Origin of the sequence: Mesorhizobium sp. BR1-1-6 (assembly GCF_020165355.1) — a bacterium.
Taxonomy (GTDB): Bacteria; Pseudomonadota; Alphaproteobacteria; order Rhizobiales; family Rhizobiaceae; genus Mesorhizobium.
In genome coordinates this window covers 1-55337 of record NZ_JAIUHZ010000008.1, presented here as the reverse complement: position 1 = coordinate 55337, position 55337 = coordinate 1, and the positions used below count along the sequence as shown (strand labels likewise).

General features: G+C 63.6%; 56 protein-coding genes (1 of these 56 running past the window's edge). 37 read left to right on the top strand and 19 right to left on the bottom strand.

Annotated elements, in window-relative coordinates; translation table 11 throughout:
* Both LB545_RS17285 and LB545_RS17280 read left to right on the top strand, forming a co-directional pair.
* Positions 1–842: the 3' portion of an alpha-hydroxy acid oxidase gene (locus LB545_RS17285; RefSeq protein ID WP_140498372.1), read on the top strand. It extends 295 nt beyond the left edge of the window; only the last 842 of its 1137 coding nucleotides appear in the window; its start codon lies beyond the left edge, outside the window; the stop codon is at positions 840–842.
* Positions 843–881: 39 nt separating this feature from the next.
* Positions 882–1649 (top strand): metallophosphoesterase family protein, encoded by a 768-nt coding sequence (locus tag LB545_RS17280; protein WP_140498373.1) that lies wholly within the window; start codon positions 882–884, stop codon positions 1647–1649.
* Positions 1650–1689: 40 nt separating this feature from the next.
* Here the strand turns inward: LB545_RS17280 and LB545_RS17275 are convergent, their stop codons facing one another.
* Together LB545_RS17275 and LB545_RS17270 are read right to left on the bottom strand one after the other, a co-directional pair.
* Positions 1690–1830, bottom strand: a complete 141-nt coding sequence (locus tag LB545_RS17275) for a hypothetical protein (RefSeq protein WP_181165325.1) — start codon at positions 1828–1830, stop codon at positions 1690–1692.
* A gap of 281 nt (positions 1831–2111) precedes the next feature.
* Positions 2112–2810, bottom strand: a complete 699-nt coding sequence (locus LB545_RS17270; RefSeq protein WP_140498543.1) for a type 1 glutamine amidotransferase — start codon at positions 2808–2810, stop codon at positions 2112–2114.
* 88 nt (positions 2811–2898) lie between these two features.
* Here LB545_RS17270 and LB545_RS17265 point away from each other — a divergent pair, with 88 nt between their 5' ends.
* The 4 genes from LB545_RS17265 (at position 2899) to LB545_RS17250 (ending at position 7090) form a co-directional block, all read left to right on the top strand.
* Positions 2899–3561 (top strand): hypothetical protein, encoded by a 663-nt coding sequence (locus LB545_RS17265; RefSeq protein ID WP_140498375.1) that lies wholly within the window; start codon positions 2899–2901, stop codon positions 3559–3561.
* A 31-nt stretch (positions 3562–3592) separates the two neighbouring features.
* A complete protein-coding gene (locus tag LB545_RS17260) occupies positions 3593–4327 on the top strand; it encodes a 16S rRNA (uracil(1498)-N(3))-methyltransferase (RefSeq protein WP_140498376.1) in 735 nt (244 codons plus the stop codon).
* Positions 4328–4570: 243 nt separating this feature from the next.
* A complete protein-coding gene (locus tag LB545_RS17255) occupies positions 4571–5944 on the top strand; it encodes a glutamate--cysteine ligase (protein WP_140498377.1) in 1374 nt (457 codons plus the stop codon).
* Between the two features lie 99 nt (positions 5945–6043).
* Positions 6044–7090: a DUF937 domain-containing protein gene (locus tag LB545_RS17250; protein ID WP_140560400.1), complete on the top strand. Its 1047-nt coding sequence runs from the start codon at positions 6044–6046 to the stop codon at positions 7088–7090.
* A gap of 170 nt (positions 7091–7260) precedes the next feature.
* Here LB545_RS17250 and LB545_RS17245 read toward each other — a convergent pair whose 3' ends face one another.
* Positions 7261–7551, bottom strand: coding sequence for a DUF1127 domain-containing protein (locus tag LB545_RS17245; RefSeq protein WP_140524803.1), 291 nt, complete (start codon positions 7549–7551; stop codon positions 7261–7263).
* A 177-nt stretch (positions 7552–7728) separates the two neighbouring features.
* Here LB545_RS17245 and LB545_RS17240 point away from each other — a divergent pair, with 177 nt between their 5' ends.
* The 3 genes from LB545_RS17240 to LB545_RS17230 all read left to right on the top strand — a co-directional run bounded on the left by LB545_RS17240 (position 7729) and on the right by LB545_RS17230 (position 11520).
* Complete coding sequence (locus LB545_RS17240) at positions 7729–8685, top strand: LysR substrate-binding domain-containing protein (protein ID WP_140498380.1); 957 nt, start codon at positions 7729–7731, stop codon at positions 8683–8685.
* Between the two features lie 76 nt (positions 8686–8761).
* Positions 8762–10393 (top strand): exodeoxyribonuclease VII large subunit, encoded by a 1632-nt coding sequence (xseA, locus tag LB545_RS17235; protein WP_224705531.1) that lies wholly within the window; start codon positions 8762–8764, stop codon positions 10391–10393.
* An 8-nt stretch (positions 10394–10401) separates the two neighbouring features.
* Complete coding sequence (locus tag LB545_RS17230) at positions 10402–11520, top strand: P1 family peptidase (protein WP_224705529.1); 1119 nt, start codon at positions 10402–10404, stop codon at positions 11518–11520.
* Between the two features lie 52 nt (positions 11521–11572).
* Here the strand turns inward: LB545_RS17230 and LB545_RS17225 are convergent, their stop codons facing one another.
* The 3 genes from LB545_RS17225 to LB545_RS17215 form a co-directional block, all read right to left on the bottom strand.
* Positions 11573–11824 (bottom strand): DUF768 domain-containing protein, encoded by a 252-nt coding sequence (locus LB545_RS17225; RefSeq protein WP_140498383.1) that lies wholly within the window; start codon positions 11822–11824, stop codon positions 11573–11575.
* Positions 11825–12234: 410 nt separating this feature from the next.
* Positions 12235–12924, bottom strand: coding sequence for an SDR family NAD(P)-dependent oxidoreductase (locus LB545_RS17220; protein ID WP_140672374.1), 690 nt, complete (start codon positions 12922–12924; stop codon positions 12235–12237).
* A gap of 326 nt (positions 12925–13250) precedes the next feature.
* The gene (locus LB545_RS17215; protein WP_224705527.1) at positions 13251–14270 is read right to left on the bottom strand and encodes an isopenicillin N synthase family dioxygenase; all 1020 of its coding nucleotides are present in this window, start codon (positions 14268–14270) and stop codon (positions 13251–13253) included.
* Positions 14271–14333: 63 nt separating this feature from the next.
* Between LB545_RS17215 and LB545_RS17210 the strand changes: the two genes are divergently transcribed.
* Positions 14334–14549, top strand: a complete 216-nt coding sequence (locus LB545_RS17210; RefSeq protein WP_140498386.1) for a hypothetical protein — start codon at positions 14334–14336, stop codon at positions 14547–14549.
* Between the two features lie 93 nt (positions 14550–14642).
* A complete protein-coding gene (locus tag LB545_RS17205; RefSeq protein ID WP_224619155.1) occupies positions 14643–14924 on the top strand; it encodes a hypothetical protein in 282 nt (93 codons plus the stop codon).
* Positions 14925–15138: 214 nt separating this feature from the next.
* On the opposite strand, the gene LB545_RS17200 is transcribed toward LB545_RS17205, so the two are convergent.
* From LB545_RS17200 to LB545_RS17185, 4 genes are all read right to left on the bottom strand, one after another.
* A complete protein-coding gene (locus LB545_RS17200; RefSeq protein WP_140524807.1) occupies positions 15139–17418 on the bottom strand; it encodes a xanthine dehydrogenase family protein molybdopterin-binding subunit in 2280 nt (759 codons plus the stop codon).
* 2 nt (positions 17419–17420) lie between these two features.
* Complete coding sequence (locus tag LB545_RS17195) at positions 17421–18440, bottom strand: FAD binding domain-containing protein (RefSeq protein ID WP_140524808.1); 1020 nt, start codon at positions 18438–18440, stop codon at positions 17421–17423.
* 1 nt (position 18441) lies between these two features.
* On the bottom strand, positions 18442–19062 hold the full coding sequence (locus tag LB545_RS17190; RefSeq protein ID WP_140524809.1) for a (2Fe-2S)-binding protein: 621 nt from the start codon (positions 19060–19062) through the stop codon (positions 18442–18444).
* 213 nt (positions 19063–19275) lie between these two features.
* Positions 19276–20115 carry a 3-keto-5-aminohexanoate cleavage protein gene (locus tag LB545_RS17185; protein WP_411971086.1) on the bottom strand — a complete coding sequence of 280 codons (840 nt, stop codon included), beginning with the start codon at positions 20113–20115 and terminating at the stop codon, positions 19276–19278.
* Positions 20116–20189: 74 nt separating this feature from the next.
* On the opposite strand from LB545_RS17185, the gene LB545_RS17180 reads away from it, so the two are divergent.
* Positions 20190–21605 carry an amidase gene (locus LB545_RS17180; protein WP_140524811.1) on the top strand — a complete coding sequence of 472 codons (1416 nt, stop codon included), beginning with the start codon at positions 20190–20192 and terminating at the stop codon, positions 21603–21605.
* 9 nt (positions 21606–21614) lie between these two features.
* Here LB545_RS17180 and LB545_RS17175 read toward each other — a convergent pair whose 3' ends face one another.
* The 5 genes from LB545_RS17175 to LB545_RS17155 all read right to left on the bottom strand — a co-directional run bounded on the left by LB545_RS17175 (position 21615) and on the right by LB545_RS17155 (position 26315).
* Positions 21615–22373 carry an ABC transporter ATP-binding protein gene (locus LB545_RS17175; protein WP_140498392.1) on the bottom strand — a complete coding sequence of 253 codons (759 nt, stop codon included), beginning with the start codon at positions 22371–22373 and terminating at the stop codon, positions 21615–21617.
* Positions 22373–23128, bottom strand: a complete 756-nt coding sequence (locus LB545_RS17170) for an ABC transporter ATP-binding protein (RefSeq protein WP_140515007.1) — start codon at positions 23126–23128, stop codon at positions 22373–22375. The genes LB545_RS17175 and LB545_RS17170 overlap by 1 nt, the downstream gene beginning before the upstream one ends.
* Positions 23118–24098 carry a branched-chain amino acid ABC transporter permease gene (locus tag LB545_RS17165; RefSeq protein ID WP_224705523.1) on the bottom strand — a complete coding sequence of 327 codons (981 nt, stop codon included), beginning with the start codon at positions 24096–24098 and terminating at the stop codon, positions 23118–23120. The genes LB545_RS17170 and LB545_RS17165 overlap by 11 nt, the downstream gene beginning before the upstream one ends.
* A gap of 10 nt (positions 24099–24108) precedes the next feature.
* A complete protein-coding gene (locus tag LB545_RS17160) occupies positions 24109–25008 on the bottom strand; it encodes a branched-chain amino acid ABC transporter permease (RefSeq protein WP_140524813.1) in 900 nt (299 codons plus the stop codon).
* Positions 25009–25085: 77 nt separating this feature from the next.
* On the bottom strand, positions 25086–26315 hold the full coding sequence (locus LB545_RS17155) for an ABC transporter substrate-binding protein (protein ID WP_140524814.1): 1230 nt from the start codon (positions 26313–26315) through the stop codon (positions 25086–25088).
* 107 nt (positions 26316–26422) lie between these two features.
* On the opposite strand from LB545_RS17155, the gene LB545_RS17150 reads away from it, so the two are divergent.
* Both LB545_RS17150 and LB545_RS17145 read left to right on the top strand, forming a co-directional pair.
* A complete protein-coding gene (locus LB545_RS17150) occupies positions 26423–27307 on the top strand; it encodes a MurR/RpiR family transcriptional regulator (RefSeq protein ID WP_140566417.1) in 885 nt (294 codons plus the stop codon).
* The gene (locus LB545_RS17145) at positions 27304–28635 is read left to right on the top strand and encodes an aspartate aminotransferase family protein (protein WP_224705521.1); all 1332 of its coding nucleotides are present in this window, start codon (positions 27304–27306) and stop codon (positions 28633–28635) included. The genes LB545_RS17150 and LB545_RS17145 overlap by 4 nt, the downstream gene beginning before the upstream one ends.
* A gap of 42 nt (positions 28636–28677) precedes the next feature.
* On the opposite strand, the gene LB545_RS17140 is transcribed toward LB545_RS17145, so the two are convergent.
* Positions 28678–29703: a substrate-binding domain-containing protein gene (locus LB545_RS17140; RefSeq protein WP_140560388.1), complete on the bottom strand. Its 1026-nt coding sequence runs from the start codon at positions 29701–29703 to the stop codon at positions 28678–28680.
* Positions 29704–29939: 236 nt separating this feature from the next.
* Between LB545_RS17140 and LB545_RS17135 the strand changes: the two genes are divergently transcribed.
* From LB545_RS17135 to LB545_RS17075, 13 genes are all read left to right on the top strand, one after another.
* The gene (locus LB545_RS17135) at positions 29940–30740 is read left to right on the top strand and encodes an inositol monophosphatase family protein (protein WP_224705586.1); all 801 of its coding nucleotides are present in this window, start codon (positions 29940–29942) and stop codon (positions 30738–30740) included.
* Positions 30741–30775: 35 nt separating this feature from the next.
* Positions 30776–31822: an ABC transporter substrate-binding protein gene (locus LB545_RS17130; protein WP_224705520.1), complete on the top strand. Its 1047-nt coding sequence runs from the start codon at positions 30776–30778 to the stop codon at positions 31820–31822.
* 78 nt (positions 31823–31900) lie between these two features.
* A complete protein-coding gene (locus LB545_RS17125) occupies positions 31901–34111 on the top strand; it encodes an ABC transporter permease (protein WP_224680648.1) in 2211 nt (736 codons plus the stop codon).
* A 13-nt stretch (positions 34112–34124) separates the two neighbouring features.
* A complete protein-coding gene (locus LB545_RS17120; protein WP_140558642.1) occupies positions 34125–35234 on the top strand; it encodes an ABC transporter ATP-binding protein in 1110 nt (369 codons plus the stop codon).
* Positions 35235–35472: 238 nt separating this feature from the next.
* On the top strand, positions 35473–36681 hold the full coding sequence (locus LB545_RS17115; RefSeq protein WP_140819137.1) for an ABC transporter substrate-binding protein: 1209 nt from the start codon (positions 35473–35475) through the stop codon (positions 36679–36681).
* Complete coding sequence (locus tag LB545_RS17110; protein WP_181167435.1) at positions 36678–37478, top strand: ABC transporter ATP-binding protein; 801 nt, start codon at positions 36678–36680, stop codon at positions 37476–37478. Before LB545_RS17115 ends, LB545_RS17110 begins: the two co-directional genes overlap by 4 nt.
* Complete coding sequence (locus tag LB545_RS17105; RefSeq protein WP_140819139.1) at positions 37471–38175, top strand: ABC transporter ATP-binding protein; 705 nt, start codon at positions 37471–37473, stop codon at positions 38173–38175. The genes LB545_RS17110 and LB545_RS17105 overlap by 8 nt, the downstream gene beginning before the upstream one ends.
* Before the next feature lie 7 nt (positions 38176–38182).
* Positions 38183–39070, top strand: coding sequence for a branched-chain amino acid ABC transporter permease (locus LB545_RS17100; RefSeq protein WP_140514993.1), 888 nt, complete (start codon positions 38183–38185; stop codon positions 39068–39070).
* A 1-nt stretch (position 39071) separates the two neighbouring features.
* Entirely contained in the window at positions 39072–40049 is a 978-nt protein-coding gene (locus tag LB545_RS17095) for a branched-chain amino acid ABC transporter permease (RefSeq protein ID WP_140656583.1), read from the top strand.
* A gap of 230 nt (positions 40050–40279) precedes the next feature.
* Positions 40280–41362 (top strand): ABC transporter ATP-binding protein, encoded by a 1083-nt coding sequence (locus tag LB545_RS17090; protein WP_140514990.1) that lies wholly within the window; start codon positions 40280–40282, stop codon positions 41360–41362.
* Positions 41363–41400: 38 nt separating this feature from the next.
* Positions 41401–42726: an ABC transporter substrate-binding protein gene (locus tag LB545_RS17085; protein WP_140498408.1), complete on the top strand. Its 1326-nt coding sequence runs from the start codon at positions 41401–41403 to the stop codon at positions 42724–42726.
* Positions 42727–42871: 145 nt separating this feature from the next.
* Entirely contained in the window at positions 42872–43771 is a 900-nt protein-coding gene (locus LB545_RS17080; RefSeq protein WP_411908976.1) for a carbohydrate ABC transporter permease, read from the top strand.
* Position 43772: 1 nt separating this feature from the next.
* Complete coding sequence (locus tag LB545_RS17075) at positions 43773–44666, top strand: carbohydrate ABC transporter permease (protein ID WP_140498410.1); 894 nt, start codon at positions 43773–43775, stop codon at positions 44664–44666.
* Positions 44667–44704: 38 nt separating this feature from the next.
* Here the strand turns inward: LB545_RS17075 and LB545_RS17070 are convergent, their stop codons facing one another.
* Both LB545_RS17070 and LB545_RS17065 read right to left on the bottom strand, forming a co-directional pair.
* Positions 44705–45823, bottom strand: coding sequence for a mandelate racemase/muconate lactonizing enzyme family protein (locus LB545_RS17070; RefSeq protein WP_224705519.1), 1119 nt, complete (start codon positions 45821–45823; stop codon positions 44705–44707).
* Between the two features lie 27 nt (positions 45824–45850).
* Positions 45851–46597, bottom strand: coding sequence for an amino acid ABC transporter ATP-binding protein (locus LB545_RS17065; protein WP_140514986.1), 747 nt, complete (start codon positions 46595–46597; stop codon positions 45851–45853).
* Between the two features lie 119 nt (positions 46598–46716).
* Here LB545_RS17065 and LB545_RS17060 point away from each other — a divergent pair, with 119 nt between their 5' ends.
* The 10 genes from LB545_RS17060 (at position 46717) to LB545_RS17015 (ending at position 54785) form a co-directional block, all read left to right on the top strand.
* The gene (locus LB545_RS17060) at positions 46717–47400 is read left to right on the top strand and encodes a GntR family transcriptional regulator (RefSeq protein WP_140581261.1); all 684 of its coding nucleotides are present in this window, start codon (positions 46717–46719) and stop codon (positions 47398–47400) included.
* A gap of 15 nt (positions 47401–47415) precedes the next feature.
* A complete protein-coding gene (locus LB545_RS17055; RefSeq protein ID WP_140524822.1) occupies positions 47416–48087 on the top strand; it encodes an amino acid ABC transporter permease in 672 nt (223 codons plus the stop codon).
* Positions 48084–48743, top strand: a complete 660-nt coding sequence (locus LB545_RS17050; RefSeq protein WP_210239844.1) for an amino acid ABC transporter permease — start codon at positions 48084–48086, stop codon at positions 48741–48743. Before LB545_RS17055 ends, LB545_RS17050 begins: the two co-directional genes overlap by 4 nt.
* A 34-nt stretch (positions 48744–48777) precedes the next feature.
* Positions 48778–49458, top strand: coding sequence for a transporter substrate-binding domain-containing protein (locus LB545_RS17045; RefSeq protein WP_224705518.1), 681 nt, complete (start codon positions 48778–48780; stop codon positions 49456–49458).
* A 165-nt stretch (positions 49459–49623) separates the two neighbouring features.
* The gene (locus LB545_RS17040) at positions 49624–50733 is read left to right on the top strand and encodes an enolase C-terminal domain-like protein (RefSeq protein ID WP_140514980.1); all 1110 of its coding nucleotides are present in this window, start codon (positions 49624–49626) and stop codon (positions 50731–50733) included.
* 5 nt (positions 50734–50738) lie between these two features.
* Positions 50739–51773, top strand: coding sequence for a zinc-binding alcohol dehydrogenase family protein (locus LB545_RS17035; protein ID WP_224705517.1), 1035 nt, complete (start codon positions 50739–50741; stop codon positions 51771–51773).
* Positions 51770–52531 carry an SDR family NAD(P)-dependent oxidoreductase gene (locus tag LB545_RS17030; protein WP_224705516.1) on the top strand — a complete coding sequence of 254 codons (762 nt, stop codon included), beginning with the start codon at positions 51770–51772 and terminating at the stop codon, positions 52529–52531. Before LB545_RS17035 ends, LB545_RS17030 begins: the two co-directional genes overlap by 4 nt.
* Before the next feature lie 28 nt (positions 52532–52559).
* The gene (locus tag LB545_RS17025; protein ID WP_224705514.1) at positions 52560–53249 is read left to right on the top strand and encodes an RraA family protein; all 690 of its coding nucleotides are present in this window, start codon (positions 52560–52562) and stop codon (positions 53247–53249) included.
* A gap of 7 nt (positions 53250–53256) precedes the next feature.
* A complete protein-coding gene (locus LB545_RS17020; RefSeq protein WP_140498421.1) occupies positions 53257–53553 on the top strand; it encodes a UxaA family hydrolase in 297 nt (98 codons plus the stop codon).
* Positions 53550–54785, top strand: a complete 1236-nt coding sequence (locus LB545_RS17015; RefSeq protein WP_224705512.1) for a UxaA family hydrolase — start codon at positions 53550–53552, stop codon at positions 54783–54785. The genes LB545_RS17020 and LB545_RS17015 overlap by 4 nt, the downstream gene beginning before the upstream one ends.
* Positions 54786–55094: 309 nt before the next feature.
* On the opposite strand, the gene LB545_RS17010 is transcribed toward LB545_RS17015, so the two are convergent.
* A partial coding sequence (locus tag LB545_RS17010) for a TOBE-like domain-containing protein (protein WP_347439605.1) occupies positions 55095–55337 on the bottom strand: 243 nt, incomplete at its 5' end.

Below are 55337 nucleotides of genomic sequence, written 5' to 3'. Positions count from 1 at the left end.
AATTCGGCGTGCCGTTCACGCTGTCGACGATGAGCATCTGCTCGATCGAGGATGTCGCGTCGGTGACGAAGAAGCCGTTCTGGTTCCAGCTTTACGTGCTGCGCGATAAGGACTTCGTGCTCGACCTGATCGACCGGGCAAAAGCGGCGAAATGCTCGGCGTTGGTGCTGACGCTCGACCTGCAGATCCTCGGCCAACGGCACAAGGATGTCCGCAACGGACTTTCGGCGCCGCCCAAGATGACGCTGGCCAACATCGCCAACATCGCGGTCCGTCCGCGCTGGTGGATGGGCATGGCCGGCACGAAGCGCCGCACGTTCCGCAACATCGTCGGCCACGCCAAGGGCGTCGGCGACGTGGCTTCGCTGGCGTCATGGACGACGGAGCAGTTCGACCCGCATCTGTCGTGGAAGGATGTCGCCTGGATCAAGGAACGCTGGGGCGGCAAGCTGATCCTGAAAGGCATTCTCGACAAGGAAGACGCATTGATGGCCGCTGAAACGGGCGCCGACGCGATCGTCGTTTCCAACCATGGCGGGCGTCAGTTGGACGGCGCATCCTCGTCGATCATGGCGCTGGAGGAAATCGCGGACGCGGTCGGCGACAGGATCGAGGTGCACATGGATGGCGGCATCCGCTCCGGCCAGGACGTGCTGAAGGCACTGTGCCTCGGCGCCAGGGGCACCTATATCGGCCGGCCGTTTCTCTACGGCCTGGGCGCGCTCGGCAAGGAAGGCGTTACCAAGGCGCTGGAAATCATCCGTAAGGAGATGGACATCACACTGGCCCTGTGCGGAAAACGTCTGGTGACCGACATGGGCAAGGACCAGATCCGGCGCTAGCCAGGTCGGCGACGGCCTGATCACGGAGACAGCGATACGTTGGCAGAACCCGACATTCATTTCCTGGACGCGCGCGGACCGGACGGCATGCGTCTCTACGCAATCGGCGATGTCCATGGCCGGCTCGATTTGCTGGCCGCCATGCATCAGCGGATCGAGAGCGAGCTCGAATGGAAGCCGGCTCGCGACTGGCGCGTCATCCACCTCGGCGACTATGTCGACCGTGGGCCGGACTCCAAGGACGTCGTCGATTTCCTGATCGAGGCGCGCAAACGCGATCCGCGAAACCTGATGCTTGCCGGCAATCACGATCTCGGATTTCTCGATTTTCTCGATACCCCTGACCCGGACGGGCTTTTCATGCGCTATGGCGGGGTCCAGACGGCGCTATCCTACGGTGTGCCCCTCGCGGCCGACGCCGGCTGGTTCGGCAGGATGGAGACGATGAGACGGGGGCATCAGGCTCTGCTCGAAGCAGTACCGCAACACCATATCGATTTCCTGCGTTCGCTACCCTTCTCAATCAGCTTCGGCGACTTCTTCTTCTGCCATGCCGGCATCCGGCCAGGCGTTGCCCTGGAGAACCAGAATCCGCAGGATCTGATCTGGATCCGCGACGTTTTCCACGATCACGCCGGCCTTTTCCCGAAGATCGTGGTGCACGGCCACACGCCCGTTCCCGAGGCGGAGGTCATGGCCAACCGCGTCAATGTCGATACGCTCGCCTGGCAATCAGGCATGCTGAGCGCGCTCGTTGTCGAGGACGCCGACAAACGCATTCTGACAATGACAATAAGGGAAGCTTGAGTGGCGCGCGTCGCGGAAACGACGCGAACGGTCCGGCTATTCAGCGCAGCGAAGCGGTGACGCCGTAGCCGTCGACGGCGTTGTGGTTGTTGGCGGCATCGGCCGCATAGATGCCGAGACCGCAAATCACGATGGCGGACATCATGGCAAAGGACAGAAGCGCTGCTTTCACGGACGTCATCTCTTGTTGAGCTTCCTGCATCTGTGCACGAGGCGGTTACCAATGCGTTGAAACCGAAAATACGTCTCAAAGTTTCGACGATTTCGCGCTTCTAGGCACGTTCTGTATCGGCGGTGTGTCGCACGGGCCACACAAAGGTCCGTCGCGGTTGCACCGGTGATGCAGAGCGCGCGCCTTCTAGGATGGCGGGCGTACACAAGCCAAGGACGAAACCGGTTTTCCCCAGGCGGATTCACCGCCGCGTGCCAATTATGCCACGCCCTGGTCCGCAGAGATGATGCTCAGATCGTCGCCACCCATGCGCGGGCGATGGCAAGGCCGGCAGCATCGGCATCCGGTCCGTTACGGGCCATTTCGCCCTCGAGCTTGCCGGCCCAGTCGGGGTGGCGCGCTGCAATGATCGGCGCGAAAGAGGTGCTCCAGTCCTTCACCAGCGGCCGATCGGCCTCGAAGTGGAACTGGAAGCCGTAGACGGCGCGGCCGACGCGGAACGCCTGGTTCTCGGCGACATCATTGCCGGCGAGCCGCACGGCGTTTTCAGGCAGCACGAAGGTGTCGTCGTGCCATTGGAAGATCGGGAACTTTTCCGGAAGCTCGGCCAGCACCGGATCGGCCTTGGCGTCCGGCGTCAGCGAAACGCCGCGCCAGCCGAATTCGTTGGCGCCGCCGATGCGGTTCTCGCCGCCGAAGGCGCGGGCAACCAGCTGGCTGCCGAGGCAGATGCCGAGCACCGCGCGGTTCTTGCCGGCGAAATCGCGGGTCAGTTCGAGCAGCGCCGGAAAATAGGGATATTCCTCATCGGCCAGCGCGTTCTGGCCGCCGCCGAGCACCACCATGGCGTCGTGGCCGTTCGCATCATCCGGCAGCGGATCGCCCTTGTAAGGAAGGCGGATGTCGAGATCGGCACCGGCTTCCGCAAGTGCCGCGCCGACCTGGCCGAGGCCGGTGTTGTCGTAGTTCTGGACCACCAGCACCCGCATCGCAAAACCCTGCTGACGTGAAAACGATGCGACGAGCGATATCATGGCGCCGGCATTTCAGCCAAGATGCGGGCGCGCGGAGAAAACTATGCCACTGCAAAACCGGGTCGATCCGTTCGGCGCTATCCACGCCGTGCCCGAGCGCGGCCTGTTCATGGGCAATCGCGGCATCATCCACGATCCCGAGACCAGGACGCTGTTGAAAAAACGCTGGGCGCTTCACGCCTGGATCATCTGCGTCTGCGACTTCGGCGACGTGCGGCGCGAGCCGATGGGCCGCAACCGGCGACGTGATGATCTATCGGGACCCAAGGCGGGCTGGACGGAACTGTTCTTCCTCGACGAGGTGACGGCGCTGGCGGCGGGCCATCGGCCCTGCTTCTTCTGCCGGCGCGAACGGGCCAGGGATTTTGTGGGTCGCTTCGGCGAAGCCTTCGGCATAACGGAGCCGCGCGCGCCGCAGGTCGACAAGCGGCTGCACAAGGAGCGGCTGGCCGCGGGCGGCAAGCCGCCGGTGGTGGAGGCTGACGAGCTTGCAGGCCTGCCCGACGGCACGATGGTCGAGGGTGGAGGCAATGCCTACGCCTTGCGTCGCGGCAAGGCGCTGCGCTGGTCGTTCGCAGGATATTGCGGAGCGCAGGATTTCAACGACCTCGCTCATCGGTCGCTACGGCTGCTGACGCCGCCGACCACGATCGGGGTGCTGAGGCGAGGCTACGAACCCGTCTGGCATCCTTCCGCCAAGGCTTGACGGCAACCGCCGGCTCGCCCATTCCTCGGCCATGCGCGCCAATTACAAGATGCAACGCCTGTTCGTGCCCGACGATCTCGGGCCGGAGATCGAGTTCGACGCCGGCCACCAGCAGAGCCATTATCTTCTGCATGTGCTGCGGCTTGGCGAGGGCGCCGAGATCCTGTTGTTCAACGGCCGCGACGGCGAATGGTCGGCGGCCATCGCGGCCAAATCCAAGAAGGCGGTGAAGCTGAGGGTGCTGGCGCGGCAACGGCCGCAGCCGCCGCTGCCCGATCTCGTCTATTGCTTCGCGCCGCTGAAGCAAGGCCGGCTCGACTATCTGGTGCAAAAGGCTGTCGAAATGGGCGCCGGCGTGCTGCAGCCGGTCATCACCCAGCACACGCAAGTGGCCAAACCCTCCATCGACCGCTTGCGCGCCAATGTCGTCGAGGCGGCCGAGCAGTGCGGCATACTTGCGGTGCCGCAGGTGCGGGAAGCGGAAAAGTTCGAACGCCTGCTGACCGGCTGGGACACGGAGCGGCGGCTGGTCTTCTGCGACGAGGACGCTTCGACCAACAATCCCCTGCCCGCGCTGCAAGCGGTAAGCGAAAGGAAGCTCGGCCTGCTGGTCGGGCCGGAAGGCGGATTTTCCGATGAGGAGCGCAAGCTGTTGCGCGCTCTGCCTTTCGTTACTGCCATTCCGCTCGGCCCGCGCATCCTGCGCGCCGATACGGCCGCCGTGGCCGCACTGGCGGTGATGCAGGCCACAATCGGCGATTGGTGAGGGTTTCTTCCTCCCCTCTTGTGGAGATGGGAAGAGCCGCATCGTTCAATTCCTGTTGACCTCTGGCTCAGGATTTTTCGCTTGATCGGCTACTGACATTTCGTCCATCTAGCGCCGGCGGTCTTCCGGCCGCCCTGCAGTGCCGCGCGTCGACGCGCAAAGGCCGCTGTAGTACTTTGATTTTGGCGCATATCCCGAAAATCGAGGTCGATTTCGGGATCATAGCGCCGCAGGGGCTTGATGATGGCGCGCGACACAACCGATTTCCGGCCGATCGAAGGCATGGACGAACTCGTCGCGCATCTGGCCGAGGGCAACAAGCCGCGGAACAAGTGGCGCATCGGCACCGAGCACGAGAAATTCCCGTTCTACGTCGACGGCAACGGGCCCGTGCCCTATGGCGGCGAGCGCGGCATACGCGCCATCCTCGAAGGCATGCAGTCAAAGCTCGGCTGGGACCCCATCATCGATGACGGCCGCATCATCGGCCTGGTCGAGCCGACCGGCCAGGGCGCGATTTCGCTGGAGCCCGGCGGCCAATTCGAACTCTCCGGCGCGCCGCTGGAGACGATCCACCAGACCTGCCGCGAGGGCAATGCCCACCTGGCGCAGGTGCGCGAGATCGCCGAGCCGATGGGCATCCGCTTCCTTGGCCTTGGCGGCAGCCCGAAATGGTCGCTGGCCGAGACGCCGAAAATGCCGAAGTCGCGCTACGAGATCATGACGCGCTACATGCCCAAGGTCGGCACCAAGGGCCTCGACATGATGTACCGCACCTGCACGATCCAGGTTAATCTCGACTTCGAGAGCGAGGTGGACATGCGGCGCAAGATGCAGGTGTCGCTGAAGCTGCAGCCGCTGTCGACGGCGCTGTTCGCCAATTCGCCCTTCACGGAAAGCCGGCCGAACGGCTTGCAGAGCTGGCGCGGCGACATCTGGCGCGACACCGACAACCAACGCTCGGGCCTGCTCGAATTCTGCTTCTCGCCCGATTTCGGTTTTGCCGACTATGTCGAATGGGCACTCGACGTGCCGATGTATTTCGTCATCCGCGACGGCCAGTACCACGACATGACGCACGTCACCTTCCGTCAGTTCATGGCCGGGGCCGTCCGCAATGAAATCCCGGACGGATTGCCGACGATGGGCGACTGGGCTAACCATCTGTCGACGCTCTTCCCCGACGTGCGGCTGAAGCGCTTTCTCGAGATGCGCGGCGCCGATGGCGGGCCGTGGCGGCGCATCTGCGCCCTTCCGGCCTTCTGGGTCGGGCTGCTTTATGACGAGGCAGCGCTCGATGCGGCGGAGGCGCTGACCTCGAGCTGGACCTACGGGGAAGTGCTGGCGATGCGCAACGCCGTGCCCGAACAAGGCATTTCGGCGCCGTTCCGCAACGCCACGTTGCGCGACATCGCTCGCGACGTGCTTACCATCTCGCGCATGGGGCTGAAGAACCGCGGCAAGAAGAACCGCGACGGCTATGACGAGACCTCGTTCCTCAACACGCTCGACGAGGTCGTGGCGCGCGGCACCACCAGCGCCGAGGAGATGCTGTCGGCCTACCACACACGCTGGGGCGGCTCGATCGAGCCGGTGTTCATGGAATACGCCTATTGACCCTCGGCTTTGAGGCGGCCGAGCTCCTGCAAAAGCCGCTTCAATCGGCGGTGGAAACGAATTAGGCTTCTCCGGCGGGGATTTCCGGAGGAGAGACCAATGCCTTCCTTGTTCGACATGCTGGCACAAGCTCAGAACGGCAGCGGCATGCAGGCGCTTGCCCAACAATACGGGCTCTCGATGCAGCAGACACAATCTGCGGTGGAGGCGTTGCTGCCTGCCTTTTCGCAAGGACTGAGGCGCAACACCGCCGATCCCTATGGGCTCGGCGCCTTCATGACGGCGATGGCGAGCGGCCAGCACGCCAAGTATTTCGAGGACGCGACCCGGGCCTTCTCGCCGCAAGGCATCAATGAGGGCAACGGCATTCTGGGGCATCTGTTCGGCTCGAAGGATCTGTCGCGCGCGGTTGCCGGCCAGGCGGCGCAAGCGACCGGTATCAGCCAGCAGGTGCTGCAACAGATGTTGCCGGCCCTGGCCTCGATGATGATGGGCGGGCTGTTCAAGCAGACCACCAATCAGTTGGCCGGGGGGCAGATGCAGGCGGCCAGCGGCTTCGGCGCCGCCGGCAGCAATCCGCTGGGCGAGATCATCGAGCAGATGATGCGCCAGGGAGGCGGCCTGGGCGGCGCCCAGGCGCCGGCGCCGCAGCCGAGCCCGCCATCGCAAGACCCGATGGACAACCCGCTTGGCAAGGTGCTGCAGGACATGTTCGGCGGCGGCGTGCCACAGCCGCAAAGCCGATCCCAGCCGCAACCGCAGCAGACACAGAACCCCTTTGGCGACAATCCGCTCGGCAAGGTGCTGCACGACATGTTCGGTGGTGGCGCGCAGCCGCCGCAAGACCAGCCTCAGCCGCAGCAGACCCAGAGCCCCTATGGCGACAGTCCGCTGGGCAAGATCTTCGAGGAGATGCTGCGGCAAGATGGCGGTGTATCAGGCGGCGAGCAGCCGGCGCCGCAGCCCCAAGCTCGGCGGCAGCCCCAGGCGCCGCAGCCGCAGGCCAATCCGAGCGGCAGGCCGACGAACCCGTTCGACGATCTGTTCGGCAAGATGTTCGAGACCGGAGCGCAGCAGCGCGACGACTACCAGAAAGGCATGGAGTCGATTTTCGACCAGTTCAAGCGCGGCATGGATCGGCGGTAGCCGTCGCCCAGGTTTTGGCTTTTGCCTAGTGCAAAAAGAAAGCCCGGTCCTTGGGAGGACCGGGCAGCGTGCAGGCAGGCCGGCGGGGGACCGGCAGGGAGTGGGAAGCCTGCATGAACCTTGGTCGCGCTGACTGATGAAAAGGTTCAGCGAGACCGAAACCCAACCGATCAGGCCACCCTGCGGGCGATGTCCTCGATGGTTTCGACGCGATCGCTGGCGATTTCGCGCAGCATCGCCGTCGGATCGCGGCCAAACGGCACGTCAATGGCGACGTGCAGGTCGGCGCGCGTCAGGCCGATATCGGCAAGCTCGGCGTCCGACATCTCGCCGAGGCGATAGAAGGCACGGCGGTTTTTCCAGGCCTGGTAGACATTGGAGACCGCATTGATCACGCGCGTCGCAACGGCCGGACGCGTGGTGATGCGCGAGGTCTCGGTGGCGAAATCAAACGTAACCATGTCGGTCTCCTTCAGACTCGAATGGGCAAAACCAGGCGATCGGCGCTGGCGACAGCGGCCGTTCCGGCTTCGATTCACATGCCTTCATGTGGACATCAGCAATTTGCCATTGCTCGATTGATTAATCCAACGAATGTTTCTAATCTTAAGCATCAACACTAGTGATGGATCATGCCGATGAAAGCGCCGCTCGATCTAGATCAGTTGCAGACCTTCATCTCGATCGCCGATACTGGCAGTTTCACCCGGGCGGCCGAAGAGGTGCACCGCACCCAGTCGGCGGTGTCGATGCAGATGCGCCGGCTGGAGGAGCGGATCGGCAAGCCGCTGTTCGAAAAGGAAGGGCGCAGCAACAGACTGACGGAGGAAGGCGACAAGCTGCTTTCCTACGCAAGACGGCTGCTCTATCTCAACCGCGAAACGCTGGCCGCCTTCGACGACCGGCGGCTCGAAGGCACCATCCGCATCGGTACGCCGGACGACTACGCCGACCGTTTCCTGCCCGAGATCATGGCGCGCTTCACGCGTTCCAATCCACGCGTCGAACTGACCGTCGTCTGCGAACCGACGCCGGGGCTGGTCGAACACATCAAGCGCGGCAATCTCGACCTGGCGCTGGTGACGCATAACGACGTGCGCGGCCAGTCCGAGGTGGTGCGGCGCGAACCGCTGCTGTGGGTCACCTCGGCCAACCATGCCACGCACGAGCAGGAAACGCTGCCGATGGCCTTTGGCCGGCCAAATTGTATCTGGCGGCGCGCCGCCGTCGACGTGCTTGACCAGCAGAACCGCGACTATCGCATCCTGTTCACCAGCTTTTCCGCAACGGTCATCACCGCCGCGGTGTTGTCGGGCCTGGCGATCTCGGTGCTGCCGGAATGCGCGCTCAGGCCCGGCATGCGGGTGCTGGGCGAGGCCGACGGCTTCGGCGCCCTGCCCGACTGCCGCATCGGTATCATGCGCGGCCAAACCTCGCGGCCGGAGATCGTCGATGCACTGGCCCGGCACATTTCCGAAAGCCTGGACAACATCTCGGTGCCGCTTGGCGAAGAGGCGGGAACGTTCGATTTCGCGGCACTCGCCTTCAGCAAGATGCGGCGAACCAAGCCGAACCAGATCCTGCCGGGCTGGTAAGCGATCAGACGCACCTGAACGCCGACCTGAAAACAGCCAGCTTGACGCCGGCGCGCAACCGCCCCCCAATCGGCCGATGAGCGAAGCAGCATCCGAATCACGCAGCAACGCCACCGAATATACGGTGAGCGAAATATCAGGCGCCCTGAAGCGCACGGTCGAAGATGCCTTCGGCAATGTGCGGGTGCGCGGTGAAATCTCGGGTTATCGCGGGCCGCACTCCTCCGGCCATGCCTATTTCACGCTGAAGGACGACCGCGCGCGGCTCGACGCCGTGGTGTGGAAGGGCACGATGGGCCGGCTGAAATTCCGCCCCGAAGAAGGAATGGAGGTGATCGCCACCGGCAGGCTCACCACCTATCCCGGCAAATCCAACTACCAGATCGTCATCGACAATCTGGAACCGGCGGGCGCCGGAGCCTTGATGGCGCTGCTGGAGGAGCGCAAGCGCCGGCTGCAGGCCGAAGGCCTGTTCGAGGGGGGCCGCAAGCGGTTGCTGCCCTTCATGCCGCGCGTCATCGGCGTCGTCACCTCGCCGACGGGTGCCGTCATCCGCGACATCATCCACCGGATCAAGGATCGTTTTCCGCTGCATGTGCTCGTCTGGCCGGTGCGGGTGCAAGGCGAAACCGCGGGCGCCGAGGTGACCGCCGCCGTCGCCGGTTTCAACGCGCTGGCAAGGGATGGCACCATCGAGCGCCCGGACCTGCTGATCGTGGCGCGCGGCGGCGGCAGCCTCGAGGACTTGTGGGGCTTCAACGACGAGGCGCTGGCCCGCGCCGTCGCCGCCTCCGCCATTCCGGTGATTTCGGCCGTCGGCCACGAAACCGACTGGACGCTGATCGACCTCGTCGCGGATGTGAGGGCGCCGACGCCGACGGGGGCGGCCGAAATCGCCGTTCCGGTGAAGGCCGACCTCGAAGCGACGCTCGCCAGTCTCGGCGCGCGGCTCAAGGCTGCGGTTTCGCGCAATTTCGAGCGCAAGCGCCAGTCCGTGCGCGCGGCGGCGCGTGCGCTGCCCTCGCCCGATCAGTTGCTGGCGCTGCCACGTCGTCGCCTCGACGAGGCGGCGAGCCGGCTCGGGCGCGGCCTCATGGTTTCGACCGAACGAAAGCGAGGACGCTTCCTCGCCCTGAAACTGACGCCGGCAATGCTGTCGCAGCGAATTGCCGAGGCGTGGCGGACCAACGAGCGCAATCTCCTGCGGGCACAGGGCGCGTTGCGCACGCTGACGAGGGCCCGGCGCGCGGAGCTCAATCGCGCCGCGGATCAGTTGCCGAAATGCGCCCGGGCGTCGCTGCAGCGGCACCGGCAGCAATTGGCGGCGCTGCAGGGCCGCATCACCATAGAGCCCACGGCGCGGCGGCAGCGGATCCAAAGGGATTTCCTGACCGCGCTGACGCGGCGCAGCACGCATGCGGCATCGCTGAGGCTGGAGCGGCTGCGCAGTCGCGTCGCCCAGGCCGACCGCTTGCTGGCGACGCTGTCGCACAAGGCCGTGCTGGCACGCGGCTTCGCCCTGGTGAAGGATGCCGACGGCGCCGTCGTCAAGCGTGCGGCGGAATTGACGGCGGGGATGGCGCTGTCCCTGGAGTTCGCCGACGGGACGGCGGATGCGGTCGCGACCAGCGGCTCGGCGCGGCCACGACCGGCCGCCAAAACCGCGATCAAGGCCAAGGAGCCCGGCAGCCAGGGTTCCCTATTCTGAACCGTGACATGACAGACAATCCGCATCATCACAAAACGCCCTCCGGCAAGCCGCGCGCGCGAAGCTTCGGCATCGGCTTCGACGGCACGCCCGGCCCGTTCAACGCGATCACCGACGTGGCTGGAGTGTCGGTCGGCTATTCCACGCTGATTTCAGGCGACGGCCCGCTCGTCGTAGGCCAGGGACCGGTGCGCACCGGCGTGACCGCGATCCTGCCCAGGCCGCGGGCCGACCTTGCCACACCGGTCTTCGCCGGCATCTTCAGCCAGAACGGCAATGGCGAACTGACCGGCTCGCATATCGTCGAGGAGACCGGCGCCTTCAACTTCCCCATCACCGTCACCAACACGCATTCCTGCGGCCTTTCGCGCGACGGTACGCTGCGCTGGATGAGCAAGGTGCTGCCAGCCGCACTCGACAGCGGCTGGGGACTGCCGGTGGCAGCTGAAACCTATGACGGCTTCCTCAACGACATCAACGGCCACCACGTGACATCAGGGCATGTTGCCGAGGCGCTCGACGGTGCCGCCAGCGGACCGATCGAGGAAGGCAGCGTCGGCGGCGGCACCGGCATGATCGCCTTCGGCTTCAAGGCCGGTTCGGGCACCGCGTCGCGCATCACCGAATGGCAAGGGCGTGCCTATACTGTCGGCGCCTTCGTGCAGGCGAATTTCGGCAAGCGGCGCAATTTCACGCTTCGAGGCCTGCGCGCCGGGCCGGAGCTCGTCGAACCCGCGATCCGCGAAGGCACGCCACGTGCCGAAAAAGGCTCGATCATCGCCGTTATTGCCACCGACGCACCGTTCCTGCCGCATCAGATGAAGCGGCTGGCCCGCCGTGTGCCGCTCGGCGTCGCCATGACCGGCGGCTTCGGCTATCACAGTTCCGGCGACATCTTCCTCGCCTTCTCTACCGCCAATCCCGACGCGGCCCTGGCGCCGCCGGGCCGGATCGCTCGCGCCGAGTTCATTCCTGACAGCGACATCGATCCGTTCTTCGATGCCGTGGTCCAGGGCGTCGAGGAAGCCGTCCTCAATGCGATGGTCGCCAACGAGGACATGACCGGCCGCGACGGCAATTTCGTGCCGGCGCTGCCGAAGGCGTGGCTGAAGGAGAAATTCGGCTGAGACAAATACGCGGACCGAATGGTCCGCGTATTCATACAGGATTGCTCCTGAATTATTCCGCGGCCTTGCTCGCGGCCTGCTGGTGCTCGTCGGCCTCGGCCGCTTCCTCGAGCCGGGAGGCGATGAGTTCCTGGATATCGCCGACTTCTTCCTGGATATCCTCCAGCGGTATGCCGACCTCGGCCGCCTTGGCAGCGCATTCCCTGGCCAGCGTCTCGGCCTGCTTCTCGATCCTGGCGTGGGACTGGCAATGGACTTTTTCGCCAATCCATCCCTGCAAGAATTCGATGGCGTGCTCACTCATATTGCTTTTCCCTGGCGGCGAAGCCGGTTGGTAATCATAAACGTCGGCATCCGGTGAAGGATGCATGTCCCCATTCCAGCCGAGTCGCCACCGGACGGCAAGCCGATGTCGTCCAAGGTCCACAGAGCCAAAGGAAATAGAGGATTGAAGAACATTTTCTGTTTCTGGGGGGGCGGGTATCGTTTGGCGGGAATCCTGTCCCGCCTCGAGAGGCTGCTTCTACTTGCTTCTTACGGTTTTCAGGTCCGTTTGCATCTCAATGGCTGTCACAACAGCTGCCCGATGACGTTGCCGTTTCCAGGCACAAGCCATCGAAGCCGCCGCTATATAGTGACATCCCCATGCAATGTCGACTCTCTCCGCCGCCTTGCATGGAAGCCCCGCGAAAGCTGCATAGGTCACCGTGCCGATCAGAAGGTCTCGACCCAGGGCCTGAGCTCGAGTTCCCAGGTCCAGGCGCTGCGGTTCTGGCGATGGATGCCGAGATAGGCCTCGGCGATCGCGTCCGGCGATAGCCGTCGATCTTGCGGGTCGGGAGCCTCTCCCGGCACGGTCGAGGCAATGGCACCATCGATGACGAAATGCGCGACATGGATGTTCTTGGGGGCCAGTTCGCGAGCCATGGATTGCGCCAGTCCACGCAAGCCGAATTTGGGCATCGCGAAACCGGCCGAGCCGGCGAATCCCTTGACGCTTGCCGTCGCGCCGGTGAAGAAGATCGAGCCCGAGCCTTGCAAAAGCAGCCGGTTGGCTGCTTGCTGGCCAACCAGGAAGCCGCCAAAGGCCCCCACCAGCAAGGCCTGCCTGACAGCCTCTGGATCGAGTTCGGCTATCGGGCCACGGGCGCGTCCGCTGGCATTGAAGACCACGAGCGACAGCGGGCCGGCCTTGTCAGCGACCTCGAACAGGCGCTGCACCGACGCGGCATCGGAGACATCGGTTGCCACGGCTTGGGCGCCGGTCTGCGCCAGCAACGGGTCGAGCTTCTCGACGTTGCGGGCGGCCAGCACGACACGAAAACCTTCCCTTGCGAGAAGGCGCGCAAGCGAGGCGCTCAATCCGGATCCCGCTCCGGCAATGACGGCGACATTGGATGTCATGAGCATCTCTCTTTCGCGGTGGTGACTGGATTGGAGAGGGTTGCGCCTTCCCAAGTGGAACGCAAGAGAAAGCATTTCCAAGAAAATGGCGTGTCGTCGTGGCGCGCTTCCCAGGCCGCAAAAACTGTTCCCGGCAAAGAAAAATGGCCGGGCGCGAAGACGGCCCGGCCAGAAAGAAGGTCATAACCTTCAGAGGGGAACACCGTTCGGAGGAGTGGGAGGAAACCTCGAACGATATTTTTATGTTGAGCCCATTTTCGTGCGCTGGCGACGAATAGTATTCTAAAATCGTGCTGTCCTACAAAAATTTCTACCTGCCGAATGGCTCAGCCTGCCCGGGTCTCGGGCTCAAGCAGATCGGCATAGTGACGCCGCGCAACGTCGGGATGGGAGCGCAGCCTGCTCTTCAGCACATTGGTTCCGACATCGCGAAACAGCGGATTGTCGGGATCGCTGGCCGGCCCGCGCGCCTGCTCCGCCAGTTCCTCGGGAAGCTCGAGCAGCGGTATCGTGGCATCGAGCTTGGCGCTGAAGAAGAACGGCACCGAGATGCGTTCAACGCCGGCGGGCGGCGTCACGACGCGATGCACGGTGGCTCTCAAATAGCCGTTCGAGGCGAGCTCCAGCAGCTCGCCGATGTTGACGACGAGCGTTCCGGGAATCGGATCCACGTCCACCCAGCTTCCGTCATAGTCTACCTGCAGGCCCTTGTTGTCGTCCTGGAGCAGCAGCGTCAGGAAGCCGCCATCCTTATGCGCGCCGACGCCCTGGTCGCCGCCGGTCGCTTCGCGGCCGGGGTAGCGCACGATCTTCATGCGATGATTGGGTTCGCCGCCATAGATCGGATCGAAAGCGTCCTCGGCCTGGTCGAGCGACAGCGCGAAGGCCTTGAGCAGACGAATGGCCACGGCCGTCGCCTTCGCCTGCCAGGCCAGCAGCGCCGGCTTCAGCTCCGGCAACGCCGACGGCCACTGGTTCGGCCCCTGCAGCCGCGTCCAAGCAGGAATTCCCGGGCCTTGCGCGATGGGCGGGCGCTCGACGCCGATGTCGAGCTGCTCGCGCCAGTCGGCCTTGCCCTTGGTCAGTTCGCCGCCAGCGCGGGTATAACCGCGGAACTGCGAGGAATTGACCATCTCTATCGACAGCTTGTCGGCTTCCGGCAAGGCAAAGAAACGCCGCGAAGCGGCGAGCGTCTCGCTGATGTCGGCCCATGGGATGCCGTGGCCCGCCAAATAGAAAAAACCGATATCGCGCGAGGCGGAGCGCAGATCCGCCAGAAACGTCCGGCGCTCCGACGCGCCTTGTTCGAGACGGCTCAGATCGAGCACGGGCACTATTCTGGGCATGTCAGCTCCTTTCCGGGTTCTTTCCGGGTGCTGCTTGAAAACTTCGCCCGGAAAACCGGGCCCGTGGATGTGCTGCTCCTTTTCCAGCGGCCGAAGCCGCCATCGATGCCCCAAATCTCACGGAGTTCAGTGCGCCGGGAAAGGAACGATCGGCTTTTCGATGCCGCCGGGACGAACAATTTTTCTATTTGGGCGGGCAGCCTGACGATGAGCGCGATCATTGCGCGAAACAGCGGCGTGTCATTTCAGGCACAGCGCGAAGCTGTCATTGGCCCTTGAACGGCCGCGCGGGAGGCGCGTAACATCGTGGCACTTGAATTTGAGTCTGTTTCATTCGTCCGGGCTAAAGTCCGGATCGATTTGGATAGGTCCTTGAACACGCAAGCAATCGGCAGCGCGGCGGGGCGCGGCAAATCGTTTGCCCATGTGGCGCAAGCCTCCTGGGGCAAGGGCCCTGGCACCTTGCTGCGTATCATGCGCATGACGCTGCGCCACCCTTGGCAGGTCGCCATCACCATCGTCTCGACCTTCATCGCCGCGACGCTGCAGCTTTTCATTCCGCGCCTGCTGGGACACGCCATCGACCAGGCGCAGGGCGTGGTGGCTGCCGGTGCAAATACCGGGCCGAGCAGGCGCTGTGGAATACGGCGCTGACGCTGCTCGTCGTCAGCATCCTGCGCGGCCAAGGCTGAGCGCTCCTACGGTCAGTTCCGTTCGATGGGGCGGGAAGGGTTCCGGCTGTTCCGGATCACCCTGGCATGAAACAGTCGGTTCCTGACGCATCAGCATCCCGATCCGCAAGGCAGTGAAACTGGGCGAGGACAAACCCACGCTTGTTGCGGCGGAGCAATCCTCTTTGTCTCGGTCCTCAAACGATCAGATCGTCAATTCTGATCGGCAAGTCGCGGATCCGCTTGCCGGTCGCGTGGTAGACAGCGCTGGCGACGGCAGCGGCGGTGCCGACATTGCCGAGTTCGCCCAGGCCCTTCACACCAGCCGGATTGACCTCATGGTCGATCTCCGGAACCAGTATGACGTCAAGGTCCCTGACATCGGCATTCACCGGGACCAGATAATCCTGCAGGTCGCGGTTCACATAGCGGGCATAGCGGGTATCGATCTCGGTCGCCTCATGCAGGGCCTGGCCAATGCCCCAGATCATGCCTCCCATCAGCTGGCTGCGCGCGGTGCGCGTGTTCATGATGCGCCCGGCGGCGAACGCACCGACAATGCGCGGCACACGGATTTCGCGCGTGTAACTGTGGATGTGCACCTCCACGAATTCGGCCCCGAACGCATATTTCACCGAATCCGCGTCGGACTCGCCGCCATGGAATTCCGACTGGCCGGCATAGAGTTTTTTGAGCGCTTCGGGGGTCGAGCCCTTCGGCGCGAATTCGGCATATTCCTCGATGGCGCCTACCTGCATGGCCTTGAATATATCGGCGGTGCTTGCCGACGCCCCGCCCTTGGTGAGGATCCGTCCCTCGTGGAGGTCCAGTTCCTCATTGTGCGAGCCTGCAAGAGGGCCACCCTCCGCGACCGCTGCGGCGAACAATTTCGTGCGCACAGCATCACACGCCTTGAGCACGGCCGAACAGACGCTGGCAGTGGAAATCGAACCTCCCGATACCGGCGCCGGCGGCAAGGCACTGTCGCCCATCTCGACGGCGACCTTGCCGATGTCGACACCGAGACGTTCCGCCGCCATCTGGCCGGCAACGGTTCGCACACCTGTGCCGATTTCATGCGAGCCGCACTGCACGCGCACGTCTCCTTCGGCGGTCAGGCGCACGCGGGCCGCGCATGGCGCGGCAGCGGTCGGGTAGACTGCCGTCGCACAGCCCATGCCGACGAGCCAGTCGCCGTCGCGCATCGAGCCGACTTTCGCATCCCGTCTCGTCCAGCCGAAGGCATCAGCGGCCTGATCGTAGCATTTCATCAGCGACCGGCTGGAGAACGGCTTGCCGCCGATCGGCTCCTTCTGAGGCTCGTTGATCCGGCGAAATTCGATCGGGTCCATGCCGAGTGCGACGGCCATTTCGTCCATGGCGCTCTCGAGGGCATAGACGTAGGGCGTCTCGGGCGGCGAGCGCATATAGCCGGGCGTGTTGCGATCCGCCTGCACCAGCGAGACATGCGTCAGCACCGAGCCATAAGCATACATGCGACCGGTGGCCGAAGTCCCGCCGACGACATAGGAATCGGGTCTCGAGGTCACCTCCCAGCCTTCATGGCCGAAAGCAGTGATGCGGCCGTCCTTGCCGGCGCCGATGCGGATGCGGTGCCGGGTTTCGGCCCGATAGGTCTGGGTGCCGAACGCCTGCATGCGGCTGACCACACAGCGCACCGGCCGGCCAAGCCGCCTGGCGGCCACAGCCACGATGGCCGTTCGCGCCGTCATCGGCCCCTTCGAGCCGAATGCGCCGCCTACGTTAGGGCAGACGATGCGCACATTCGCTGGGTCGAGCCTCAATTGCCGCGCCAACTCGACCTTCCAGCCGGTCACGTTCTGAGAGGGCTCGTAAACGGTGAGTTGGTCGCCTTGCCAAACAGCGGTGGTCGAGAACAGCTCTATCGGGTTGTGATGCTGGGTCGGCGTCGAATACCGCGCATCGATCTTCATCGGGGCCGATTCATAGGCGGCATCGAAATCGCCGGCCTTGACGTCCTCCTTGAACAACGGGCTTTTGCCGGCGGCGTCGATGGTCTTTGTCCCCGGCATGTCGAAACTGGCGGTCGGTTTTTCCTCGGCATAGTCCGCGCGGATCCTTTGCGCCGCCTCCTCGGCCGCTTCGAAGGTCTCGGCGACCACCAGCGCAATGATCTGACCGTCATGGAAGATCGCCTTGTCATGCAGCGGCCCGATAGAACTCGCGCCGGTATTTCCGAATTTCGGCGTCTCGACCTTGTCGAGGTCGCCATAGGTGACGATGTCGAGCACGCCGGGCACCGAGCGCGCGTCATCCAGGTAAAGCCTGGCGACCTTGCCCTTGGCGATGCTGCTCGTCGCGAGCACGGCGTGCGCAATGTTGGCGGCCGGGAGATCCGCCGCGTATTCGGCCTGGCCGGTCACTTTCAGCCGCGCATCGATACGCGGCAGCGGCTGTCCCATGTTTTCCTTCGGCTGTGGAGCGGCGACGTTCATGATCACACCTTCATGTCACGGGTTTCGAGCAGCCCCCTGATCAAGGTTCGCTTGCCGAGTTCTATCTTGAATGCGTTGTGCCGACGCGGCTGGGCCTCGGCGAACGCGGCTTCGGCGGCCTCGGCCGCCGCTGCCTCGTCGAGCACCTTGCCGCGCAGGATCTCCTCCGCCGCTCTTGCCCGCCAGGGTACGGTCGCCACGCCGCCAAGCGCGATGCGCGCCTCGTTCACGGTCTCGCCGTCGAGGTCGAGGGCGACCGCGGCCGATGCAAGGGCAAACGCATAGGATTGCCGATCGCGGATCTTGAGATAGCGCGAACGCCTGGTCCATGCGCCGGCGGGCACCTCTATGGCGGTGACGATCTCGTCGGGTGCCAGGTCGGTCTCGATGTGAGGGCTGTCCTCGGGCAGGCGATGCAGGCTGGCAAACGGAATCTTTCGCCGCCCGTTGTGGCCTTGGACATGAACCGTGGCGTCAAGCGCGATCAGGGCCTGGGCAAAGTCACCGTGATAGGTCGCGATGCAGTTCTCACTGGTCCCCAGCACGGCATGCTGGCGGTTGAACCCCTCCATCGCGGCGCAGCCCGAGCCTGGCTCGCGCTTGTTGCACGGCCATGAGGTTTCGCGGAAATATTCGCAGCGGGTCCGCTGCAGGATGTTGCCGGCAAGGCTTGCCATGTTGCGCAGCTGGCCGCTTGCCGCCAGTTGCAGGCTCTCCGCGATCACCGGATACCGACGCTTGATCTCGGCATTCTCGGCCGCGTCGCCCATCCGCACAAGAGCGCCAAGGCGCAGACCCTCACCACCGGTCTCGATCCGCCGCAATGCCGGTTCGGAGAGACCGTTCAAATCGAGCAAGCGTTCCGGCCGGGCGACGCCGAGTTTCATATAGTCGGCGAGATTGGTGCCACCGGCAATGAACTGCGCGGGGGCTTGCGTCGGCGGATGCCTGGTGGCCGAGCGCGAGGCGACGGCGACCGCCGCGGAGAGGCTGGCGGGCCTCTCATAGACGAAAGGATGCATCTCAGGCCCTCCTGATCTGGTCGCGGGCCTGGACGATTGCCGCGACGATGTTCGGGTATGCCGCGCATCGGCAAAGGTTGCCGCTCATATATTCGCGAATGTCGTCCTCTGAACCGGCATGTCCTTCGTGGACGCAGCCGATCGCGGACATGATCTGGCCGGGCGTGCAATAGCCGCACTGGAACGCATCGTGATCGATGAAGGCCTGCTGCATCGGATGCAGGCCGCCATCCGTCGACGCCAACCCTTCGACGGTGGTTACCGCCTTGCCCTCGTTCATCACCGCGAAGCTGAGGCAGGAGAGCACGCGATGGCCATCGACCAGCACCGTACAGGCACCGCATTGGCCATGATCGCAACCTTTCTTCGTGCCCGTCAGGCCGACATGGTCGCGCAAGGCGTCGAGCAGGCTGGTTCGGCTGTCGAGCGCCAGATTGTATGGCTGCTTGTTGATGGTCAGTGTTGTCATGACAGGCTCGGTTGGCTTGGCGGCAGCAGCCGGAGGCTCCTCGGACCTGGCTGTCGAGGCCAGAAGCGGAGTCACCGCAGCCGCGGAGACGGTCGCGGTCATAAAGCTTCGTCTGCTGAGACTGGAGGAGTTTGGGGGAACATGCTCGGACATCGCTGGCTCCGTCGCTCGCTATGTCGCGACCAAACCCCTCATCGGGGCCATTGTTCCGGGCCATCCGCGATAAAACGCACAAGGAAGACGGCTCGCAAGGCAAGCCGCCCGATTTGGATGCAAGGATATGACGGGTCCGTTCGAGACCGTGCCCGTCCTACCCTGGCGAATTTGCAGGCGCGCGGCCGATCCCCTAACAAGGCGCGCGGGCCCTCACTGCTGGCGGGCAATTCCGAGAATATCAAGCGCCTGCGCGGCAGAAGCAATCGGGCGCCCCGTGCGGCCAGCGGCTTCGACGATTGCCGCGACCCGTTCGGCATTGTCGCGGGCGAGGCTGCCATCGGCGTGCCAGAGAGAGTTCTCGAAGCCGACCCGCACGTGCCCTCCCGCAGCGATCGCCGCCGTCAGCGCCAAGGTCTCGCCCCGTCCGAAGGCGCAGACCGACCATACGGCGCCTTCAAGATCATGCGCATCGAGCCCTTCAAGGAAGACATCGAGGTCTTCGGGCCGGCTTTCCTGATCGGCGGCATAGCGTCCAAGGACGAACAGCAGCCGGGGGCTTGTGGGCTGCGCCAGAATGCCTCGCCGCCGCAGATCGATGAAACGGTCGAGATCGGCCCGATCATAGAGAATGTGCTGGACCGCGATGCCTTCCCGACCGGCCCACGCGAAGAAGCGGGCCGGCTCCGCCTCGCCATCGCTGATTATCTCACGCAAGCCTATCGAGACGGAAACCGGATGAAGCGTCCGAACAAGATCCATCTGTTCGCGTGGCGAATAGAGCCCGACCGCTTCGGTCGTGATCTGGATCGCCATGACGCCCTGCGTCCGCTCCCGGATCGCCGCGATGGCATCCCGGTAAAGCGCGGCGTCAAGCGTGTGCCGGCCTGAAGCATCGCGGACATGCGCATGGATGGCGGCGGCGCCGGCAGCGAGACACTGCCTCGCCGTTTCGGCAAGTTCGTCGGCGGTCATCGGCAGAGCCGGATGATCGGCCTTCGTTCTGCGCGCTCCGTTCGGCGCAACCATGATCAGCAACGGCTTCAATTTCATCTCCGGGCCCAATTGGCTCTCCCGCAACGTGGTTTTCCATGCTTCATTTCACCGACTCGCACAGGTAGGACAGCATGAACGCCACCGCCCAAGGGATTTCCGCCTTCGCCACCGCCGCCGAACTCAGCCGCGCGCTCGCCGATGGCAACACATCCTCGACCGAGATCGTCCGGCGCGCGCTGGATCGTGTCGACGTTCATGACAATTCGCTGCATGCGTTCGTCCGGCTGTTTCCTGAGGCTGCGCTGCAGGCCGCCGGCGAAGCCGACGAGCGTCGCAGTCGCGGCGTCTCGAAAGGGCCGCTGGACGGTATCCCTTTCGCGGCCAAGGACCTGCTTGACGTCGAAGGCTATCCGACCCTGGCAGGCTCGAAAGCGCTTGCGGGCGAACTCGCAACCGCCACGGCAACGGCAATCGAACGCCTTGTCGCGGCCGGGATGATCCTGCTGGGCAAGGTGCACACCGTGGAATTTGCTTTTGGCAGTTGGGGGACCAACCCGGTCGCCGGCACGCCCCTGAACCCGCGTGACAGCGCCATCCCGCGCGCGCCGGGCGGATCGTCGAGCGGTTCGGGCGTGGCCGTCGCCGCCGGACTGGTGCCGGTCGCGCTCGGCACCGACACTACGGGCTCCATCCGCAATCCGTCCGCCATGTGCGGAATCGTGGGCCTGAAGACGTCCTTCGGCCTTATCGGGCGCGGCGGCTTGCTGCCGCTTGCCATGTCCTTCGACAGCATCGGTCCCATGACCCGGTCGGTGGAGGATGCAGCCCTTCTGCTGGCCGCGCTCGAGGGTCCCGATCCCGGCGATCCGGCCACCTTTGGCGTGGCGCCGACCTCGCCGCTCGACGGGCTCGAGCGGAGCATATCGGGCCTTCGCCTGCGCATCCCCTCGGCCGTGGACCTTGCCGGCGTAGACCCCGGCATCCTGGACCGCTTCGACTCCACCGTCGCTGAACTGGAGGCGCTCGGTGCCAATGTCGATCGGATGCCGATGCCGCAATCTTACGACACCTACAAGGCCCTGGCCGGCGACATCATGGCCGTCGAAGCCTGGCATCATCTCGGCCGTTACGTGGAACCCGCGGACAGCGGCGTCGGCACGGCGATCCGCATGCGGGTTCTCAAGGGCAGGGAAATCGGCCTCGCCGCTTATCACGAGTTGATTGCAAGGCGCCGAGCCGCGCAGATCGAGTTTCATCGCGATCTCGAAGGCGCCGATGCGTTCCTGACGCCAACGGCGCCGATTACCGCGCCGCCATTGGCCGACATCGATGAGACAACGACGCCGCTTGGGACGTTTACCCGCATGGTGAACCTCCTCGACATGGCAGCGCTCAGCGTCCCCATCGGTCTCGTCAATGGTCTGCCCGCAGGATTGCAGATCGCGGTTCGCCGCTTCCAGGATCCGCTGGCGCTGAGGATCGGGCGGGCGCTAGAGATTCGGCGCGACGGCCTGTTCGAACAGCCGCCGGGCTACGCCACTCCGTAAGCTGCCCGTTCATTCACCGCTCGCATACAGCCAACGTGCGACAAGAGCGTCGGTGTCGGCACCGAAATCCGCGCGCGCGCCTTCGGAAAAAACCGTGCCGTTCTTGACCACATAGACGTAGTCGGTGATGGCAAGCGCGGCGCGAATATCCTGGTCGACCAGCAGCACGGCCTTGCCGAGTTCGCGGGCAAGATCGCGGACGATGTCGTAGATCGTCTCGCTGGTCTGCGGATCGACGCCGGCGGTCGGTTCGTCGATCAGGTAGACCGACGGATCGGCCATCAGGCTGCGTGCGATCTCGACCTGCCGCTGCTGGCCTCCCGAGAGCTGGCCGGCAGGCTGCGCGCGTTTCTCGCGAACGACGGGAAACCGCTCATAGACATGTTCCAGTTTCTCGGTCAGCACCGTCTTCTTCGGCCTGGCATGCCAGAGACCGAGTTTCAGGTTCGATTCGACCGAGAGATGAGGAAAGAGGCTCGGCCGCTGCGGCAGGTAGGCCAGGCCAAGGCCCAGCATCCGGAAGGGCGGGTTTCCGGTGATGTCCACGTCTCGCAGAAGCACCCGGCCGGCACTCGGTTTCAGAAAGCCGAACAACGCCTTGAGAAGCGTCGACTTGCCGGTGCCGTTCGGCCCGACCACACAGGAAATGCTGCCAGGCCAGGCCCTGACCGAAACGTCGCGCAATATGTCGATGTCGCGCGTATAGCCGGCGACAAGGTTCTCGCAGGCGATCAGCGGCGGGGTCGATGGCAGGGAAGCGGTTTCCATTATCGTGCTTCCCGATGCGTTGCGCGGGATCCCGTATAGGCGTGCACCACCTCGGGATTGCGCAGCACCTCGGCGACCGCGCCGTCGGCGATCTTGCGCCCTCGCGCCATCACCATGACGCGCGTTACGACCGACTGGATAGCCTCGAGGTTGTGATCGACAACGACGATGGTGTGACCGTCGCGATTGAGGCTCCTTATGTGCTCGATGATCTCCTCCAGCAGGCGCGGGTGGACGCCGGCGAAGGGCTCGTCCAGAAGCAGCAATCTCGGTTTGAGCATCAGCGCCCGGCCGAGTTCCAGCAGCTTCTGCTGGCCGCCGGAAAGCGCTCTTGCATAACTGTCGGCGAGATGGTCGAGCCTCAGGAAAGCAAGAACCCCACGGGCGCGCTCCTCTGCCGCGGCGCGCCGTTCCGCCGGGTCGGAAAGCGCCGGCACGATCAGGTTTTCCAGGACGGTCATGCGGCGGAACAGGCGGGGAACCTGAAAAGTACGGGCAACACCGCGGCGCGCGAAAAGATTGGCCGGCGAGCGCGCCATGTCGGTGCCCTCGACGAGGATGGCACCGCCGTCGGGTTTGAGCGCGCCCGTCACCATGTTGATGGTGGTTGTCTTTCCCGAGCCGTTGGGACCGATCAACCCGACAATTTCGCCGCGGGCCAAGGCAAAGGATAAGCCTTCGACGGCATGGATGCCGCCGAAATGCTTGGCAAGACCACTGACCGAGAAAAAAGCGGTGTCCTTCTCAACCGGCATGGGGTTCCTCGGTGGTAGCAGTTGGAACAGGCGCTTGTTCCCGTGGCCGCGCGCGGAAGCGCGCCCAGTTTTCGACCATCGGATACAGGCCGTTCTGCGCGAAGCGTTGCACCAGGATAAGCGCCAGACCCATCAGCACGAAACGCCATTCGCCGTAGGACCGCAGCGTCTCGGAAAGCAGGAAGACGACGACTGCGCCGACCACGGCGCCGGGCAGGCTTTCGATGCCGCCGATCACCGCCATCGCGATAACCAGACCCATCTCCGGCAGGATAGCCATGTTGGGCGTCAGGATGCCGATGAAATGGCCGTAATAAATGCCGGCTATCGCCGCGATCACGCTGGTTACCACGAAGACGAGGATCTTGTAGCGCGTGGTATCCACCCCGCTGGCGCGCGCGGCGCCCTCGTCTTCCCGGATGGCACGTAGAAAAAGACCGACGCGGGTCGACAACAAGGCATTCATTCCCAATACCGCCAGGACGACGAGCGCAAGGCCGAGATAGTAATAAGGCAGGTCCGATCGACCGGAAAAGAGGCCGGGCACCGGCAAGCCCAGCATGCCGCGTGTGATGTCCTCCTCCGCGACCAGAACGAGGCGGAAGATTTCCGAAATGGCAAGCGTGAAGAGGGCCAGATAAGGCCCGGAAAGCCTCAGGACGAGCGCGCCGATCAGGGCGCCGGCCACGACGGCAAGAGCGATGGCGGCAAGAATGGCAAGCGGCAGCGGCATGCCGATCTGGCCAACGAACAAGGCCGAGGCATATCCGCCCAGCGCGGCAAAAGCCACATGGGCGAAGGAGAACTGACCGGCGAAACCGGCAAGCAGCGCCCAGCTCGCGGCAAGCAGCGCATAGTACCAGGCGATGGCGCCGACGTGGGTCCAGTATGGTCCGACGCCGAGCGGCACCAGCAACGCCACCACGAGCAGAATCGCCTGGGCCGATTGCGAGAATGTTGGACGGACCATTGCCGTGATCCTATTCCAGCCGCAGATGCGAGCGGCCGAACAGGCCGGTCGGCCTGAAGAGCAATGCAATGACGAGCAGCAGCGCTCCGAACGCCTGCGTATAGGCAAGCGCGCGATTGGGGTCCGGCAGATAGCCGACACCCAGCCCTTGCACCAGGCCGAGCAGGATGCCGCCGGTAATGCTTCCGCCGACGGAACCCATGCCGCCGAGCACGATGATGATGAAGGCCTGCACGGCCGGCAACTCACCCATCGACGGCGACAGGGCGAAGATCGGCGCGATCAACGCCCCTGCCCCGCCGGCAAGCGCCGAGCCGATGCCGAAGGCGATGGTGTACATGCGGCGTGGATCGATACCGATGACCGCGGCGGACTCGCGGCTCTGGCTCACCGCATCGAGTGCCTGGCCAAGCGAGGTGCGCTTCAGGAAAAGCGTCAGACCGACAAGCAGGACGACGGCAGCGACCGCAGCGATCAGCCGGTCGTAAGGCAGGATCAACGGACCGAGGATCAGCGCTCCCGTCATGAAGGACGGCGGCGCCTTGGCGAAGGGGCCGAAGACGACAAGGCCGAGATTGGTGATCAGAATGGTGAGGCCGAAGGTGACGATAATGGCGTATTCGTCCTTGCGCTCGACCTTGTCGGTATACATCGGCGCTATGACGAGCCTCTCGAAGAGCACGCCGAAGATGAACAGGGCCACCATCGCGCCGGCGACACCGACAAGCGGCGGCGCATGGAACCAGGCGATGATGTAGTAGGACGCATAGCCGCCCAGCATATAGAGCGATCCATGGCCGAAATTGACGACCTTCAACACCGAGAAGACCAAAGTGAGCCCCGCCGCCGTCAGCGCGAAAATGAGGCCGATGACCAGGCCGTTGACGGCCAGGAGGAGGAAATAGCTCATGGGTTCACATCACCTTGTTGTCGGCCGCCTGTCCAGCGAAGCGGCCGCCGGCGGCCATGGAGCCGCCGGCGTGCCGTTCATTTGCCGGGCATGACCTTGTCGGTGGTGGCCCACTTCTTCGGATAGACGATCGCAGCATCCTCCGGCGCCTGGTTCACGGCCGTGTATTGGATGATCGTGAACGGCACGTCGACGAACTGATGGAAAGCCCAGTCGGGAGATTTGGTGGTCGGGAAGGTGTAGGTGGCGTTCACCCCTTCATATTTGATCTCTTCCAGTGCCTTCACGATCGCCGCGCGGTCAGCCGAGCCTGCCTTCTTGATCGCTTCGACGACGACACCGAACGTGTCATAGGCCTCCATGGCCACGCCGGTCGGTGCCCTATTGTAGCGTTCGGTGAACGCCTTCACGAATGCTTTGGCCTTGTCGTTCCATTGCGACTTGGGCTGCGCGACGTTGACGATGAGAAGATTGTTGGCGCATTCGCCGTCGACTTCCCACACTTCCTTCTGCAGCAGACCCGAGGAGCCGATGAGGGCCGTTTCGGCAGTCGGTGCGAGGCCGAGCTGGCAGGCCTGCTTGACCAACTGATACTGCGCCTGTCCGGCGATCACCATCTGGATCGCATCAGGCTTCGGGCTCTGGTTCATCAGGCGCAGCAGCGCGGGCGTGAAATCCTGCTGGTTCAGGTCGATCGTTGCCAGCGTATAGGGGACGTTCTTGGCCTTCAGCTCATCGGCGATGACCTTGGCCCCGCCCTGGCCGAAGTCCGTGTTTTCGGCGATGATGGCGATGTTCTTGAAACCTTGCTCGACCGTCCAGTCGGCTGCCTTAACGTAAACGAGCGAGTTGGCCGGAGCGAGACGATAGACTTCCGGATACTGCTTGGCCGTGATGGCATCCGCCCATACGTCTGTACCGACCCAGGCGACGCCGTATTTGTGCGCCTCCTCGATTTCGGCGAGGGCGACCGAGGAATGGAATTCGCCGAAGATTGCGGCGACGTTGTCCTTGGTGATGAGCCGAACCGCCGCCGCGCTGCCGTCGGCCGGCTGCCCTTTGGTGTCCTCGTAGCTCACCTTCAGCTGACGGCCGAGCACGCCGCCGGCCTTGTTGACCTCGTCAACTCCGAGCTGCACCGCCCATTGCATCTCCTGGCCGCCGGAATAGTTGCCGGGCGGCGACAGCGGCCCCACCCAGCCTAGCGCGATTGGATCCTCGGCCAGAGCCGGTGCGGCTGCGAACGGCAAGGAAGCCAGCGCGAGTGCCGCCAGCGCTCCCAAATGACTGGATATGGTCTGTTTCATGCGAATTTCCCCTGTTCTTGTTTTCTGATTGAATGAAACACTACGCTCATTTCTGGCAGATTGAAATATTCATTGCAGCTCGTCAACGGCCGGCGTAAATTCGCGCCATGTTGGAACCCGCCTTCCGCTCGCGCCTGCTCGAGAGTTTCGAGACGATGCCGCGCCAGCTTCGCGCGGCGGCGCAATGGGTGCTCGACAATCCGCGTGACGTTGCCCTCCTGTCGATGCGCGTCCAGGCGCAGCGCGCCGGGGTGACCCCGGCATCGATGACGCGGCTTGCCCAGCGCATGGGCTTCGACGGCTACGATAGCCTGCGCGACCTCTACGCCGAGCAACTTCGCCGCGGCGAGAAGGAGTTCTTGGGCAAGGCCGAAGCATTGATGGCGCGGCGCAAGCGCGGAGGAGACGGCGCGCTGGCCTTCGAGCTGGCCGAAACGCTCGAGCGCCATATGGCGAAGCTTTGCGATCCGGCGACGCTGGAGGCGGTGACCCGGGCAGCCTCGGTGCTGGCAGGCGCCAAGCGCATCTATGCGCTGGGCTATCGGTCGAGCTACCCCGTCGCCTGCCATTTCGCCTACGTCTATGGCCTCGCCGGCGGCGCGGTGCGTCTGCTTGACGGCGTCGGCGGAACCGGACCTGATCCTTTGTGGGAATCGGGAGCGGGCGACGTGCTTTTGGCGATCAGCGTCAAGCCCTATACGCGCGCCGCCGTCGAACTCGTCGATTATGCACGCAGCCGCGCGCTCGAAATCGTGGCGATTACCGACAGCGTGGTCTCGCCGCTCGTCAACCGGGCGGGCGCCGTCATCATCGTGCCAACCGAGAGCCCGTCCTTTTTCCACACCATGGCGCCGGCCTTTGCCATCGCCGAAACGCTGGCCGCGATCCTGGCGGCCGCCGCCGGCGATCGCGCGCTGGCCGCCATGCGCGACGTCGAACGTCAGTTCGACACCCTTTCCACCCATATCTACGAAACCAGGCAACGGTCATGACGCATATCCTCCATCGCCAGATCCACCACGACTATCCCGTTGCCGTCGGCGGCGATGGCGTCACCGTCATCGACAGCAAGGGACGCCGCTATATCGACGCCTCCGGCGGTGCGGCCGTCTCATGTCTTGGCCATCAGCATCCGGCTGTTCTTGCCGCGATGCATGCCGAACTCGACCGGATCGCCTATGCGCATAGCAGCTTCTTCACCACCCGGCCGGCGGAGGAACTGGCGGACGAACTTGCCGCTCACGCGCCGGGCGATCTTCATCACGTCTATTTCGTCTCCGGCGGATCGGAAGGCATCGAGACCGCCCTGAAGATGGCGCGGCAATATTTCGTCGAGCGCGGCGAGCCGCAGCGCCGCCGCTTCGTGGCCCGTCAGCAGAGCTATCATGGCAATACGCTGGGCGCGCTTTCGGTGGGAGGCAACGCCTGGCGCAAGGCGCCGTTCGAGCCCATGCTGATCGAAAACCATCATATCGAACCATGCTATGCCTATCGGCATCAGCGGCCGGATGAAGGCAGCGAGGCCTACGGGCTGCGCGCCGCCGATGCGCTTGAGACGAAGCTGCAGGAACTCGGGCCGGAAACGGTCATTGCTTTTGTCGCAGAGACCGTGGTTGGAGCGACTCTCGGCGCCGTGCCACCCGCACCCGGTTATTTCAGGCGCATCCGCGAGATTTGCGATCGCCACGGCGTGCTGCTCATCCTCGACGAAGTCATGTGCGGCATGGGTCGCACCGGAACACTGCATGCCTGCGAGCAGGAGGGCGTCGCTCCCGACATCATGGTGGTCGCCAAAGGACTCGGCGGCGGCTACGCCCCGCTCGGCGCGGTGCTGGCGTCCGAGCGGATATTCGATGCCTTTTCGCAAGGCAGCGACTTCCAGCACGGTCACACCTATATCGGCCATCCGCTCGCCTGTGCGGCCGGCCTCGCCGTCCAGCGGGTCATCGAGCGTGATGGTCTGCTTGCCAATGTCGCGGCGCGAGGCACCACGCTCGAACGGCGGCTGCGTGAGCGCTTCGGCAACCATCACCATGTCGGGGACATTCGCGGGCGCGGCCTTTTCCAGGGCATCGAGCTCGTCGCGGATCGCTCGGCCAAGGCCCCGTTCGATCCACGCCTGAAGGTCCATGCCCGGATAAAATCTGAAGCGATGCAACGGGGGTTGATGGTTTATCCGATGGGCGGCACCGTCGATGGGCGGACTGGCGATCACGTCCTGCTTGCACCGCCATTCATCGTCGACGACGGCACGGTCGACATCATCGTCGACCGTTTGGGCGACGCCGTCGATGCCGCGATCGGCAGCATTGCGATCTAGCACACGAGACGCTCACCGACCGGGACTATAGTCCGATCGGCATCAGCCCCGACCTGGCCTCACAGTGCCGCGCCAGACCATCGGCGCGTGGCAGGTCAGGCGACTGCCGGCGCCTGCTTCCTCGCGCGAACCGGCGGCCAGTCGCACGGCGTGCGTGGCAATCTCCTCAATCGGCGGCGCAAAGGTCGTCAGCCGGTAGGAAGCCCAGTCAGCCTGCTCGATGTCGTCGAAGCCGGCGACGCAGAGATCGCGCGGGACGTCGACGCCGAACTCGTGGCGCGCCGCGTCCAGAAAACCGCAGGCGATCAGGTCGGTCACGCAGAACGCCGCATCCGGTCGCTGCCGGCCCGACAGCAGGCGCCTTGCGCCTTCTGCCCCAGTCGCATAACCCGTGCGGCCCTCGCGCCACTGGATCACCTCCAGCCGTTCCTTGCGCGCCGCGGCAAGAAACGCCGTCTCGCGCGCCACCAGACTGGGCGTGCCGGCTGCCGACGTCACCAGGGCAGGCCTGGTGCAACCGGCACGAAGAAAGGCGTGAAGTGCCGCCTCGGCGGCGGCGGCGTTGTCCACGCCGATGTTATGCGGTCCGTCGAACCGGTCGTCGCGATTGATCAGGATCAGGCGCTGCCCGTTCTCGAGGCAGGTTCGGATCAGCTCCTGCGGCGGCGTGCCGGACAGCACGATCGTCGCATCGGCACGGTAGTTCAGCGTGTTGCGCAGCGCCTGGTCGACATGGTGGCTGGGGCCCGACGTGTTGAATACCATGGCCACTTTGCCGGCATCCCTCAAATGCTGTGTCAGCGCCCGCAGGATACGAGCCTGATAGGGCGTGTCGCCATCGGCGACGACAAGGCAGACGATGCCCGTCGATGCCCGCATCAGGCCGCGCGCCAGATGGTTGACGTGATAGCCGAGCTGCTCGGCCGCCAGCAGCACCCGCTCCCGGGTTTCTTCCGAAACGCTGGCGCCGGGCGTAAAGGTGCGCGACACGGCCGAGCGCGAAACGCCGGCAAGCTCCGCGACCTGCTGGGCACTGGAAAAGCCAATACGGCCTCTTGGCGTCGTCATGCACACTCCCACTGGCGTTCGCCGATTCGTTGCACGCACGTGCAGCATAGCGCAAGCCAGTCACAGGTGTCACCGCCGGCCTTGACACACATGCGTAAATGAAACAGCTTTGCACAGCCGTGCATGAAGCCGGCGCCGGAGGCTACCTTGTCCATTTCTTCGCGGACCGCATCGAAGCTGCCATCGCCTGGACGGACAGCATGAACAGCGTGGCGGTGCGGCCGAAACCGAGCCGGATGTCCGAAGCCGAACTCGACGGGCGCGCCGATGTTTGCCGGCAACTGCTCTTGTCATCGGGAAACATGGCGATGCAGGGCTACAGCCAAATCGACGCCGCGCAGCCTGTGGAGATGAAGGGCCCGCAGGATTTCCTGACCGAGACCGACGGGAAGGTCGAGCATCACATCCGCACGACGTTGGCCGCGGCCTTTCCCGAGGACGGGTTTTTGGGCGAGGAAACCGGTGGCAGCGGCGGCTCTGATCGCATGTGGGTCGTCGACCCGATCGACGGTACGGCGAATTTCATGCGCGGCATTCCGCATTTCTGCGTTTCGATCGCCTTCGTCCAGGACGGCCGCAGCGAGATCGGCGGCATCGCCAATCCGGCCATCGGGGAGGTCTATTTTGCCCGCCGCGGGCACGGTGCGACGCGCAACGGCGCGGCGATCCATGTTTCGCGCACCCAGGCCTTCGACCGCGCCTCCGTGGAGTTCGGCTGGTCGCCGCGGATTCCCAACCGCGACTATCTGGACAAGGTGGCCCTGGTCTGGTCGCTGGGCGCCAATGTGCGCCGCTCCGGTTCGGGGGCGCTCGGCCTTGCCTATGTGGCCGACGGCCGCTCGGATGCCTATGCCGAGCTTCATATCAATGCATGGGACTGCCTGGCCGGATTGCTGCTGGTCGAGGAAGCCGGCGGGCGCGTCAACCGCTTTCTCGACGGCGACGGCATGGCGAAGGGCAATCCGGTGCTTGCTGCGGCGCCGGGTGTGGCGGCGAGATTGTCCCAGGTGATCGGAGTGCCGCTCGACGACGAATAACCAATTCCAGAGAGCATGAAAGGGAGGAATTATCGATGAAAGGTCCATTTGATCGCAGACAAGGCAGGACGTGGCTTGGCCTTGCGGTGCTGGCCATTTTCGGTCTGGCCGGCGGCGCCCATGCGGCGGATCGCAACCTCGTGATGTATTGCGGCGTCGACGAAGCCTGGTGCCGGGCCATGGCCACGACCTACCAGAAGGAAACCGGCGTCAGCGTCGACATGACCCGCCTGAGCGCCGGCGAGATCTATGCGCGCCTGCGGGCCGAGAAGGACAATCCGCAAGCCGACATCTGGTGGGGCGGCACCGGCGACCCGCATCTTCAGGCGGCGGAAGAAGGTCTCACCCAGGAATACAAGTCGCCGCAGCTGGCGAACCTGCGCGACTGGGCTTTGAGGCAGGCTGAACGCGCCAAGAACCGCACCGTCGGCATCTATCTCGGCGCGCTTGGCTACGGCTACAACGAGGAAGACCTGAAACAGCGCGGCCTGACGGCGCCGGCCTGCTGGGCGGATCTGGTCAAGCCCGATTTCCAGGGCGAGATCGAGATGGCCGACCCCAATTCCTCGGGTACCGCCTGGACGATGCTGGCGACAATCGTGCAACTGATGGGCGAGGACAAGGCTTTCGACTATCTCAAGCAGCTCAACAAGAACATCGCCGAATACACCAAGGCGGGCGCCGCACCCGCGCTCGCCGTGGGCAAGGGCGAGACGCTGGTCGGCATTTCCTTCCAGCACGACGTCATCAACGCCGCCAAGCAGAACCCGGCCGTCAAGGTGGTCTCGCCCTGTGAAGGCACCGGTTTCGAGATCGGGTCGATGAGCATTGTTGCCGGGGCCAAGCACATCGACGAGGCGCGGAAATTCTACGACTGGGCGCTGACGCCAGACGCGCAGAAACTGGCGGCTCCGAACGGCAGCTACCAGATCCCGTCGAACACCGGCACCCCGGTGCCGCCCGAGGCGCCGGACCTCAGCAAGATCAAGCTGATCGACTACGACTTCGCCAAATACGGATCGTCAGCGGAGCGCAAGCGGCTGTTGAAGAAGTTCACCGATGAGATCCGCAACGGCGGCTGATCTGGTCCGTACGGCCGATCCGCCGGCTGCCTGCGGGGCAGCCGGCGCAACCCCGACCATACCGAAGGAAGATGTCGAATGGCACGGGCTTCGCCCTATCCCATGGCCAATGACCTCCCGGGGCGCAGTGCCGCCGGATGGCTGGCGCTGGCATGGGCGAGCTTCATTGTGCTGCCATGGTACAAAGTCGAAGGCGGCTTGCTTTCCTTTGACTGGCTGGCGCGTCCGGCGGAGGCGGCACCAGCCATCCTGCTGTCGCTGAACGGTCAGCTGTGGCTGCTTCCCTTGATCCTGCCACTTCTCCTGGCAAGCTGGCTCGTCGCGCGCCGGAACCTCCCCGGCCTGGCGGTGGCGGGCGCAGCCGGCCTCGCCTGGCTGGTGATCGAGGGTTTTTCCATCATCCATTCGGGTTGGGGATTTGCCTGGCTCGGGCATCTCGCCAGTACGCCGGGACCGGTGCAGCCGGGGCTCGGCTGGGGTGCCGTGCTGTACGCGCTGGCGATGCTGATGTTCATCGCCGAGGCGCTGGCCGCGCGTGGCTGGTGCAAAGGCGATCGTTTTGTCGTCGGCTCGCTGCTGATCGTGATCGCTTCGCTGATCCTGTTCGTGGCCTATCCGCTGTTGTCGATCCTCGCTTCCGCCATCGAGGACAATGACGGCAATATCGTGCCGGCTCTGTTTGCCGAAAAGCTGTTCAGTGCCAACATCTGGAGCCTGCGCTGCCTCTACGACGACGGTTCCTGCGGCGTGGCGTGGAATACGGTGGCGATCGCGGTGCTGGTGGGTTTCTTCTGCACGGCGCTAGGCCTGGCGCTGGCGCTGATTGCGTTGCGCACCAGGCTGCCTGCCAAATGGCTGCTGCGCGGCCTCTCCATCCTGCCGATCATCACGCCCCCTTTCGTCATCGGCCTGGCGCTGATCCTGTTGTTCGGCCGGGCCGGCATCGTCACCAATCTTTTGTCCGAACATCTCGGTATTCCGCGCAGCCGCTGGATCTACGGCATGGCCGGCATCACCATCGCGCAAGTGCTGGCCTTCACGCCGATCGCTTTCCTGGTCCTGGCCGGCGTGCTGCAGGGCGTCAGCCCGAGCATGGAGGAGGCCTCGCAGACCTTGCGCGCCAGCCGTTGGCGCACTTTCAGCACAATCACCTGGCCGCTGATCCGCCCGGGGCTGGCCAGCGCCTTCCTGATCTCGTTCATCGAGAGCATGGCCGACTTTGCCAACCCGCTGGTGCTGGGCGGCAACTTCAACGTGCTGTCGACGGACATCTTCTTTGCGGTGGTGGGCGCTGCGCATGATCAAGGCCGTGCGGCGGTGCTGGCGATCGTGCTTCTGGGATTCACGCTCGCCGCTTTCGTCATCCAGCGCCGCTGGATCGGCAGCCGCAGCTACGTCACCGTCGCGGGCAAGGGCGATGGCGGTGTGCCGGCCACGCTGCCCAAGGGCTTGCGCATCGGCTGCTACGCCGCCGTCGTTCCCTGGTTGCTTCTGACCGTCGTGGTCTATGGCATCATCCTGGGCGGCGGCTTCGTGCAATCGATCGGCCGCGACAACACGCCGACGCTCGAATATTTCCTCACCGCTTTCTCCGTCGAGAAAGGCGTCAATGGCTGGTTCCTGAGCGGGTCGGCCTGGCCGTCGCTGCTGATGACCATCGGCCTTGCGCTGGTGGCGATGCCGTTCACCGCCGCGCTCGGCATCCTGACCGCCTATCTGCTCGACCGGCAGCATTTCGCCGGGCGCACGATGTTCGAATTCCTCGCCATGATGAGCTTTGCCATTCCCGGCACGGTCGTCGGCGTCAGCTATATCCTCGCCTTCAACGTGCCGCCGGTGCAACTGACCGGCACCGGACTGATCATCGTCATCTCGTTCATCTTCCGCAACATGCCGGTTGCGATCCGTGCGGGCCTCGCCAATCTTGGGCAGATCGACAAGAGCCTGGACGAGGCATCGCTGACACTGGGGGCGCGTTCCTTCGCCACCTTGCGGCGGGTGATCCTGCCGATCCTGAAGCCGGCTATCGTGACGGCGATGATCTACAGTTTCGTGCGTGCGGTCACAGCGGTCAGCGCCGTCATCTTCCTGGCGACCGGCCGCTTCAATCTCGCCACCGTCTATATTGTCGGGCGAGCCGATGTCGGCGAATACGGCATCGCCATCGTCTATTCGGCGGTGCTGATCGTCGTCATGATGATCATTCTGATCGGCATCCAGCTGCTGGTCGGGGAACGCCGGCTTGGCCGGCGCCGGGCCGAGGCGCAAGCCGTCGTGGCACCAATCTGATCGGGAGAAGCGTATGGATCAAACGGCGAAGAACGCTGCCCCCGGCGTGGTGGACAGACCGGCAGTGCGTTTCGAGGGCGTCACCAAGAAATACGGCGCCGTCACTGCCGTCGACAATGTCAGCTTCGACATCGCACCGGCCAGCCTGGTGACGCTGCTGGGACCCTCCGGCTGCGGCAAGACGACGACGCTCAGGCTGATTGCCGGGCTGGAGCACGCAAGCCACGGGCGCATCGCCATCGACGGCAAGGACGTTACCTTGCTGTCAGCCGCAGAGCGCGACGTCAGCATGGTCTTCCAGTCCTATGCGCTGTTCCCGCACATGAACGTCATGGAAAATGTCAGCTACGGCCTGCGGGCGACGGGGCTCGGCAAGGTTGAGGCCGCAGGGCGCGCCGCCGAGAAGCTGGCACAGGTCGGCCTGTCCGGCTACGAGAAGCGCCAGCCGAGCGAACTTTCGGGCGGCCAGCAGCAGCGCGTGGCCGTGGCGCGCGCCATCGTGCTGGAGCCGAAGGTGCTTTTGTTCGACGAGCCGCTGTCCAATCTCGATGCCAAGCTGCGCCGGCGCGTGCGCGATGAAATCCGCGGTCTGCAGCAGGATCTCGCGCTGACCGTGGTCTATGTGACGCATGACCAGGAGGAGGCGCTCGCCGTGTCCGATCGCATCATCGTCATGAACGCGGCCCGCGTCGCCCAGGACGGGACCCCGCGCGACCTCTACAACGAACCCACGAACCCTTTCATCGCCGACTTCATGGGCGACGCCAACCTGCTCGACGTCGAGGTTCTCGCCAGCAACAAAACGAATGCGGAGGTGAAGGTCGGGCCGCTGCGGCTCGACATGCGGCATCGCGGCATCGCGGCGGGGCCGGCGGTGCTGGCCGTCCGGCCGAATGCCGTGCGCCTCGTCGCCGGCCAGCCGGCAGCCGGCGGGATGAGAGGGCGCGTGGTCAAGAGTTCTTATCTCGGCGACCACATGGAATACCGCGTCGCGATAAACGATCCGGCGGTCGAGCTGTTTGCGACGTCGCCGGTCGTCACACCCGCCCTGCCGGAAGGCAGCGTCGTCGCGGTCGATTTCGATCCGGCAAAGATCGTGCTGATAGCGCGCGACAAGTCCTAGCCAGCAGCGCACACCGCTACCGGTGCGGCTGATACGAAAATAGTGGTTCTCGACGTTCCATGTCGATGTTACGAATCTCTGTGCATTCCGAATGTGCGCTTGTGACCATGTGTCCGGGCACTTTGGAACTGTGGCGAGCACAGGACGTATTCTTCACGCGGGACCAGACGGTGCACTCGAAGCCGTCGCAGGGCCGCAATGGGCGTTTTCGACAGTGGCCACAAGGGAGGAAATACCAGTGAAAGCATCCTATCTCATCTCAGCCGCGCTGCTTGTGGGGACCGCGATGCCAGCGGCGGCAGCCGAAATTTCCGACGGCAAGGTCAAGATCGGCATCCTCAACGACCAGTCGGGTGTCTATGCCGATTTCGGCGGCAAATGGTCCGTCGAGGCGGCCAAGATGGCTGTCGAGGATTTCGGCGGCAAGGTCCAGAATGCGCCTATCGAGGTCATCAGTGCCGACCACCAGAACAAGCCGGACATCGCCTCCAACATAGCGCGCCAGTGGTACGACACCGAGCAGGTCGATGCCATAATGGAACTGACCACCTCCTCGGTGGCGCTCGCCGTGCAGGGACTTTCCAAGGAAAAGAAGAAGATCGACATCGTCACCGGCGCGGCTGCGACCGACCTGACCGGCAAGCAGTGCTCGCCCTATGGTTTCCATTGGGCCTACGACACCCATTCCCAGGCCGTCGGCACAGGCGGTGCCCTGGTGCAGCAAGGCGGCGACAGCTGGTATTTCATCACCGTCGACTACGCCTTCGGCTATTCGCTCGAGGAGCAGACCGCCAAGCTCGTCAAGGATCGCGGCGGCAAGGTGCTTGGTGAAGTGCGCTATCCGCTCGGCTCGACCGACTACTCATCCTTCCTGCTGCAGGCGCAATCCTCCGGCGCCAAGATCGTCGGCCTTGCCAATGCCGGTCTCGACACTTCCAACTCGATCAAGCAGGCGGCCGAATTCGGCATCGTCGCCGGCGGCCAGCGGCTCGCGGCACTTCTGTTCACGCTGGCCGAAGTGCATGGCCTTGGCTTGCAGGCGGCCCAGGGCGTCGTGCTGACCGAAGGCTTTTACTGGGATCGCGACGACAAGAGCCGCGAGTTCGCCAACCGCTTCTTCAAACGCACCGGCAGGATGCCGAACATGATCCAGGCCGGGACGTATTCGGCGGTGTCGCAGTATCTCAAGGCCATCGACAAGGCCGGCACCGACGGAACCGAAGCGGTGGCCAAGGAATTGCATTCGATGCCGGTCAATGACGTCTTTACCGCCAACGGCAAGGTGCAGGCCGACGGCTCTATGGTACACGACATGTACCTCTATCAGGTCAAGAAGCCCGAGGAGAGCAAGAAGGAGTGGGACTACTACACCTATCTTGCGACCATTCCGGGCGACCAGGCCTTCATGAAGGCCACGGATAGCGGCTGCCCGCTCGTCAGCAAGTGACGACGGCAACCGCCGCGGCCGTCAGGCCTGACGGCGATGGAGCCGTGCCGCGGGTGGTGCTTTCCGCCCGCGGCCTCAGGCGCGATTTCGCCGGGTTCGTTGCGGTGAAGGATGTCGATCTCGACGTTCATCACGGCAGGATTCACGCCTTGATCGGACCCAACGGCGCCGGCAAGACCACGATCTTCAACCTTTTGACCAAGTTCCTGCAGCCGACCAGCGGCACGATTGAACTGCTCGGCACCGACATAACCCGGACACCGCCGGCCAAGGTGGCGCGGATGGGCCTCGTGCGCTCGTTCCAGATCTCGGCGATCTTTCCGCATCTGAGCGTGCTCGACAATGTGCGCGTCGCGCTGCAGCGGCCAGGGGGGCTGGGCTTCCAGTTCTGGCGCCCGCTTTCGGCGCTCGACCAACTGACGCCGCGGGCGCGCGAGCTTCTCGGCACGGTCGGCCTCGACGACGCGGCGCACCGGCTCGCCGGCGATCTCTCCTATGGCCGCAAGCGCGTGCTCGAGATCGCCACCACGCTGGCGCTCGATCCAAAGGTGCTGCTGCTCGACGAGCCGATGGCCGGCATGGGGCACGAGGATGTCAGCATGATCTCCGGGATCATCCGCGCCTTGGCCCGCGATCGGGCCGTGCTCATGGTGGAGCACAATCTGACCGTCGTTGCCGATCTTTGCGACTGGATCACCGTGATGCAGCGCGGCAAGGTGCTCGCCGCGGGCGACTATCCGACGGTCAGCCAGGATGAACGCGTCCGGATAGCCTATATGGGAACCGAGCATGAGTGAGCCGCTGCTTGCCGTGCGCGATCTCCATGCCTGGTACGGCGAGGGCCACGCGCTGCACGGCGTCGACCTCGATGTGTTCCGCGGCGAAACTGTGACGCTGCTTGGCCGCAACGGCGTCGGCAAGACCACGACGCTGCGCGCCATCATGGGGCTGATCCGCAAGCGCACCGGCAGTGTCGTCTTCAACAGCAACGACTTGATCGGCCTGCCCTTGCACCGTGTCGCCCACCAAGGCATCGGTTTCGTTCCCGAGGAGCGCGGCATTTTCGCCACGCTGACAGTCGACGAGAACCTGATCCTGCCGCCGGTGGTGGCCAAGGGCGGCATGAGCGTCGAGGAGATCTTCGAGCTCTTTCCCAACCTGAAGGAGCGCCGCAACAGCCCGGGCACCAGGCTATCCGGCGGCGAGCAGCAGATGCTGGCGATCGCCCGCATCCTGAGGACGGGTGTCCGGATGCTGCTCCTCGACGAGCCGACCGAAGGCCTGGCGCCGGTCATCGTCCAGCGCATCGGCGAATTGCTTTCGACGTTGAAAAAGCGCGGCATGACGATCCTGCTCGTGGAGCAGAATTTCCGTTTCGCCGCCCGCATTGCCGACCGCTTCTACCTGATGGAGCACGGCAAGGTGCTGAGCGGGTTTCCGGTCGGCGAACTGGCCGCCCACGACGCTCAACTTCACGAGGTGCTCGGAGTATGATCGCGCCATGACGATGATCTTCGGCATCCCTATCCAGGCCTTTCTCGGGCAGTTGCTGGTCGGGCTGATCAACGGTTCCTTCTATGCGATGCTGAGCCTTGGCCTCGCCGTCATCTTCGGCCTGCTGCGCATCATCAATTTCGCCCACGGCGCGCTCTACATGCTGGGCGCCTTCATCGGTTATCTGCTGCTTGTCCATCTCGGCATCGGCTATTGGCCGGCGCTGATCCTGGTGCCGCTCGCCGTCGGGCTGTTCGGCATTGCGGTCGAGCGTGCAGCGCTCTCGCGGCTCTACCAGCTCGACCCTCTCTACGGCCTGCTCTTCACTTTCGGCCTGGCCTTGGTCATCGAGGGCGTCTTCCGTTATTATTACGGCGTCTCGGGAAATCCCTATGCGGTGCCGGCGCTACTTGCGGGCGGCACCAATCTCGGCTTCATGTTCCTGCCCAACTATCGCGGCTGGGTGGTGCTGGCATCGCTTCTCGTCTGCCTGGGCACATGGCTTTTGATCGAGAAGACCAGGCTTGGCTCCTATCTGCGCGCCGCGACCGAAAATCCAGAACTGGTCCAGGCTTTCGGCGTCAACGTGCCACTGCTTTTGACACTCACCTATGGACTGGGTGCGGCACTTGCCGGTCTTGCCGGGATCCTGGCGGCTCCCGTCTACCAGGTCAGTCCGCTGATGGGGTCGGATCTGATCATCGTCGTCTTCGCCGTCGTCGTGGTCGGCGGCATGGGCTCGATCCTGGGCGCCATCGTCACCGGCTACATGCTCGGCCTCGCCGAGGGCCTAACCAAGGTGTTCTATCCCGAGGCGTCGAACCTTGTCGTCTTCGTCATCATGGCGATCGTGCTTCTACTGCGGCCGGCCGGCCTGTTCGGAAGGGACGCCTGAGATGAGCGAGCTGACGCTTCACGAAAAGCGCGCCGCGGCCTCCGTGCGGCTGGAACGCGCGCTGGTGGCGCTGGCGGTATTGGCGCTCATCGCCGCGCCGTTCTTCGTCTACCCGTTCTTCCTTATGAAGATGCTGTGCTTTGCGCTGTTTGCCTGCGCCTTCAACCTGTTGCTCGGCTACACTGGCCTGTTGTCCTTCGGCCACGCGACCTTCTTCGGTGGCGCCGCCTATTTCTGCGCGCATGCCGTCAAGGTATGGGGCTGGCCGCCAGAGGCAGGCATTCTGCTGGGTACCGCCGGCGCGGCCCTGCTCGGGCTGGTCATGGGCTTCTTCGCCATCCGCCGGCAAGGCATCTATTTCGCCATGATCACGCTGGCGCTGGCGCAGATGTTCTTCTTCTTCTGCGTGCAGGCACCGTTCACGCAAGGCGAGGATGGCATCCAGGGCGTTCCGCGCGGCAACCTCTTCGGCATCATCGATTTGAGCGCTACGGTCAACATGTACTATGTCGTATTGGCCATCTTCCTGATCGGCGTCTTCGCCATTTGGCGGATCGTCAACTCGCCCTTCGGCATGATCCTGCGCTCGATCCGCGAGAACGAGAACCGCGCCATCTCGCTCGGCTATTCCGTCGCCAGGTATAAGCTCGCCGCTTTCGTCATGTCGGCCGCACTTGCGGGGCTTGCCGGCGCGGTCAAGGCAATCGTGTTCCAGTTCGCGACGCTCACCGACGTGACATGGCAGATGTCGGGCGAGGTGATCCTGATGTCGCTGCTTGGCGGCATCGGTACCATGGTCGGGCCGGTCGTCGGCGCCGGCTTCGTCGTCGGCCTTGAAAACACACTCGCCACCTCAGGCTTTCCGGTGACCATCGCCACCGGCCTGATATTCATGGTCTGCGTGCTCGTCTTCCGGCGCGGCATCGTCGGCGAATTCCAGGCGCGGCTGCCCAGGCCGGCGGACGGTGCAAGTGGTTGATATTCATCCCGTGGCCGATCTGCCTGCTGTCTCCAGCCATGTGGTGGGCAGTCCAGTGAGCAACCGGGAATGCAGCCTGGATGTTTATCGAAGCGCCTGCTTTACAGGCAGGTTTGGTAGCGCTACCGTCTCCGTATCGCGTGACCACATGAAGGTTGGAGGGCCGTCGCCGGGAGAGGTCAGCGGTTCCTTCGAAGAGACGTCGCGGGAATCGTTCGGGAGGAGGATCGATGGCGTCTGTCGCGATTAGCGAGGTTTACAAATCATTCGGGACCGTCGAGGTTCTGCACGGCGTCAGCGTGAACATCGACGACGGCGAATTCGTCACGCTGGTCGGGCCGTCGGGTTGCGGAAAATCAACCCTGCTCAGGATGATCGCGGGCCTGGAAAAGATTTCGCGGGGCCAGATCGCGATTGGCGAGCGTGTCGTCAACAACGTTGCGCCGAAGGAACGCGACGTCGCCATGGTCTTCCAGAACTATGCGCTGTACCCGCATATGACCGTCGCCGAGAACATGGCGTTTTCGCTCATGCTGAAGGGCGTTTCGAAGGCTGAGAGCGGCGCCGGCGTCCAGCGCGCTGCGGAGATTCTGGGGCTCGTGCCGCTGTTGGCGCGCTATCCCCGCCAGCTTTCCGGCGGACAGCGCCAGCGAGTTGCCATGGGGCGGGCGATCGTGCGCGATCCGGCGGTTTTCTTGTTCGACGAGCCGCTGTCCAATCTTGACGCCAAGCTCAGGGTGCAGATGCGCGCCGAGATCAAGGAACTGCACCAGCGCCTGAAAACCACGACGGTCTATGTTACCCATGACCAGATCGAAGCCATGACCATGGCAGACAAGATCGTGGTCATGCATGACGGCATCGTCGAGCAGATCGGGCCGCCGCTGGAACTCTACGACAGGCCGGACAATCTCTTCGTCGCCAGTTTCATCGGCTCGCCCGCCATGAATTTGCTGCGGGGCGAAATCGCGACGAACGGGTCGCCGTCCTTTCGGGGCGCGGGCGGAATTTCCGTGCCGTTGGACGCAGCATCGTCCGTCAAAGGCGGCGAGCCGGTGGTGCTGGGCATACGGCCCGAGCATTTGCGGCTGTCCGACCAGGGCATTGCGGTCACCATCGCGGTGATCGAGCCGACCGGGTCGGAGGTACAGCTCATCGGCCGGACAGCCGGCGGTGAAGAGATCGTGGCCAACTTCCGGGAACGTCATTCCTTCACGCCGGGCGAAACCATCCGGCTCACCGCCGAACCCGGCCTCATTCATCTCTTCCACGGCGAAACCGGGCAGCGGCTTCAAACGCGCAGCAAGCTGTAGAGACCAAAGGGCAAGAGAAACAAACAGGAGGAACGAGCATGAAATTCACCAGACGTGACGTGATCCGCACGACGGCCGGCGCTGCTGCCGGCGTTTTGGGAAGCCGCTTCGCCGGCTCTCCGGCATTCGCCCAGGAGGGGCTGAAGTACAAGCCGGAGGACGGTGCGAAGCTCAGGCTGCTGCGCTGGTCGCCTTTCGTGCAGGGTGACGAGGACCAGTGGCTGAAAAACACCAAGCGGTTCACCGAAGCGACGGGCGTGGAGGTACGTGTCGACAAGGAAAGCTGGGAAGACATTCGCCCCAAGGCAGCGGTCGCCGCCAATGTCGGTTCAGGTCCGGATCTGATGTTCGTCTGGTTCGACGACCCGCATCAGTATCCCGACAAGCTGCACGACGTGACGGAACTGGGCGAGTATCTGGGGTCGAAATATGGCGGCTGGCACGACGGACCAAAGCAATATGCGACCCGGGAAGGCAAATTCATCGGCCTGCCGCTCGCCACCATCGGAAATGCCATCGTCTATCGGGAAAGCTGGGTGAAAGAGGCCGGCTTTTCGGAGTTCCCCAAGGATACGAAAGGCTTCCTCGAACTTTGCAAGGCCCTGCAGGCGAAGGGGCATCCGGCCGGCTTCACGCACGGCCATGGTGTCGGCGACGGCAACAACTACGCGCACTGGCTGCTGTGGAGCCATGGCGGCCAGATGGTCGACGAGAGCGGCAAGGTGACGATCAACAGCCCCGAGACCCTCAAGGCGATCGAATACGCGCAGGAACTCTACAAGACTTTTATTCCAGGCACCGAAAGCTGGCTCGACGTCAACAACAATCGCGCCTTCCTGGCCGGCGAACTCAGTGTGATCGCCAATGGCATTTCCGCCTACAACACGGCCAAGATCAACAAGGACAATGATCCGAAGCTGGCGGAAATGGCCAAGGACATACGCACCACCAACCTGCCGATCGGTCCTGTCGGCAAATCCGTCGAACTGTTCCAGGTGACCACAGCCGTCATCTTCGACTACACGCCCTACCCCAACGCGGCCAAAGCCTATCTGCAATTCATGTTCGAGGACCCGCAAATGCCAGATTGGATCACCTCCTCGGCGGGCTACTGCTGCCAGACGCTCAAGGCGTTCGACAACAATCCGGTGTGGACAGCCGATCCGAACAATGCCGCTTACGCCAAGGCTTCGGCGACGCTGCGGCCCAACGGCTATGCCGGGCCGCTCGGCTATGCCTCGGCGGCGACCATGGCCGACTATGTCCTGGTCGACATGTTCGCCAAGGCCGTCACGGGGCAGGCCACGCCCCAGGAGGCAATGGAAGAGGCGGAGAAGCGCGCAAACCGGTATTATCGCGTTTGATCCATGCCAGCTGAGCCTGGCGGCTCTGCCCCGCGCTATCCGACCCTCCGGAAGCGCAGGGCGGCCGCCAGGCCGATCAACGAGACCCTTGCAGGGAGCCCGCCCCATGGCCGTGCCGTCCGTCGCCGCTCAGCCGCGTTCCTCGATGCTGTCGCGCCTGGCCGAGAGCAGGAACGCGCTTGGCTTCGGCTTCATGCTGCCGGCGGCGGCATTGCTGCTTGTCTTCCTGACCTATCCGCTTGGGCTCGGCGTCTGGCTCGGCTTCACCGATGCCCGCATCGGCCGTCCCGGCATCTTCATCGGCATCGAGAACTATGAATATCTGTGGAGCGACGCCGTCTTCTGGCTCTCCGTCTTCAACACCCTGCTCTACACCGTCAGCGCCTCGATCCTGAAATTCGCGCTCGGCCTCTGGCTGGCGCTCATCCTCAACCAGAACCTTCCCTTCAAATCGTTCTTCCGCGCGATTGTCCTGTTGCCGTGGGTGGTGCCGACGGTGCTGTCGGCCATCGCCTTCTGGTGGATTTACGATTCGCAGTTCTCGATCCTGTCCTGGGCACTCCAGCAGATGGGGCTGATCGACCATCGCATCAATTTCCTCGGCGATCCGGAGAACGCGCGTGCTTCGGTGATCGCGGCCAATGTCTGGCGCGGCATCCCTTTCGTAGCCATCACGCTGCTTGCCGGCTTGCAGACAATCCCCCAATCGCTTTACGAGGCCGCCACGCTCGACGGCGCCAGCCGCTGGCAATTGTTTCGCCATGTGACGCTGCCGCTGCTCACCCCCATCATCGCGATCACGATGACGTTCTCGGTGCTGTTCACCTTCACGGATTTCCAGCTGATCTATGTGCTGACCCGCGGCGGACCGGTAAATGCCACCCATCTGATGGCGACGCTGTCGTTCCAGCGCGGCATTTCGGGCGGCCAGCTCGGCGAGGGCGCCGCGATCGCGGTCGCCATGATCCCATTCCTCCTTGCCGCGATCCTGTTCAGTTATTTCGGCTTGCAGCGCCGCAAATGGCAGCAGGGGGGCGGAGACTGACATGGCTGCCACCAGGAAGACAAAACAGCCGCAGCTCGACGAAGGCGGCATGGGCTATTTGCAGAGCGTGCCGCGCCGTGTGGTGACGGTCTATCTCCCCCTGCTCGTGTTCGTCATCGTGCTCTTGTTCCCGTTCTACTGGATGACGATCACAGCGGTTAAGCCCAATGTCGAAATGACCGACTATGCCAATTTCAACCCGCTCTGGGTCGTGCATCCGACATTGGAGCACATCCGCTATCTTCTCTTCGAGACGTCCTATCCGGGCTGGCTGCTCAACACGATCATCATTTCGACCGCCGCCACTTTCCTGTCGCTGGTGGCGTCGGTTTTCGCGGCCTATGCGATCGAGCGGCTGCGGTTCTCCGGGGCACGGCAGGTCGGCCTCGCGGTGTTCCTCGCCTATCTCGTGCCGCCCTCGATACTGTTCATCCCCTTGTCGGTGATGGTGTTCAACCTCGGGCTTTACGACACACCCTTCGCGCTCATCCTCACCTACCCGACCTTCCTGATCCCCTTCTGCACCTGGCTGCTGATGGGTTACTTCCGCTCCATCCCGTTCGAACTGGAAGAATGTGCGCTCATAGACGGGGCAAGCCGCTGGCAGATCCTGAGCAAGATCGTGCTGCCCCTGTCGGTGCCAGGCCTGATCTCGGCGGGCATATTCGCATTCACCCTGTCATGGAACGAGTTCATCTATGCCTTGACGTTCATCCAGTCGTCCGAAAACAAGACCGTGCCGGTCGGGGTGCTCACCGAACTCGTCCGCTCCGACGTCTATGAGTGGGGTGCCCTGATGGCGGGCGCGCTGATCGGATCCCTGCCGGTCGTCGTGCTTTATTCGTTCTTCGTCGAGCACTATGTCTCCTCGATGACCGGCGCGGTGAAGGAATAGCGCCGCCCCGATGCCGCGGGCGCTTTTCCTGGAATGCCCTAGCCCAGGCTTTTGCCGTAGCGGGCAAAGCTTTCGGCCAGGACGGTCGTGCTCGCACCGGCCCGTTCGGGCCGTTTGTAGATGCCGCCTTCGACGCGGATCGGCTCCTCGAAGTGATCCTTGATCCAGGGGATGTATTCGAGGATCGCCGATGCAGGATGCCAGTAGCTCAGATGCACATGCACCTGGCTCATCTCCCCTGCATGCGGAACGACGGGAAGCCGATGCGCCAGTGCCAGGTCCGCGACCTGGATGTATTCGGTTATTCCTCCGAGCCGCGTGACGTCCGGCTGGACGTAGGCGACGGCTCCTGCATCGACAAAGGAGCGGAACGCGTCGATCGTGTAGAGCTGCTCGCCGAGCGCGATCGGGATCGATGTATTGCGCGCGAGCGTGGCGTGGCTGGCGACATCGTCATACCAGAGCGGCTCCTCGAACCAGTAGATATCGAGGTCGCGCGCCAGCGCGCAGAACCGCTGGCAGGTCGGAAGATCCCACTTGCCGTTGCCGTCGATTGCGATCCGGATCCTTGGTCCGACACGTTTGCGCACAGCCGCCAGGCGCTCGACGTCGACATTTGGGTCGTCATGGCCGACCTTGATCTTGATGCGTGTGAATCCATCCTCCTCGACGGCTTTCGCGGAGCCGCGCAGCAACGTGTCCAGATCGAACGAAATCCAGCCGATATCGGTATTGTAGGCCTCCAGGGCATCGGTGCGCGCGCCGCCGAGATAACTCCACAGCGGCAGGCCCGCCCGTTTCGCCTTCATATCCCACAACGCGATATCGATTGCGGCCAGCGCCAGATGCGTGATGCCGGCCCGACCGACCCATTGAAGCGAAGGATGGCGCGCAAGCCTGGTCCATAGACGCTGATGATCCGAGGCGTCTTCGCCTACCAGAAGCGGCGCGTAACACTCGCCGATGCAGGACGTTATCAGCCGGTCGGCGGCCAGATGGGCATGCGTGCCGGTGAAGCCATAACCTTCCAGCCCGTCCGTGGTGACGATCTTCGTACCCACGACACCCCAATGGGTGATGCTGTGGGTCGAGTCCGAAATGGAGTCCGAGGTGAGTGGAAGATGGAGAATAAACGGGCGGACGGAGGCGATTTTCATCTATGACCCTTGGCGGATATGAATTTGTCAATGAAGGAGCTGCGAGAGGAATTCGCGTGCACGCTGATGCTTCGGGGCTGCGAAGAACTCCTTCGGCGTGGCCTCCTCGAGTATCCGGCCCTTGTCCATGAAGACGACCCGGTCGGCCACCTGGCTGGCGAAGCCCATTTCATGCGTCACACAGATCATCGTCATGCCTTCGGAGGCCAGCGAGACCATGGTGTCGAGCACTTCCTTGACCATTTCCGGATCGAGAGCCGAGGTCGGTTCATCGAAGAGCATGATCCTGGGTTGCATGCAGAGCGCTCGGGCGATCGCGACGCGCTGCTGCTGACCGCCGGAAAGCTGGGACGGATACTTGTCCGCCTGATCTGCGATCCGAACCTTTTGCAACATCTCCAGCGCTCTCTCCGAAGCGTCCTTGCGGGATTTTCCGAGCACGCGGACCGGCGCCAGCGTACAATTCTCGATTACCTTGAGATGCGGGAAGAGGTTGAACTGCTGGAACACCATGCCGATGTCCCGGCGCGGAACCATACGTCCATGGGACTTCTCGACCAGCGGTTTTCCGTCGATTTCCACCGAGCCTTGCTGGAGGTCTTCCAAGCCGTTGATGCAGCGGATCAAGGTCGACTTGCCTGAGCCCGACGGCCCGCAGACGACGATCTTTTCGCCCTTCGCCACCTCAAGGCTGACGTGATCGAGCGCCTGAAACCCGCCGAACATCTTCACCGCGTCGCGCAGTTTCACAAAGGCGCTGCCGTTGGCGTCCATGAACTCCTCCTTGTTGCGAGGTTGGCTTGTAACCCGAAAGATCGAAATCGGAAAATAAAAAATTTTCTATTTTTAATTTTTCTGTTGCGCCGAACCGGAACCTGACCGATGCTTGGGCCATGAGCATGATCAAGACAACATTGGCCGAGCAGGCCTACCAGGAGCTGCGGTCGCGGATCGTCGGCGGCAGGCTGGCAGGCGGGCAACGCCTGTTGCCTAACGAATTGGCGGCGGAACTGGGCATCAGTCCCACGCCTGTCAAGGAAGCCTGCCTGCGGCTGGAGGCGGACGGGCTTCTCGTCAATTCCTCGCGGCGCGGCATGGTGGTCCGCAGCTTCAACGAGGAAGCCGTCGAGGAATTATACGCGGCCAGGACACTGCTCGAGAAAGGGGCCGTGGAAGCAGCCTTCGACGCAGGACGGCTCGATGAGGCGCTGCGGGCGAAGCTCCAGGACAGCCTCGAAAACCACAGGCGCTTCGCCAAAGGGTCGTCGCTCGACGATCTGGCGAAGGCGCTCTCCCATGACCGGGCCTTCCACAGTTCGCTCGTCGGCGCCGCGGGGATACCGATGATCTCCGAGGTCCACTCCCGCATTGTCGGCCAGACGCATACGGTCTTCGTCTCGATTCCAGGCGATTACAGCCGCTCGGTCGAGGAGCACCAGGATATTCTCGATGCCATCGTCGCCGGCAAGAAGAGCCAAATCCTCGCGGCGCTTCAGCGACATCTCGAGAGAAGCCGGCAGAACACCTTGCGCCAGGTAAAAGTCCTTGCGCGAGCGATCGAACCGAACCTTGTTTAAAGACCGGGGACGAGTGTGGAGTACCTAGATTTTTCCGGGACATTCGCGCGCGGCGACCTGTTCGTGCACGCCGCCATGTTGACCGTCGGCCTGTCGGCCGCCGCGCTGGTACTGGGCATGTGCGTCGGCATCATCGGCGCCCTGATGAGACTTTCGAGTTCGAAAGTCCTCTCCTCAATCGCGGCCGCCTATGTGGAAATCATCCGAAACACGCCGTTTCTGGTGCAGATCTACATCGTCTATTTCGGCCTGCCCTCGGTCGGCATTCGCATTTCCGAAGTGACGGCGGCCATCCTCTCCCTGACGCTCTACGCGGGCGCCTATATCACCGAGATCGTCCGTGCCGGCATCCAGACGATCGGCAAGGGGCAGCGGGAGGCGGCGCACACGCTTGGCATGTCACCGTATCTCACCTTCCGCTATGTCGTTCTGCTGCCGGCGATTTCAGCGATCTTTCCGGCACTGACCAGCCAGTTCATCCTGATCATGCTGGCCTCCAGCGTCGTTTCGGTCATCTCCGTCCCGGAACTGACCGGCGTCGCCAATGATGTGCAGGGCCTGACCTTCCGCAGCCTGGAAGCCTATCTCGTGGTCGCGGCCATCTACCTTGTCCTGACGGCTGCATTCAAAGGCGTCTTCAAACTGATTGACCGTGCCCTCTTCTCCTTCCGCTTTGCAGGGCGATGACGATGTTCCAGACATTCAACCTCCATCATGTCGGGTTTCTGCTGCAATGTGCGACGTGGACGGTCGTCCTCTCGGGAATTGCGCTTGCAGGCGGGGCCATCGGCGGATCGATTATCGCCCTCATGCGCCTCTCCCGTTTCGCCTGGCTGCGCTGGATCGCACAGGCCTATATCTATGTCATCCAGGGAACGCCCCTGCTCGTCATTCTCTTCATCGCCTATTTCGGCGTCGCCAATCTCGGCTATGACCTTCCGGCGATCTACGCGGCCGGCCTTGGATTTACGCTCTACAGCAGCGCGTTCCTCGGCGAGATCTGGCGCGGGTCGATCCAGTCGATCAACAAGGGGCAATGGGAAGCGTCGTTCGTGCTGGCGCTTGGCTGGCGGCACACGATGACCGACGTCATCATCCCGCAGGCGCTTCGCGTCGCCATTCCTCCGACGGTCGGCTTCTCCGTTCAGGTCGTCAAGAACACCGCGCTTGCTTCGGTCGTCGGCTTCATCGAACTGACGAGAGCAGGACAGATCGTCTCCAGCGCCACGTTCCAGCCGCTGCCCGTCTATCTGACGGTCGCGGCCATCTACTTCGGCATCTGCTCCATACTGTCCCATGCCAGCCGCCGCCTGGAGTGCCGCCTGCACCAGGCAGCCAACTGAAGATCCGGTTCATCACACCAGGGAGGAAAGTATCATGCTATTGAAGAGACTTGCTGTCGGGCTCGCCGCCATGCTGGCGATGATATTGCCCGCGAAGGCCGAGAGCACGCTGGACGCCATCGTACAGCGCGGCACCATCAATGTCGGCGTGGGCCTTGGAACGCCGCCTTATGGCCTGATGGACAGCAGCATGCAGCCCGCCGGCTATGACGTGTCCGTAGCAAAGGCAATCGCCCGCGATCTCGGCGTCAAGGTCAACATCGTCGACACGACGGCAGCCAACCGCATCCCGAACCTGACTTCGGGCAAGCTCGACATCGTGATCTATTCGTTCTCGATCACCGCCGAGCGCGCCAAGGCCATCGCGTTCACCAACACGTACTATGTCGACCAGCAGGTCTATGTCGGTCCCGCCGACCAGCCGATCACCAAGATCGAGGATCTGGCGGGCAGGAAGATCGGCGTGACGCGGGCCAGCACGAACGACATCGTCATGACCAAAAAGGCCGTCGAAGGCGCACAGATCCAGCGCTATGACGATGACGCGTCGACATCCCAGGCGCTGTTCGCAGGCCAGGTCGAAGGCATCGTGACCAGCGGCGCGCTTGCCCGCGCCGTCGAGGAGCACGATCCTAACCTCAAGAAGCAGTTCGTTGTGGCGCAGGCGCCGATGGGCATAGGCCTGCGCCGCAACGACCCGGACTTCCTGCACTGACTGAACACGGAGCTCTTCATGCTTCAGTCGACAGGTGAGCTGCAGGCCCTGCAGAAAAAATGGATGGGTGTCGAAGTCGACCTGCCCCGCTTCTGAGAATGACTGGATCCGGGACTCCCCCGGATCCACACATGCCGCTGCGATCGGTTTATCGAAGGTTTTTCCATGAAAATCACGGATGTGAAGGTGCGCTGCTGCCAGCGCAAACCAGGCGATTTTGCCGCCAGCGCGTTTCGAACCGGGGATTTCGCGAAGTTCGAATTTCTCACCGTCACCATGATGACGGACACCGGGCTCGAGGCAACCGCCTTCGGGTTCGCCGGTCGTTCGGCGGCGGGCGCCGGCAGGCTGATTGCCGACACGCTGCGTCCGTTCTTCATCGGCCGTGACCCGCTCGACCGGGAAAAGGCATGGCACGATTTCCGGGTGGCCGACCGCTGGTGGGGCCACTTGCCGATCTATGCCTACGGACCATTCGACACCTGCCTCTGGCTGCTGTCGGCCACCGCCGCCGGGCAGCCTCTCTACAAATATCTCGGAGCCTTCCGCGAACGCGTGCCGGTCTATGGCAGCTCGATGATCCTGTCGGGGCCGCAGGACTATGTGAAAGAGGCGCTGCGCGCCAGGGCCGAAGGGTTGCGGGCCTACAAGCTCCATACACCCGGTCTCGATCTCGACTACGATATCGACGTCCATCGCCAGGTCCGCGCCGCCGTCGGGCCGGATTTCACGCTGATGTCGGATCCGGTCTCGATGTTCAATCTCGAGCAGTCGATCCGCTTCGGCCGCGAGCTGGAAAGGCTCGACTTCTACTGGCTGGAAGAGCCTTTATACGACGAGGACGTTCATTCGCTGCGGGAGCTCGCACGCACGCTCGAAATCCCGCTCGTCGGGACAGAAGTCCTTGCGAAGCACCCTTACAGCATCGCCGAATGCATCTCGACGCGTGTCGTCGATCGCGTCCGGGCAGACGTTTCCTGGACGGGCGGCGTCACGGGCGTCATGAAGACGGCCCGCCTCGCCGAAGCCTTCGGCGTCAATTGCGAGATCCATACCGCCATCTTCCACCCGATGGAGATCGTCAACCTGCATTGCGCCGCGGCGATCAAGAACTGCGACTTCTTCGAAGTGCTCTATCCAATGGAGAACTTCGCCTTCGGCCTCAAGCAGCCGCTGCCGATCAAGGACGGCTACGCCGCGCCGCCGTCAGCCCCCGGCCTCGGGGTCGAGATCGACTGGGATGCCATCGACAACAGCACGATCTGTGAGGCCTGAGCGCCATGATGAAAGCTGTCTGCCTCGAGGAACCCGGCAAGATCTCGCTGGTCGAATTGCCCGAACCAAAACCGGGCCCGGGCGAAGTCGCGGTGCGGATGGAGTATGTGGGGTATTGCGGTTCCGACCTGACGTCGTTTCGCGGCCTCAATCCGCTGATCTCCTACCCGCGCGTCCTGGGCCATGAAATCTCCGGCACCATCTCGGCGCTCGGCGACGGCGTCAGCGCGCTTGCGGTCGGCCAGTCCGTGACTATTCTTCCCTATTTCAATTGCGGCAGGTGCCATGCGTGCCGCCTTGGCAGGCCGAACGCCTGCAAGGACAACCGGACGATGGGCGTCCAGCGCGAGGGCGCGATGGCCTCGATCATCGTCGTTCCCGCGGGCAAGATCATTCCGGTCGAGGGCATGCGCCAGCGGGACCTCGCGCTGATCGAGCCGCTTGCCGTCGGCTTCCATGCCGTCCGCCGCTCCGAGCTTTCGGCTGGAGAAACCGTCGTCATCCTTGGCTGCGGCGTCGTTGGGCTCGGTGCCTTGCTCGGCGCTGTCAGGCGGGGCTCACGCGTGATCGCAGTGGACCTTAGCGCCGACAAACTCGCCGTTGCCAAGGTGCTCGGCGCCACTGACACCATCGATGCGTCGCGCGAAGATGTCCTGGCGCATGTCCTGGAACTGACCAGTGGGGACGGTCCGCAGGTCGTCATCGAGGCGGTCGGCGCGGATGCGACCTTTCGGCAGGCGATCGATCTCGTGGCGTCCTGCGGCCGGGTCGTCTATGTCGGCTACGCCAAGAACAAGATCGCTTACGACACCAAGTTCTTCCTGCTCAAGGAGATGGATATCCGCGGGTCGCGCGGCTCCGAGATCGCCGATTTCCACGATGTTATCGGCTATCTGAAGCAACATCGGGACGCCGGCGACCGCATCGTCTCACGCGTCGTGCCAATCGAGGAAGCCGGTGCGGCCATGCAAGCCTGGGACAAGAGCCCCGGAGGCTTCACCAAGATCGTCGTCCGGATCGAAGCGAAGGAAGACGCATGAGCATCAAGGATATCTTCGGGCTGGAGGGGCAGCATGCGCTGGTGACCGGCGGCGGAAGCGGTCTCGGCCTTGCGATCGCCACCTGTTTCGTCGAAGCCGGCGCCAAGGTGACGATCGTCGGCACCAACGCCGCGAAGCTCGCTGCCGCCTGCGAGACGCTGGGGCCTTCCGCCACGAGCCATGTCTTCGACGTGACCGAGACTGCCGGTGCCACGGGTTTCGCCAGCGAGGTGGCAAAAAAATCCGGACGCGTCTCGATCCTCGTCAACAATGCCGGCAACACGGTCAAGAAGCCGCTCGGCGAGATGAGCGTCGAGGCTTTCAATTCGGTGCTGAACGTCCATGTCGGCGGCGCCTTCGCCCTCTCGCGCGCCTTCCTGCCGCAGGTGACGGAAGCAAGGGGCAGCATTCTTTTCACCGCCTCGATGAGCTCTTTCCTCGGCATTCCCAACGTGATCGGCTATTCGGCGGCGAAAGCCGCCTATGTCGGCATGGTGAGGGCGCTCGCGACCGAACTTGCGCCCAGCGGGATACGCGTCAACGGTGTGGCACCAGGCTGGATCGACACCGCGCTTCTACGCCAAGCCACCGCAGCCGATCCGGAAAGGGCGCGCAAGATCAACAGCCGCATTCCCATGGGTCGTTTCGGCGAGGGCGCCGATATCGGCTGGGCCATGACCTATCTCGCCTCACGCGCCTCAGCCTATGTGACCGGCCATATACTGGTGGTCGACGGCGGCGCGCTGCACGGCTTCTGACACCATAGTTTTTCGAGGGAGAAAACAGATGACGACCGATACTGACAAGGCGATCTTCGAAGTCATCCGCAAGGAACTCTTCACGGCCGTCGTCGGCGACGTGCTCGATGTAATGGGCCACCGCCGGCAGTTCCTGCCGGCCGGGATCGTGCCGTTGCAGCCGGAGATGAAAGTCATCGGCCGCGCGATGCCGGTGCTGGAGGCGGACGTGTTTTCCGGCGGTTCGCCGGATGCGCACGGTCCGATCGCGAACAAACCGTTCGGCCTCATGATGGAAGCGCTGGACAGCCTGACGGAGAACGATGTCTACATCGCCAGCGGCTCCTCCTTCCGCTACGCGCTGTGGGGCGGGCTGATGTCCACCAGGGCCCAGAAGCTGAAGGCTGCCGGCGCCGTCCTCAACGGCTATATCCGCGACTCCTGGGAAATCGAAAAGCTCGGCTTTTCGGTCTTCTCGCGCGGCATCTATGCCCAAGACCAGGGCCCGCGAGGCAAGGTGATCGACTATGGCTGCCCAATCGAGATCGAAGGCATCCTGGTAACGCCCGGCGACCTGATCTTCGGCGACCGCGAGGGCGTGCTTGTGATCCCGCGCGAGGCGGAAAAGGAAGCGATCGAGCGCGCGATCGAGAAGGTCAGCACAGAGAACAAGGTCGCAACCGCGATCCGCGACGGCATGAGCGCCTGCGAAGCCTTCCGTACCTTCGGCGTCATGTGAGCCGACGATGGACGATCCTCGTCTGCTCCTGCTCTGCGATCACGACAATGTGCTGGTCGCCTGCCGGCGCATCGAAGCCGGTGAGACCATCATCGTTGGCGGCGAGTCGCGCATTCTGATCAAGGCCGTGGAGCTCGGCCACAAGCTGGCGCGGCTGCCGATCGCCCCGGGGATGAAGGTCATCAAATACGGCGTCCCGATCGGCTCGGCGACGCGGTCGATCGGACCCGGCGAGCACGTCCATATTCACAATCTGAAGAGCGACTACACCAAAACGCACGTAATAGCGGAGACCGGATCATGACCGGCGAACAGTCCACCATCCTCGGCTATCTCAGGCCGGACGGTCGCAAGGGCATCCGCAACATTGTGATCGTGGCCTATCTGGTAGAGTGCGCGCATCATGTCGGTCGCGAAATTGTCTCCCATTTCCGCGGCAGGGACGTGCATCTGATCGGCTTTCCAGGCTGCTTTCCCAATCCCTATGCGCAGCGGATGATGGAGCGTCTGTGTACGCATCCCAATGTCGCCGCGGTACTGCTGCTGTCACTGGGATGCGAAAGCTTCAACAAATTCTCGCTCGCCCGCACCGTCGAGGCAAGCGGACGGCCGGTGGCCACGCTGACGATCCAGGAAAACGGCGGTACTTTGTCGACGATTTCCGACGGCATCGAATGGGTCGGGCAACGCCTGCAAGAGCTGGGCGCGGTCGCGAGAGTGCCAATGGATGCGAGTGAACTTATCGTCGGCACGATCTGCGGCGGGTCGGACGGCACCAGCGGCATGACCGGCAATCCCGCCGCCGGCCTTGCCTTCGATCGACTGGTCCGTGCGGGAGCAGCCTGTATTTTCGAGGAGACCGGCGAGCTGATCGGCTGCGAAGAGATCATGGCGAGCCGTGCCGTGACGCCTGAACTCGGCGTCGAGCTGCGCGCCTCCGTGGCAAAGGCAGCGCAATACTACGCGACGCTAGGCTATGGCAGTTTCGCTCCGGGCAATGCCGATGGCGGCCTATCCACCATCGAGGAGAAATCGATGGGTGCCTATGCCAAATCGGGCTCGTCGCCGATTTCGGGCCTCATCAAGCCGGGCGACATTCCCCCTGGCGGCGGACTCTACCTGATGGATGTCGTGCCGGACGGGGACGTGCGTTTTGGCTTCCCCAACATCTCGGACAATGCCGAGATCGTGGAGCTCATCGCTTCCGGTTGTCACCTCACGCTCTTCGTCACCGGCCGCGGTTCGGTCTCGGGGTCGGCGGTCGCACCGGTCATAAAGATCTGCGCCAATCCCGAAACATACCGTCGCCTGTCGGGCGACATAGACGTCGATGCCGGACGTATCCTCGAAGGGGCCGCCACCTTGTCGGATGTCGGCGACGAAATCTTCAATCTGGTTCTTGCTGTCGCCAATGGCCATGCGACGAAATCCGAACAACTCGGGCACCGCGAATTCATCCTGACCTACAAGACTTTCGAACCGATCGGTCCCGCATGTCTGCCGGGCGCACAGCCAAAGGCTGGTCACCGAAGCTGAAGCCGCCGACGTTTGCCGTGTGCCTGCGAGCGCTGTTTGCGTCTGTGCTGAAGCGGCGCGATCCTTGACCAGCGCAGGAGCAAATGCATGGCGGGCCGAACAATCTGGCGACAAGCTCACTCGTTTTGTTTGAAGCGCGGCACGCCGAAACGGATTCATGCGAGCCGCTTAGGTCTTGTTTTGCATGTCGCTACATCGAACCGAGGTTGCTTGGGCAACGTGCATTGGAAACGAGGTGCGCAAAAAAGGGTCGCGGCAAACCAGCATTGGGCTGGCGGCTCGCAACCGCCTCACCCCCATGCGGACAATTCAAATCAGCGGGCCTGCGTCAGCCATACGCCGCTTCCTGATATCTGGGGGAAGCGTCTTCTCGTTTTGGCGAGGGTTCTGTTCCGCCGGCGCGAATGAGCTGCCTGCCTGATCCGAAAAAAACAGCTTCCAGCGGCCCGGGCGGAACGCTACCCGGCTCTTCTGCGCCGCGGGATGGTCGACGGGCAGCTCGATCTCGACGCGCTGGCGTTCGCCGCCGATCTCGAGTTCCACCCGGCGGGT

What these genes read in the sequence shown, in the direction of transcription:
- LB545_RS17170 (WP_140515007.1), bottom strand. Translation starts at nt 23,128, where the DNA reads ATGCCGGTTGAGAAGGACACCGCTTTTTTCTCGGTCAGTGGTCTTGCC.
- LB545_RS17175 (WP_140498392.1), bottom strand. Translation starts at nt 22,373, where the DNA reads ATGGAAACCGCTTCCCTGCCATCGACCCCGCCGCTGATCGCCTGCGAG.
- LB545_RS17145 (WP_224705521.1), top strand. Translation starts at nt 27,304, where the DNA reads ATGACGCATATCCTCCATCGCCAGATCCACCACGACTATCCCGTTGCC.
- LB545_RS17185 (WP_411971086.1), bottom strand. Translation starts at nt 20,115, where the DNA reads ATGAAATTGAAGCCGTTGCTGATCATGGTTGCGCCGAACGGAGCGCGC.
- LB545_RS17225 (WP_140498383.1), bottom strand. Translation starts at nt 11,824, where the DNA reads ATGAGTGAGCACGCCATCGAATTCTTGCAGGGATGGATTGGCGAAAAA.
- LB545_RS17085 (WP_140498408.1), top strand. Translation starts at nt 41,401, where the DNA reads ATGAAATTCACCAGACGTGACGTGATCCGCACGACGGCCGGCGCTGCT.
- LB545_RS17095 (WP_140656583.1), top strand. Translation starts at nt 39,072, where the DNA reads ATGAGCGAGCTGACGCTTCACGAAAAGCGCGCCGCGGCCTCCGTGCGG.
- LB545_RS17195 (WP_140524808.1), bottom strand. Translation starts at nt 18,440, where the DNA reads ATGCATCCTTTCGTCTATGAGAGGCCCGCCAGCCTCTCCGCGGCGGTC.
- LB545_RS17270 (WP_140498543.1), bottom strand. Translation starts at nt 2,810, where the DNA reads ATGCGGGTGCTGGTGGTCCAGAACTACGACAACACCGGCCTCGGCCAG.
- LB545_RS17025 (WP_224705514.1), top strand. Translation starts at nt 52,560, where the DNA reads ATGACGACCGATACTGACAAGGCGATCTTCGAAGTCATCCGCAAGGAA.
- LB545_RS17245 (WP_140524803.1), bottom strand. Translation starts at nt 7,551, where the DNA reads ATGGTTACGTTTGATTTCGCCACCGAGACCTCGCGCATCACCACGCGT.
- LB545_RS17180 (WP_140524811.1), top strand. Translation starts at nt 20,190, where the DNA reads ATGAACGCCACCGCCCAAGGGATTTCCGCCTTCGCCACCGCCGCCGAA.
- LB545_RS17060 (WP_140581261.1), top strand. Translation starts at nt 46,717, where the DNA reads ATGAGCATGATCAAGACAACATTGGCCGAGCAGGCCTACCAGGAGCTG.
- LB545_RS17260 (WP_140498376.1), top strand. Translation starts at nt 3,593, where the DNA reads ATGCGCGCCAATTACAAGATGCAACGCCTGTTCGTGCCCGACGATCTC.
- LB545_RS17045 (WP_224705518.1), top strand. Translation starts at nt 48,778, where the DNA reads ATGCTATTGAAGAGACTTGCTGTCGGGCTCGCCGCCATGCTGGCGATG.
- LB545_RS17015 (WP_224705512.1), top strand. Translation starts at nt 53,550, where the DNA reads ATGACCGGCGAACAGTCCACCATCCTCGGCTATCTCAGGCCGGACGGT.
- LB545_RS17035 (WP_224705517.1), top strand. Translation starts at nt 50,739, where the DNA reads ATGATGAAAGCTGTCTGCCTCGAGGAACCCGGCAAGATCTCGCTGGTC.
- LB545_RS17265 (WP_140498375.1), top strand. Translation starts at nt 2,899, where the DNA reads ATGCCACTGCAAAACCGGGTCGATCCGTTCGGCGCTATCCACGCCGTG.
- LB545_RS17160 (WP_140524813.1), bottom strand. Translation starts at nt 25,008, where the DNA reads ATGAGCTATTTCCTCCTCCTGGCCGTCAACGGCCTGGTCATCGGCCTC.
- LB545_RS17100 (WP_140514993.1), top strand. Translation starts at nt 38,183, where the DNA reads ATGACGATGATCTTCGGCATCCCTATCCAGGCCTTTCTCGGGCAGTTG.
- LB545_RS17065 (WP_140514986.1), bottom strand. Translation starts at nt 46,597, where the DNA reads ATGGACGCCAACGGCAGCGCCTTTGTGAAACTGCGCGACGCGGTGAAG.
- LB545_RS17255 (WP_140498377.1), top strand. Translation starts at nt 4,571, where the DNA reads ATGGCGCGCGACACAACCGATTTCCGGCCGATCGAAGGCATGGACGAA.
- LB545_RS17090 (WP_140514990.1), top strand. Translation starts at nt 40,280, where the DNA reads ATGGCGTCTGTCGCGATTAGCGAGGTTTACAAATCATTCGGGACCGTC.
- LB545_RS17050 (WP_210239844.1), top strand. Translation starts at nt 48,084, where the DNA reads ATGACGATGTTCCAGACATTCAACCTCCATCATGTCGGGTTTCTGCTG.
- LB545_RS17130 (WP_224705520.1), top strand. Translation starts at nt 30,776, where the DNA reads ATGAAAGGTCCATTTGATCGCAGACAAGGCAGGACGTGGCTTGGCCTT.
- LB545_RS17020 (WP_140498421.1), top strand. Translation starts at nt 53,257, where the DNA reads ATGGACGATCCTCGTCTGCTCCTGCTCTGCGATCACGACAATGTGCTG.
- LB545_RS17200 (WP_140524807.1), bottom strand. Translation starts at nt 17,418, where the DNA reads ATGAACGTCGCCGCTCCACAGCCGAAGGAAAACATGGGACAGCCGCTG.
- LB545_RS17105 (WP_140819139.1), top strand. Translation starts at nt 37,471, where the DNA reads ATGAGTGAGCCGCTGCTTGCCGTGCGCGATCTCCATGCCTGGTACGGC.
- LB545_RS17070 (WP_224705519.1), bottom strand. Translation starts at nt 45,823, where the DNA reads ATGAAAATCGCCTCCGTCCGCCCGTTTATTCTCCATCTTCCACTCACC.
- LB545_RS17040 (WP_140514980.1), top strand. Translation starts at nt 49,624, where the DNA reads ATGAAAATCACGGATGTGAAGGTGCGCTGCTGCCAGCGCAAACCAGGC.
- LB545_RS17165 (WP_224705523.1), bottom strand. Translation starts at nt 24,098, where the DNA reads ATGGTCCGTCCAACATTCTCGCAATCGGCCCAGGCGATTCTGCTCGTG.
- LB545_RS17080 (WP_411908976.1), top strand. Translation starts at nt 42,872, where the DNA reads ATGCTGTCGCGCCTGGCCGAGAGCAGGAACGCGCTTGGCTTCGGCTTC.
- LB545_RS17135 (WP_224705586.1), top strand. Translation starts at nt 29,940, where the DNA reads ATGTCCGAAGCCGAACTCGACGGGCGCGCCGATGTTTGCCGGCAACTG.
- LB545_RS17150 (WP_140566417.1), top strand. Translation starts at nt 26,423, where the DNA reads ATGTTGGAACCCGCCTTCCGCTCGCGCCTGCTCGAGAGTTTCGAGACG.
- LB545_RS17155 (WP_140524814.1), bottom strand. Translation starts at nt 26,315, where the DNA reads ATGAAACAGACCATATCCAGTCATTTGGGAGCGCTGGCGGCACTCGCG.
- LB545_RS17215 (WP_224705527.1), bottom strand. Translation starts at nt 14,270, where the DNA reads ATGCCCAGAATAGTGCCCGTGCTCGATCTGAGCCGTCTCGAACAAGGC.
- LB545_RS17250 (WP_140560400.1), top strand. Translation starts at nt 6,044, where the DNA reads ATGCCTTCCTTGTTCGACATGCTGGCACAAGCTCAGAACGGCAGCGGC.
- LB545_RS17140 (WP_140560388.1), bottom strand. Translation starts at nt 29,703, where the DNA reads ATGACGACGCCAAGAGGCCGTATTGGCTTTTCCAGTGCCCAGCAGGTC.
- LB545_RS17075 (WP_140498410.1), top strand. Translation starts at nt 43,773, where the DNA reads ATGGCTGCCACCAGGAAGACAAAACAGCCGCAGCTCGACGAAGGCGGC.
- LB545_RS17220 (WP_140672374.1), bottom strand. Translation starts at nt 12,924, where the DNA reads ATGACATCCAATGTCGCCGTCATTGCCGGAGCGGGATCCGGATTGAGC.
- xseA (WP_224705531.1), top strand. Translation starts at nt 8,762, where the DNA reads ATGAGCGAAGCAGCATCCGAATCACGCAGCAACGCCACCGAATATACG.
- LB545_RS17030 (WP_224705516.1), top strand. Translation starts at nt 51,770, where the DNA reads ATGAGCATCAAGGATATCTTCGGGCTGGAGGGGCAGCATGCGCTGGTG.
- LB545_RS17240 (WP_140498380.1), top strand. Translation starts at nt 7,729, where the DNA reads ATGAAAGCGCCGCTCGATCTAGATCAGTTGCAGACCTTCATCTCGATC.
- LB545_RS17125 (WP_224680648.1), top strand. Translation starts at nt 31,901, where the DNA reads ATGGCACGGGCTTCGCCCTATCCCATGGCCAATGACCTCCCGGGGCGC.
- LB545_RS17230 (WP_224705529.1), top strand. Translation starts at nt 10,402, where the DNA reads ATGACAGACAATCCGCATCATCACAAAACGCCCTCCGGCAAGCCGCGC.
- LB545_RS17120 (WP_140558642.1), top strand. Translation starts at nt 34,125, where the DNA reads ATGGATCAAACGGCGAAGAACGCTGCCCCCGGCGTGGTGGACAGACCG.
- LB545_RS17275 (WP_181165325.1), bottom strand. Translation starts at nt 1,830, where the DNA reads ATGACGTCCGTGAAAGCAGCGCTTCTGTCCTTTGCCATGATGTCCGCC.
- LB545_RS17190 (WP_140524809.1), bottom strand. Translation starts at nt 19,062, where the DNA reads ATGTCCGAGCATGTTCCCCCAAACTCCTCCAGTCTCAGCAGACGAAGC.